Origin of the sequence: Flavobacterium segetis, from assembly GCF_900129575.1 — a bacterium.
Taxonomy (GTDB): Bacteria; Bacteroidota; Bacteroidia; order Flavobacteriales; family Flavobacteriaceae; genus Flavobacterium; species Flavobacterium segetis.
Genome location: NZ_FQWE01000009.1, coordinates 1 through 57,671, shown reverse-complemented (window position 1 = coordinate 57,671; position 57,671 = coordinate 1). Strand labels below are relative to the sequence as shown.

Below are 57,671 nucleotides of genomic sequence, written 5' to 3'. Positions count from 1 at the left end.
CAAACAAATTAATGATGAAACTGGAGAAGATAAAGTTTATACTAATCAAATTATTGCTCTTTTCCTATATGCACATTTAGAACAATACGGCGATACAGTTGCCGATATTACAAAATGTATGGATTACGTAATGAACCCAGCCAAAGGCGGAAATATTATTGTGGGAATAGATGATCAAAAAATTGTAGGTGTAGTGATACTAAACAATACCGGCATGAAAGATTTCATTCCAGAAAACATTTTGGTCTATATAGCCGTGGACGGCAGCCAACGGGGCAAAGGTTACGGAAAACAATTGATGGAGAAGGCAATTGCTACCGCTGAGGGAAATATTGCACTACATGTAGAACCAGATAATCCAGCAAAGAAATTATATGAAAAACTAGGTTTTACAAATAAATACTTAGAAATGCGTCTCATAAAATAGACTTAAATGGAAAATTTTAAAAAGCTAATTGAACTACGAAAAGAACTGCATAAATATCCCGAGGTTTCTGGTACTGAAATTGAAACTGGGAAAAGCATAAAATCTTTTTTGCAAAATTATGCTCCAGACGAACTTATTTCTGAATTGGGAACTACTGGTTTTGCTGCTATTTACAAAGGTAAAAAACCTGGAAAAACAGTTTTATTTCGTTGTGAACTGGATGCTTTACCAATCGAAGAAACAAATATATTTGAGCATAAATCTGTAAACAAAGGAGTTTCTCATAAATGTGGGCATGATGGACATATCTCTATATTATGCGGCTTAGCAGTTAAGTTGCATAAAAATAAACCAGAAACAGGAGCTGTAATTTTGTTATTTCAACCTGCGGAGGAAGATGGCTCTGGCGCTGAAAAAGTTTTTTTTGATTCTAAATTTCAAGTTCTTAAACCTGATTATGTTTTTGCACTGCATAACTTGCCTGGATATTTGACAAATCAAATAGTAGTAAAAAACGGCACTTTTACATGTGCGGTCAATAGCATGATAATCCATTTGGAAGGCAAAACGTCTCACGCAGGCGAACCTGAAAAAGGAATTAACCCATCACTAGCAATAGCTGAAATTATAACAGAATTTAACGCTCGTATTCAAGCTGATAATTCTCAAAAAAATTATTGCGTAATCACTCCTATCTTTATAAAGATGGGTACTATGGCCTATGGCGTTTCTGCAGGCGTGGGAGAAATTCATTTTACAGTTCGAAGTGATAGCAATTTACAAATGGAAATTCTTGAAAAAACGTTAGAAACTTTAGTTCAATCTATAGCTTTAAAATATGCTTTGAAATGTAAGTTGAGCTGGATTCAAAATTTCAAGGCTAACTTTAATGATGACAAAGCAGTGGAAATTATTAGGAAAGCAGCAAAAATAAATCATTTCTTAGTTTTGGAAAAAGAAAATCCATTTACGTGGGGAGAGGATTTTGGATTGTTTACGCAACATTTTTCTGGCGCTATGTTTGGACTTGGCTCTGGATTAAATACTCCCGCTTTACATAATCCTGATTATGATTTTCCAGATGAAATTATAGGCACTGGAGTAAATATGTTCCATCAAATCAGTAAAGAAATTACAAATGCATACTAATTCAATAATTGAAATAAATCGCTCAGCTTATCAGAATAATATTGATTTTATTAAGAAAAATTTTGGTAAGACAGTAATCTTTTCATCGGTAGTAAAAGGAAATGCTTACGGACATGGCATTGCAGAGTTTGTTACTATGGCATTTCAATGTGGCGTAAATCATTTCTCTGTTTTCGATGTTCAGGAAGCAAAAGAAATCAAAAAAACACTTCAAAATCAAGCAACTATTCTCGTGATGGGATTAGTGCAAGATGAAGAAATGAAATGGGTTGTTGAGAATAATGTAGAGTTCTTTGTATTCGATAAAAGTCGCTTAGAGCATGCAGTAGAGACTGCTAAAAAAGCAGCAAAAAAAGCAATAATACACATTGAAGTTGAAACTGGAATGAACAGAACTGGTTTTGATAAAAATGAAATAAACACTGTTATTTCCATTATCAAAACGCAGATCAATCATTTACACTTTAAAGGACTTTGCACGCATTACGCTGGTGCAGAAAGTATAGTAAATCATGAACGCGTAAGCAAGCAAATTGAGACTTTTGAAGAAGTTTATGAGCAATTTTGCAGGAATGATTTAAAACCTACAATTAGGCATACTGCTTGCTCTGCGGCATCAATTATGTTTCCCGAAGCAAGAATGGATTTAATTCGCATCGGAATTATACAATATGGCTTGTGGCCAAGTCCAGAAGTTTTTGTAACCTATTTACACTCTCAGAAAAATAAAATTGATCCATTACAGCGCGTTATTAGTTGGAAAAGTAGTATAATGAGTGTCAAAAGTGTAAATACAGGCGATTTTATTGGTTATGGAACTAGCTTTATGGCTAAAAGAAGGATGAATATCGCCACGGTACCCATTGGCTACAGCCATGGTTATAGCCGATCATTAAGCAATCAGGGTCGCGTTCTTATTCATGGCCAGCGATGTATAGTTATAGGGTCTGTAAATATGAATATGATGACCGTTGATGTTACTGATATTAATTTAGCAAAGAAAAATGATGAAGTGGTTTTAATAGGAACACAAGAAGAACTCTCAGTTACCGTTGCCTCCTTCAGTGATTTTAGTAACCAACTCAATTACGAATTATTAACTCGAATTTCTACGGCGATTCCACGAAAAATTATAGAATAATGGCCTTTATAAAATTATATAGAAAAAAACTTGAAGAAAACTATGCCTTTTTAGATCACATTTTTAAATCTAGAAATATTCAATGGGGCGTAGTTTCTAAATTGCTTTGTGGTAACAAAATTTATTTAAAAGAAATTATCGCTCTTGGCGTTCGAGAAATTCACGATTCCAGAGTCAGCAATCTTAAAAAAGTAAAAGCTTTAGATCCAGATATCCAAACCGTCTATATAAAACCTCCTGCAAAACGAAGTATTGAAAGTATTGTTAAATATGCGGACATTAGTTTTAATACTGAAATTTATACAATTCAACTTTTATCTAACGAAGCAGTTAAGCAAAATAAAATTCATAAAGTCATCATTATGATTGAAATGGGTGATCTTCGTGAAGGCGTTATGGGCGAAGAATTAATTGCATTTTATGGAACAATTTTAAAAATGCCTAACATAGAAATTTCAGGAATTGGCACCAATTTAAATTGTTTGAGTGGCGTAATGCCCACCCAAGATAAGTTAATACAATTGAGTTTGTACAAGCAATTAATCGAAGCAAAATTTAACATTAGTATTCCATTTGTTTCCGGCGGGACCTCAGTAGCCATTCCGTTAATTCTAAAAAATGCAAGACCTATGGCTGTCAATCATTTTAGAATTGGGGAAGCACTTTTTTTTGGTAAAGATTTATTTACCGGAGATACTATAGAAGGAATGCATAATGATGTTTTTAAACTATTTGCAGAAATCATAGAAATTACTGAAAAACCAAATACACCAACGGGAGAATTAGGAGAGAATGTAGCGGGGAATTCGTTTTCTATGAATGATGTAACCGACTTAGGCATAACGTCTCTAAGAGCTATCTTAGATATTGGTTTACTAGATATGCAACCGCAATACCTCGAGTCAGATGATGCAGATATTACTATTGTTGACGCCAGTTCTGACATGCTTGTCATTGATATTTCAAATTCTAAAAAAACTTATAAAATTGGTGATTTAGTTGCTTTCAAAATAAGATATATGGGCGCTTTATACTTATTAAGTTCAGATTATATTGAAAAAACTATTGAGTAGGTTAGAGTTTTTTAGATACAGAAATAATTGCTCTTACATCAATATATGTTAATTGAAATTGTTTAATAGACTAATAGCACACTTCAATTAGAATGCTTTAATTTTTGATCCATATACAAAACAAAAATCAATACCTGCAGTAAAAAAAATATTTTTAAGAGAATTTTCTGTTTTTACCTGCTAATTTTATTAATGAAACTTCAAATAAAGTAGAATCCGTTTGAAAAACTTCTAGAATTATTGAGCAATTCTATCAGTCATAAATACTGCATATTTTATAAAGCAGCAAAATCAGTAACAGATTAGTCTAAACTATTGCATGTTGATATTAATAGTTTTAAATAATTGATAGTTAATTTAAATTAACATATCTAGGACTATAAAAATTAAATTTATTAGCTGTAGCAAAAAAAATCTCCCTAAATGCGGGAGATTTTTTTACATCTGTAATAGCATTTATACTGAATACATTTTAACTCTTAATTCTTTTACTTTTTCGTCATCAAGATAATCATCAAATGTCATATAACGATCAATGGCACCATTTGGTGTTAATTCAATTACTCTATTTGCGACCGTTTGAGAAAATTCATGATCATGAGTTGTGAAAATTACCGAACCTTTAAAATTCTTCAATGAATTATTAAAAGCTGTTATAGATTCTAAATCTAGGTGATTAGTAGGCTCATCTAACATTAAAACGTTAGCTCTTTCCATCATCATTCTCGATAACATACAACGTACTTTCTCTCCTCCTGACAGTACACGACAAGTTTTTAGAGCTTCCTCACCAGAAAAAATCATTTTACCAAGAAAACTTCTAATATTAACTTCATCACGTTCTTCTTCTGTTTTCACCCATTGACGCAACCAGTCTACAAGTGTATCATCACTTTCAAAAAAAGCGTGATTTTCTGCGGGTAGATAGGCTTGATTGGTGGTTACACCCCAATCATAAGTTCCTAAATCTGCTTTTTGATTACCATTTAATATTTGATAAAAAGCAGTCGTAGCTCGGGAATCTTTAGAAAATAAAACAATTTTATCTCCTTTTGCCATATTTAAATCAACACCTTTAAACAAAATCTCCCCTTCGATCGAAGCACTTAAATTTTGAACATTTAAGATCTGATCACCAGCTTCGCGCTCTTGATCAAAAATAATTGCTGGATAACGGCGACTTGATGGCTTTATCTCTGAAATATTCAACTTACTTATCATTTTTTTACGAGAAGTAGCTTGTTTAGATTTGGCAACGTTTGCAGAGAAACGACGAATAAATTCCTCTAATTCTTGTTTCTTTTCCTCTGCTTTCTTATTTTGTTGCGCACGTTGTTTTGCGGCTAATTGACTTGATTCATACCAAAAAGTATAATTACCTGAATAGTGATTGATCTTACTAAAGTCTATGTCAGAAATATGAGTGCACACTGAATCTAAAAAGTGTCTATCGTGAGAGACTACAATTACAGTATTTTCATAATTAGCCAAGAAATTTTCTAACCATGCAATGGTTTCAAAATCTAAGTCATTTGTAGGCTCATCCATAATTAGCAAATCAGGATTTCCAAATAAGGCTTGTGCCAAAAGTACACGTACTTTAATTTTTCCCTCTAAATCACCCATTAAAGTATAATGAAACTCCTCATTTATGCCAAGATTTGAAAGCATAGAAGCCGCATCCGAGTCAGCATTCCATCCATTCATTTCTTCAAATTGTACTTGTAACTCCCCTATTCTATCAGCATTTGAATCATTGTAGTCTAAGTACAAAGCATCCATTTCTTTCTTGATTGCGTAAAGGGTTTTATTGCCCATCATAACAGTTTCAAGAACGGTGCTCTCGTCAAACATGTTGTGGTTTTGATTCAAAACCGACATACGTTTTCCTGGCTCTAAATGAATATGTCCTGAAGTAGGATCCATTTCACCTGCAATTATTTTAAGAAAAGTAGATTTTCCAGCACCATTAGCTCCAATAACTCCATATATATTACCGTGGGTAAAGGTCGTATTTACTTCGTCAAACAAAATTCTTTTGCCAAACTGAACTGATAAATTATTTACTGTTAACATGAATATCTTTTTATAAAATTTGTGCAAAAGTACGAAAAAAATAGAGAATATATTTAAACGGAAGTACCCAAACATTTATACTATTTTCCATGTAGATAAATTTGATTGTTTATTATAAGAGCTTTAAAGGTTATTTTGTCTTCTTTAATGTTACCAAATTCTATACAAATAGCATTAGCTAAGCGATAAATTTAAAGAGACTTGTACTCCCTTGGTTATTCAATTATTGAGTAGTTATTGTAAAGTTGAATATAAATATCAATCTACTGGATGTGTTAATTATAAACGTTAAGGATGCAATAAGTTAAAAACAAAGAAAAATAAATCTCTTTTTTTTTACTGAAAATGAATAATAAAGTTTTAAATATGCGATACGTGCCGCAGTTAATTTCATAATTCTTCATAATTAAACAAATTAAAATAGTGTATTGTTTCAAAAAATGATTATTCTACAATTTTAGTCACATTTATTCTATTTTATTTTTTTTTAATTTAGTTTACAAATATATTTACGGTCTTCTATAAAATATAACGAACTTACAATTATGAATTCAGAAAACGTGCAGACAAAATGGGGACAGTTTATATCCTTAATTATAGTGTTCTTCTTTTGGGGATTTGTTGGCTCTGCCAATGATATTTTGATTCCAGTATTTAAAAAAGTATTCACTTTAACCCAACTTCAATCTCAATTAGTAGCTTGGGCATTTTATGTTGCCTATTTTGTAGGATCACTTATTTTCTTTCTGGTTTCTTTAAGGTCAGATGTACTACAAAAATTTGGTTACAAAAAAACACTATCGGCAGGTTTACTCCTTTCAGCGGTAGGCTCATTTTTATTTATTCCGGCTGCAACTATGGAAAGTTTTCCCTTCTTTCTTACCGCTTTATTTACAGTAGGCTTAGGATTTTCTATTCAACAAATTGTAGCTAACCCTTTAGCAATAAAAATGGGGAGCCCTGAATCTGGCGCACACCGTTTAACACTTGCGGGAGGTTTAAATTCGTTTGGAACGACTATGGGTGGAATCATACTTGCTATTGCATTGTTTGGGATGGGAGATAATAAAAAAACTAATCTTTCACTGGAAGATATTAAACTACCTTTTATAATTCTAGGTTTGGCATTTATAGCTGTAGCAATATTTATGTATTTTTCTAAAATTGAAGATCCAGCTAAACAAGAAGAGGCAAAAATAGATGATGCACCTTCAACTTTTCGAATATTTGATTATCCACAACTGTATTTAGGAATGTTGGCAATTTTTATATATGTAGGAACAGAAGTAACAATAATTAGTAATTTACCAGCACTACTGCATACTAAAGAGTTTGGTGGAATTTTAGAAGATGCTATTTCGCCTTTCATCGCCTTATATTGGGGAAGTTTAATGATTGGAAGGTGGAATGGAGGCGTTAATGTTTTCAACACAACAAATTTAGTCAATACAGCCCTTAAATTTATAGTGCCAGCATTAGCATTTGGAGTAATTATAGGAGCAAACATTTTTGCTGCTCATGATGTTTCAGCTTTTTATATTTATCCCCTATGGATATTACTTTTTATAGCGGTTAGTTTCGTTGGCGGAAAAAACGCAGGAAAAACATTAATGCTTTTTGGACTCTCTGGATTAGCAATGATGTTTGCTGGATTAGTAGTCACTGATACTGAGACTGCAAAATTTTTCTTCATCTCAGGTGGTCTATTTTTATCTATTATGTGGCCATCAATATTCGATTTAGCTATTGCTGGATTGGGGAAAAATACGGGAAAAGCGTCTTCATTTTTAATTATGATGATTCTAGGCGGTGGAATAATTCCCCTTATTCAAGGTGCAATTTGTGATTTAGACTTAACAAATCCAAGCGGAATATTAGGAATTTCATATACACACTTTTCCTATGTAGTTCCTTTAGCTGGTTTTGCCTACTTAGCATTTTATGGTTTTTACTGTCCTAAAATATTACAAAAACAAGGAATATACCAAATTAAGAGTAAAGGCAGCGGACACTAATGATCTACAAACTAAAAAAATCCGATTTGCAATATAGCAAGTCGGATTTTTTTTTGAGTAAAATGAATGGTTCTTATTTATTTCCTTTTTCAAAATCAGCTACAAATTGCGCTAATCCTATGTCAGTTAATGGATGTTTCAACAATCCGTAAATTGCGGAAAGTGGTCCTGTCATAACATCAGCACCTATTTTAGCACAATTTACAATATGCATGGTGTGACGAACTGAAGCAGCTAGTATTTGCGTTTCATAGCCATAGTTGTCATAAATTAATCTAATTTCTTCAATCAAAGCTAAACCATCTGTAGAAACATCATCGAGACGACCTATGAATGGGGAAACATAAGTTGCTCCTGCTTTTGCAGCTAATAACGCTTGTCCAGCAGAAAAAACTAAAGTTACATTTGTCTTGATTCCTTTATCCGAAAAATATTTTGCTGCCATGACACCTTCTTTAGTCATTGGTAATTTGACAACAATTTGCTCGTGTAAGTCGGCTAATTCTTCTCCTTCTTTGATCATACCATCATAATCTAAAGCGTTTACCTCAGCACTCACATCACCTTCAACCAGGTTACAAATATCCACATAATGTTTCAAAATGCTATTTTTACCTGTAATTCCCTCTTTAGCCATCAATGACGGATTTGTTGTAACGCCATCCAAAACGCCTAATGCTTGTGCTTCTTTAATCTGAGCTAAATTAGCCGTGTCAATAAAAAATTTCATATTATATAGTTTAATTGTGTGTTTTTAATTCTCGGGGCGTGACCCAAGGGCCGGGCTTTCCGTTCCCGCTTTAATCCCTTACGCAAGAGTAAAATATTAAATCGCCACTGGCTGTTTTTCTCATAATGTCAAATCTTACGCAAATTCCGCACAAAATTACAATTTATATTTACTTAACTAAATTATTTTTATTCAATTCTTTGAGTTCATCTCTAATTTCTTCAAGCACATTCAACATATCTTCTTTGTAAAGTTCATTGTTACTAATAATAGTATTAATCCATCTAACTACTCTAAAGAGTATTAAACCGAATAAAACAAGTAATAACAAAGGTGCTAAATGAGGCAAAAAGCTTTCTATTTTTCCCGTAATTATAATCTATAATGATTCATTAACATTTTTTCATATACTTTGTCAGGCAAGATTCTTTTTAAAACAATAGAAAATTTTTGCATAAAAGCACCCACTTTATAATGAATTTTTGGACTAGGATCTTGAATAATATTGTAAACAGCCTCAGCCATCTCGTTAGGATTGCTACCCGCATCAACATGCTCATCCAAAGCTTTTAGAGTGTTCCCGTATGCATTTTTATAAGCTGAACCTTTGGTTACCGGCGCATGAAAACGTCCAGCCGCAATATTAGTTGCAAAGTCGCCCGGAGCAACATTTGTGATTTCTATACCAAAGGATTTAACTTCCATTCGCAAACTTTCCGTAATCAGTTCAAGAGCACCTTTTGCAGCAGAGTAAACGCCTCTGTAAGGCAAACCCATATATCCAGCTATAGAAGTTATATTAATTATTAAACCTGAGTTTTGAAAACGCATTATCGGCAAAACGGCCTTCATGACCTCGATAGGCCCAAAAAAATTAGTTTCAAAATTATTTTTGATTTCTTCCATCGGAATTTCTTCTAAAGGCCCTGTAATTCCAACACCCGCATTATTAATAACAATGTCTAGTCTTCCAGATGTAGCTATTATTTTGGCCACAGCCAAATGAATTGAATCTACATTTCGAACATCTAAAGACACTAAAGGAAAAACTGAATTCAATATTCGCTCTGGATTTCTACTAGTTCCATAAACAGTAAAACCTTTATTATGCAAAAATTCGCCAATAGATTTACCTATTCCCGATGAACCGCCTGTAATAAGAACTACTCTACTCATTTTACTGTTTTTAAGAATGCGAAACGTCCAAAAATAAAAAAATCTTCCTAAAGGAAGACTATTATTAACTGTATTTTAAAAAAAATGGCAAGCGACCTACATCGCACCGCTCAACCACGTACCCTTGCTATGTTCCCATCCTGGGGGAGTCTGCAGGAGCTGGTCGTGTAGGACTTGCCAGTGCAAATGTACAACACTTTTTATATTTTTGCAATACCTTTGCAGCTATAAATTAACGTTGTATATTGTTCTATCAAATTTTAAAACTATGAAAAAATATAACTTCCTATCTGTCATTTTATTAGGAATAACATTAGCCAATTGTGGCGACACAAAAAAAGGAGAAAATTCTATATTTACAATTGACACTACCAAATTTAAGGAGCAATATCAGCCGCAAGAGTCCTTAGAGTTAGCTGTTTTAAACCCCAACAAAAAAGTAATTGATAGCATTATATTTTATATAAATGACAAAAAAATAGGTTCAAAAATAGACACTGAAAAACTAACAGTTACATTAAAAGATCAAAAGCTAGGGTATCAAAACTTAAAAGCGCTGGTTTATTTTGAAGGAGAAAATAGCGAAGCGGCTTCGAGAGTCGAACTTGTTTCTAATGTAAAACCTAGACTATTAAAATACACAATTGTTAATACGTACCCTCATGATTATGAAGCGTACACCCAAGGATTAGAATTTTATCGTGACACATTGTATGAAGGTACAGGAAACGGAAGCGGAGCTACAGGAAAAAGAGGGATATCAAGTTTAAGAAAAACAGATTATAAAACAGGAAAAGTATATAAGAAAGTAGAACTTGCGGATCAATATTTTGGTGAAGGAATCACAATCCTAAATAATAAAGTGTATCAACTGACTTGGCAAAACAATGAGGGATATATCTACAACGCCGATACTTTTAAAAAAGAAAAAACATTTCCGTATTTTAAAAGTGAATTAGAAGGCTGGGGCCTTACAAACGATGGGACGTACTTATACCAATCCGATGGGACGGAAAAAATATGGAAATTAGATCCACAAACACTTAAGGAAATTGATTTTATCAATGTTTACTCCTATGAAACAAAAATAAAATCGATCAACGAATTAGAATGGATTGATGGAAAAATCTTTGGGAATATTTATCAAAAAGACGCCATTGCTGTTATTAATCCTCAAACGGGGGCAGTGGAAGCTATTATAAATCTAACTGATTTAAAAAATAAAGTTTCTCAATTACCTGATAATGACGTATTAAACGGAATTGCATATAACCCAAAAACTAAAACCATTTTTGTGACTGGAAAGAATTGGGATAAAATGTTTGAAATTAAAGTTTCAGACTAATTTTTTTAAAATGATTACATTAATTACCAATATCAAAGAATTGCTGCAAGTGCGAGACACTTCGATCGCCAAAGTTTCTGGGGTAGAAATGGCTGTTTTGCCAACTATCAAAAATGCTTTTTTACTATTACAAGATAATTTAATTGCCGATTTCGGAGAGATGAAAAATCTAACTGAAATAAAAGCGGATAAAATTATTGATGCTACTGGAAAAATCGTGTTGCCAGCTTGGTGTGATAGCCACACACATATTGTATATGCTGGAAACCGTGAACAAGAATTTGTGGATAGAATAAATGGTTTTACTTATAACGAAATTGCTAATCGTGGTGGTGGAATATTGAATTCAGCAAAAAAACTTAATGAAACATCCGAAAAAGAGATTTACGAACAGTCAAAAATCCGATTAAAAGAAATAATGCGTTTGGGAACTGGAGCAGTTGAAATTAAATCTGGCTACGGTCTAACGGTTAAGGGAGAATTAAAAATGCTTCGTATCATTCAAAAACTAGCTCAAAATTATCCTATAACTATTAAAGCTACCTTTCTTGGCGCACATGCTATTCCACTAGAATTTAAAACTAATCGCAAAGGATATATAGACTCGGTGATAAATGAAATGCTTCCGGAAATTGCGAAATATAAGTTGGCAGATTTTATAGATGTCTTTTGTGAAACTGACTATTTTACTGTTGCTGAGACAGAACAAATTATGAAAGCGGGTATTATTTTTGGCTTAAAGCCAAAAATACATGTTAATCAGTTTAATTCAATTGGTGGAGTTCAAGCTGGGGTAAAACATAATGCACTTTCTATAGATCATCTCGAGTTAATGACCACAGCTGATATTGAAGTTTTAAAAAAAACCGCTACAATGCCAGTGGCGTTACCTTCTTGTTCTTACTTTTTAAGTATTCCTTATACGCCAGCACGAGAAATGATTACGGCAGGATTACCATTAGCATTAGCTACAGATTATAATCCAGGTTCTACTCCATCAGGGAATATGAATTTTGTGGTTGCAACAGCATGTATTAAAATGAAAATGACTCCCGAGGAGGCCATAAACGCTGCCACATTAAATGGTGCTTTTGCCATGGGAATTTCAGCAACTCATGGAAGCATAACAATTGGTAAAAAAGCAAATCTTATAATAACGAAACCTATTTCCTCATATTACCAATTACCGTATGCTTTTGGTAGTAATTTAATTGATTTGGTATTTATTGAAGGAAAAAAAATTTCATAAAAAAAGAGGAACATAACGTTCCTCTTTTTTTATTTAAAATTATAAAAAAATTACCTTAAATTGAAACTTGTTTTAGAAACGAGTTGACCTTTGTCAAAAATATTAATAAAATAAGTTCCTTTCACAAAATCCTTTCCTTTTAGGTCTTTTGTCACTTGCATGGTTTTGTTCTCATATTCAACATTTGTTACAAAACTGTAAGTCAATGTATTCTCGCCAAAATTCTCAGTGTTTTTGTCTCCCATAACATTATTTTTACCATCAATAACCTGAACATAAAAAGTTTTAGCACCTGATTTTGCAATCGCATTTTCAGCAATTGTAAAACTTACTCTTAAAACATCAGCTCTACTTGCTTTATCTGTTTCAATTTGTTTTCCTGAGCTTCGTACTTTAAAAGCTGATCCTCTTGTATTCAAAACTGTTAATTTTGAACCCATTTCTACCGCTTTAGAAAGTTCTTCATTTTGTCCTGTTAACGCCTCAACATTTTTCCTAGACTCTCCTAGAACCACAACTGTGCTATCACGCTGTGTGGTCAATGTTGTGTTTGCCAATTTTAGATTTTCATTCTCTGTCATCAATACTTTCATATTCGCTTGGAGAGAGTTAAATTGCGTCCTGTATTTAGACAAGGAAGCAACATCACCCTTTGACTTGCTTAATTGAGACATTAAACTTACAACTTTATCTCTTTCTTGAATTAACTCATCTGACATTGAAGTATTTTCTGAAATAGCTGCATCATAAGTAGATTTTAGATCTTGTAGATCTTTCATTACTGACTCTTTTTCAGTCATTGTAGAGTTTAATTCGGTTTTTGCCGTGTCTGCTTCCGATGTCATTTTATAGATATAAACTAAACTCCCCACTAATAAAATAGCTAAAACTGCTATTACCGCCTTGAGACTTGAACTACTTTTTTGATTTTCCATCTGCTTTTTTTTTTCAAATTTAATAATATATAACCATCTAACAACGGAACTTTATACAATTATAGTATTTTTGGATAAAAATATTTCTTTGATGGAAAAAATCATTCCTTTTATAATTAACGATCTCTCAAGAATTACGAATCACAGAAGTGGTGAAATAAAATTTGGCGAGAAAATGCTAACGATACCTATTGATGCTGACTATCTTGAATTTGTAAAAGATTGTGATGCAAAATTCGTACTTTTTGGAATCCCTGAAGACATAGGCGTGAGAGCAAATTTTGGAAGACCAGGAACTGCATCTGCTTGGGAAAATGCTATTAAAAGCATTGCGAATATACAACATAATCGTTTTTGTAAAGGAAGCCAAATTATAATTTTAGGACAATTAGACGTAGCTGAACTTATGAAAGAAGTACAATTTTTAAATTTTAATGATATTGACGATCGATTTAAGCTAAGTCAATTAGTCGCTAAAATAGATAAGGACGTTGCACATATCATTTTTAGCATTGTTAAATCTGGTAAAATACCAATTGTGATTGGTGGTGGCCACAACAATTCTTATGGAAATATAAAAGGTGCGGCTCTTGCCAAAGGAAAATCAATAAATGCAATCAATTTTGATGCACATTCTGATTTTAGGATTCTTGAAGGCCGTCACAGTGGAAATGGATTTTCTTACGCTTATGAAGAGGGTTTTCTTAAAAAATATTTCATATTTGGCGTACATGAAAATTATGTTTCAAAAAGCGTTTTAGATATTATAAAAAAAATAGAAGATCGCGTTCGATACAATACTTATGATAGTGTTGCTATTAGAAGAGAAAAGCAATTTGATCCAGAAATGGAGAGAGCTTTAGAATTTATAGGTAATGATTTTTTCGGAATTGAGATTGACTTGGATGCAATTCCTAATATTGCTAGTAGTGCTATGACTTTGAGCGGTTATTCAATTGAACAGCTTCGTCAGTTTATATCATATTTTGGGAAAAATAAAAACGCCTCCTATTTGCATATTTGCGAAGGCGCACCAGATTTAGGAGAGGAGAAAAACAACCATTTGATAGGTAAATTAATAGGATATTTAATTACTGATTTTATAAAATCCAATTTATCGATTCAAGATTAAGTACTTTTACACATCAAAAACCTACGTAATAAAGCTAGGTGCCAAACAAAGAATAATCACCAAAAATAATAATCATATCTTTGTCTAACTTTACATGTACTTATTACATGATATTTAAACTTAAAATATGTTATTCGAAGATTTATCACTCTCAAAAAGTATACAAAGAGCTGTATTTGAGCAAGGCTATGTAGAAGCAACTCCCATACAAGAACAATCAATTCCAATCGTTTTATCGGGACGTGATATGATAGGATGTGCGCAAACAGGAACAGGAAAAACAGCTGCTTTTGCAATACCTATTATTCATCAATTACACAGAATTGTAGGTTCATCAAAAAAAGCGAGTCCAATTCGGGCATTAGTAATTACACCCACAAGAGAATTAGCAGTTCAAATAGGTCAAAATTTTGATCAATACGCAAAATACACCAACTTAGTGCAACTCACTATTTTTGGTGGTGTTTCTCAAGTTCCGCAAGTGGAAATGTTGAAAAAAGGTATCGATATTTTAATTGCAACTCCTGGAAGATTGCTGGATTTAGTTAAGCAAGGTTTTATCGATTTAGATCATTTACATACATTAGTTTTAGATGAAGCGGATCAAATGCTCGATATGGGATTTATAAATGATGTCAAAAAAATTGTAAAATTAACTCCTAATAATAGACAAACACTTTTATTCTCTGCAACTATGCCAATGGCTATTAGAGAATTAGCAGAAATGTTTTTAAAAGATCCGGAGACGATTAGCGTTTCACCAGTTTCATCGACTGCCGAAAATGTAGAACAACGCGTATACTTTGTTGAAAAAGGAGAAAAAAGAAACTTGTTATATCATTTAATTAAAAATGAGAATTTATCTAATGTATTAGTTTTTTCAAGAACTAAACATGGTGCTGATAATGTTGTAAAAGCATTGCGTAAACATGATATTGCCGCTGAGGCGATCCACGGCGATAAATCTCAAAATGCAAGACAGCGTGTTTTAGATGGTTTTAAAAACAAAGAAGTTAATGTTCTTGTGGCTACTGATATTGCAGCCAGAGGAATTGATATTGATCAATTGCCGTATGTAATTAATTTTGACCTCCCTAATATCCCTGAAACGTATGTCCATAGAATAGGCAGAACGGGACGTGCTGGTAATGATGGTGTTGCCATTTCTTTTTGTGGAAAAGATGAACATCAATACTGGAAAGATATTCAAAGATTAATAAAGGTCAATGTTAAAATAGTAAGTGATCACCCTTACGGTTGGCACTCAGGAAGCCCAGAAACGGCTCCAGGAGTTAAACAAAGTAGCTCGAACAGGAGTGGCGCTGCCCATAAGTCAAGAAAATCAGAAGTTTCCAAGCAAAACAAAAAGCGTTGGTATTAAAATTTCTTTACTTCAGCATTTTTTTTTAAATATTTTAATAGTTGTTTTGAAAATTGTAGTCTAAAGGCATATCAAATCTAAAAGTATAGATCATCTATTCTTTAATGTCAAAAAAAAAGCCTGTTTTGTACATTACAAACAGGCTTTTTTTTAAAGTGCATATTTTTAAGATTCGATAGTCTCAGCAATTTCAGCGTCACCTTCCCACTTGCCTACAACAGATGTCGCCAATGCATTCCCTAAAACATTAGTTGCACTACGGAACATATCACAAAAATGATCTATAGGTAATATTAATGCGATTCCCTCAATGGGAATATCAAACATTCCACAAGTTGCTGCAACAACAACCAAGCTAGCTCTCGGTACACCAGCTATTCCTTTACTAGTTAACATTAAAACTAAAAGCATAGTCATTTGTGTTCCAATATCTAAATGTATTCCATATGCTTGTGCAATAAAAATACTCGCAAATGTCATATACATCATACTTCCATCAAGATTAAAGGAATACCCTAATGGCAACATAAATGATACAATCTTGTCCTTGACCCCAAAACGTTCTAACTCTTCCGTTAATTTGGGAAATACAGCTTCACTGCTTGTCGTTCCAAAAGCAATTATTAATGGACTCACAATTCGTTTAAGTAAAATCGTCATTCTACTTTTTAGAAAAATATACCCCACAAGTATTAAAACTACCCAAAGAGAGGAAATTCCAATTAAGAAAGAACCAAAAAACTTGAAGTATGTAATAGCTAATTCCTGAAAATCACGAACCGCAAAGACTCCAGCTATAGCGCCAAAAACTCCAATCGGTGCAAACTTCATCACATAATTAACCATCTTTAAAATAATATGTGATATTTTTTCAAAAGCATAAGTAACTGGCTTTACATACTCACCCAGTGAAGCTGCGGCTAAACCGAAGAAAATAGAGAAAATTACAATTTGTAAAATCTCATTTGTTGCCATTGCCTCAAATATACTCTTGGGAACGATGTGCTCTATGAAATTTTCGAATGAAATGTTTTGAGTTTTAGCAGTAACCTCTGAAGCGGAAGCCAGATCAATACTAGGTAAATTAAGCCCAACTCCAGGTTTTAAAACATTCACAAAAAACATTCCCAATAATAGAGAAATAAAGGAAGCTGTAAAAAACCAGCCCATCGCTTTCCCTCCTATTCTTCCAACCGCTTTTATGTCACCTAGTTTTGCAATACCTACAACTAATGTGGTAAATACAAGAGGTGAAATTATCATTTGAACTAACCTTATAAAGACTGTTGCTAAAATTTTAATCTTAGTACTAAATGCTTGAGCATCTTCTGGAGAAATTGTATTGTGGATTACAATTCCTAAAATAGCACCTAAAACCATTGCTATTAATATTTGACCAGTTAATCCAGAAATAAACGATGTTTTCTTATCGGTAAAAGTATTCATTAATAATATGTTAATTGTTAAATTCGCACCGAAAGTACTATTCTTTTCTTAACTATCAAATAGGGAATAAATAATATTGATAAAAAAACAATTAATTAGATATTTTACGCTTAAATAGTAATATCCAGAAAATTTTACAAAATAATAAATTAGAGCACCCGCTCTTCTATTTCTGCAGGCTTTCTTAATTTTCCAACTGAATTTCCAACTATAGCTGCCACGGCTGAGTCACTCGTAACATTTACAACAGTTCTGCACATATCTAAAGGTCTGTCAATGGCAAATATTAAAGCTAATCCAGCTTCAGGAATTCCAGCTTGACCTAAAACAATAACAAGCATTACCATTCCGGCGCTTGGCACGGCCGCTGAACCAATTGAAGCTAAAGTCGCGGTAACTACAATCATTAATTGAGTAGTTAAATCCAAGTTAATCCCCATAGCTTGAGCAATGAATACTGCTGCAACAGCTTGGTACAAGCTGGTTCCATCCATATTTACAGTTGCTCCAAGTGGTAAAACGAAACTTGTTACTTCCTCATCAACTCCTAAATGTTCCGTAACTCGTTCTAAAGTTACAGGTAAAGTTGCCGCACTAGAACTAGTTGAAAAAGCAAGTAATTGAGCTGGAGCAATGGCTGAGAAAAAACGTCTTGGTCCAACTTTAGTAAAACTATAAAGTAGCGTAGGATAAACTACGTAGGTCATTATCATAAGTCCAATTACCACGGTCAATCCATAAATAGCTAAGGCTCCTAAAGTTGTAAAATCAGGGATTTCTACCATTAATGAAGCCATCAAAGCAAAAACTCCGATTGGAGCTGCAAGCATAATTATATCAATTATCTTGAGAATAACTTCATTTAAACCTTTAAAAAAATCAACCACAGGCTTCGATTTTTTTTCATCGATTAATATGATTCCAATACCTAACAGAATTGTAAACAAAATTACTTTTAGCATACTTGCGTTATCCGTTAATGCCTGAAAGAAATTCTCTGGTACAACATCAACTAATGGCTGCAGTGGTCCTTGATTCTTAGCCGACTCTGCCAGCTGAATTTTTGCATTAGCATCACCTGTAAAGCTTGTTAAAAGAGTATCTCTAGAAACCTCATTAATATAGCTTCCTGGTTCTATTACATTTGCTAGCACAAGACCAATAGAAACTGCAGTAACTGTCGTGAATAAATAAAGAGCTACTGTCCTTCCCCCTAGTTTGGACAACTTTGAAATGTCTTTTAAATCAGCAAGTCCAGTTATTAATGAAACCACAATTAGTGGAACGGCAATCATTTTTAAAAGGTTAATAAAAATTGTCCCAAAAGGTTTTATCCAATCAGTTACGGCACCCACCATTCCGATATTCTTCATGAATATTCCAAACAGCAGGCCGAGAATCATCCCAATCAATATTTTCCAATGTAAAGCTAATTTCATTTCAAAGTTTTATTTATCAAGTGAAAATCAGCCAATACAATAGCAGCCATTGCCTCAACGATAGGCACAGCGCGTGGAACAACACAAGGATCGTGACGACCTTTTCCAGTCATCTCAGTGATATTGCCTTTATTGTCTAGTGATTCTTGTTTTTGCATAATTGTTGCAACAGGCTTAAATGCAACACGAAAATAAATATCCATTCCGTTGCTTATTCCGCCTTGTATACCTCCTGAAAGATTAGTTTTGGTAGTTCCGTCAGTGTTATACAAATCATTGTGTTCGCTACCTTTCATTTTTGCACCACAAAAGCCGCTACCGTATTCAAAACCTTTAACAGCATTGATTGATAACATTGCCTTTCCTAGTTCAGCATGAAGTTTATCAAAAACAGGTTCACCTAATCCTACTGGTACATTTTGAATAACGCAAGTTACTGTTCCACCAACGGTATCACCTTGTTTTCTTATATCACGTATATAATCTTCCATTACAATTGCCATCTCTGGATCAGGACAACGCACTGGATTATCTTCAATTTTCGAAAAATCTAAATCTTGATATGGTTTTTCTAGAAATAATGGACCAACCGAAGAAACATAAGCATTAATTTTAATTTTAGGTAACATTTGTTTAGCAATCGCTCCAGCTACTACTCTACTTGCTGTTTCTCTAGCAGAACTTCGTCCTCCGCCTCTGTAGTCACGAATTCCGTATTTCTGTTCATATACGTAATCAGCATGACTAGGTCTAAAATTATCTTTTATATGTGAGTAATCATCTGATTTTTGATTTGTATTCGGAATTATAAAACCTATTGGCGTACCGGTCGTTTTACCTTCAAAAATTCCAGATAAAAATTGTACATCATCTGGCTCTTTCCGCTGCGTAACTATTGCAGATTGACCTGGTTTTCTGCGCGACATTTCTAATTGAATTGCCTCTAAATCTATTATTATCCCTGATGGACATCCATCTATAATTCCACCTAAAGCCTCGCCATGAGATTCTCCAAAAGTTGTGAGTCTAAATAATGTTCCGTAGCTATTTCCTGCCATTATTATTAGTTTTTACCAAAAGTACCACTTTACATCAAAGTTTAAAAGTATAAACTTTAAAGTTTTACGTAACTGCTTATAATTATATTGATTTTGACCCTTTGTAGTTCTCCTGTAGCGTCAGATAGTGGAAATTATACAAATTAAAAATTAAATTATAAAAATTTAGCTTCAAGTGAAAGACTATATTTGCATAAATAAAAACAGACTTATGAAAAAAATTATTGCATCTGCAATTATGTTGATCGGATTAACATTTGCAGCTCAAGCTCAGGACATTTCTAAAAATGCTATTGGATTACGATTTGGTGATAGTGGTGGTTTTGGTGGTGAACTTTCTTATCAAAGAGCATTGTCATCTAATAACCGACTAGAATTGGATTTAGGTTGGAGAAATAGAAGTAACTATAACAATAAAAATTACGATGACCAAGCTATAAAATTAACAGGTTTGTATCAATGGGTTTGGAATATTGATGGTGGTTTCAACTGGTACGCAGGTGTTGGTGGTGGTGTAGGAAGCTACAGTTATGATGATAATAATAATTCTTACAATGATACTTTTGCGTTCGCAGCTGGAGATATTGGAATAGAATATAATTTTGATTTTCCATTACTTGTTTCTTTAGATTTCCGACCAGAATTTGGAGGAAGCGGTTATTATAAAAATAACTACGGATCAGATGTTGCGTTATCTTTAAGATATCAGTTCTAAATTTCGCAATCATTATATAGAAAATTGGCTGTTCATTATGTGAACAGCCAATTTTTTTTATATGAATATAATTTTCTTTTTAGAATTTATTTTAACGACGCAAAAAGGAGTTGTAAGCGATTGAGTAACTATACTACCCGCCTCTGGATTAATAATTTTAACTTTTATAACAATTGTATCAACCGTTTCCTCTACATTGTCAATCCCAATACTATATCCTCCCGTAGGCTTTTCGCCCATATTTAAAATAATAAAATTAGCTTGATGAACATCAATTGGAGTAATTTTTCGTTTTAAATTTTCGTCATTAAGAAGCATTTTGATTTCATTACTTTCAGATAAAATTTCGTAAAATTGAATAGTTGCTCCGCCATACGATTGCTGATTTAATATTTCATAGAGTTTATTGCTACTCACGGTTTTTAAAGTAGTTGTGCTGCATGAAGATAAAATTCCCACTGTAAAAAGAAAAATGATTTTTTTCATTTGTGATGCGATTAATAATGTCACTCTGAATAGAAATGACTTATTTATACTTATTAATTGCTTTTTGGTACAAAGCTTCGTAAAGTGGTAAAATGTTTTTAATATCAAATTGTTTTGCAACGACTAGTGCATTTTCTTTAAATCGGAAAAGAGTTGTATCATCACCTAAAATTTTTAATGCGTTTTCAGCCATTTCTTCTACATTACCTACATCGCTTAGATATCCTGAAATTCCTTGAAAGTTAACCTCTGATAATCCGCCTGAATTACTTGAAATAACTGGAACTCCACACGCCATCGCCTCAAGAGCAGCTAACCCAAAACTTTCTGTCTCTGAGGGAAGCAAGAATAAATCAGTTAAGCATAAAATTTCGTCAATTTCATTACTATTCCCAAAAAAAATGACTTTATCTTCAATTCCTAATTCTTGACATAAATACTCTGCTTTTTCTTTTTCAGGACCATCACCCACCATCATTAATTTAGCAGGAATTTCTTTTTGAATATTATAAAAAATCTTAATAACATCAGGAATTCTTTTCACTTTCCTGAAATTACTTATATGAGTTATAATACGCTCCGTTGGTTTAGCCATAACGGAGCGCTGGCAGGGAGAATCGACCTCTTTTTCAGTTTTATTCAATTCTATAAAATTAGGAATAACCTCAATTTCATTAGTGATGTTAAATAACTTCAGTGTATCCTCTTTTAAACTTTGGGAAACCGAAGTAACAAAATCTGATTTGTTAATACTAAATGTAACTGCTGGCTTATAAAACGGATGATTACCAACAAGTGTTATATCAGTTCCGTGTAAGGTTGTAACCATAGGAATATCTATACCTTCATCTTTTAGCATTTGTTTAGCCATATAACCTGCGTAGGCATGTGGAATTGCATAATGCACATGAAGCAGTTCTATTTTATATAGCTTAACCATATCAACTAATTTACTTGATAAAGCCAGTTCATACGGTTGATAATGGAATAATGCATATTCAGGAACATTTACTTCGTGGTAATGCACGTTAGGGCTTAAAAGAGCTAATCGAACTGGTTGACTGTAGGTTATGAAGTGGATTTCATGTCCTCGACGTGCTAATTCTAGCCCTAATTCTGTAGCGACAACACCACTACCGCCAAAAGTGGGATAACAAACTATTGCAATTTTCATGTATTTAATTTAATGATAACGAAAATACTAAAATAGCAGTGAAATGCTATTCAATTTTAAGTTAAAAGTCATTTTTGTTTAAAACTTCATTCTTTGAATTCTCACAGCATTTAATATTGCCAGTAGAGCTACGCCCACATCAGCAAAAATAGCTTCCCACATTGTAGCTAAACCTCCTGCTCCAAGTGCTAAGACAAGTAATTTCACTGCAAAAGCAAGAGTAATATTTTGCCAGACTATTTGTTTTGTTTTTCTTCCAATAATTATTGCCGTTACTATTTTGCTTGGCTGATCATTTTGAATCACAATATCAGCAGTTTCAATTGTAGCATCACTGCCTAAACCGCCCATTGCAATTCCTACATCTGCGAGAGCTATAACCGGAGCATCATTGACACCATCACCCACAAATGCCACTTTATATTTTTGGTTTATTAAAGCTTCTACCTTTTCGACTTTATCTTCAGGCAATAAATCACCAAAAGCTTGATCAATATTTAAATCTTTAGCTACAGCATCAACGACAGCTTGATTATCTCCAGATAAAACTATAGTTTTAATCTTTAATTTATGTAAACTATCAATCGCATTTTTAGCATCCTCTTTTATTTGATCAGCAATAATAAAATGGCCAACATACTTTTGATTTATAGCTACTACAATAGTCGTGTAAGGAATTGCATCAAGTGTGGTATCGTATTCGATTTTATACTTAAGCATTAACTTAGGACTTCCCACCAAGATTTCTTTATTATTCACTACGCCTTTAAGTCCTAATCCAGGAATTTCATTTACATCCGATACAACAAAACTATTATTTTTAGAAGCAGCATATTCAATAATTGCTGAACCAACGGGATGTGTAGATTTAGATTCAATTGCAGCGGTGTAATTTATTAATTCCTCTTGAGTGATTCCAACGGCAACCACATGCTGAACTTTGAAAACGCCCTGAGTTAAAGTTCCCGTCTTATCCATCACCACAACTTGAATCGCAGCCATAAGATCTAAAAATGTAGAGCCTTTAAATAAAATTCCGTTTTTACTTGCTGCTCCAATTCCGCCAAAGTAACCTAGCGGGATAGAAATAACTAATGCACAAGGACAGGAAATTACAAGAAAAATAAGTGCTCGATACAGCCAGTCTTTAAATATATAATTATCTACAAATAATATTGGAACAAGACAAATCGCTAAAGCAAGATATACGACTATAGGCGTATAAATTTTGGCAAACTTCCTAATAAACAACTCTGTAGGTGCTTTTTTAGTGGTTGCCTCTTGCACCATTTCTAGAATTTTAGATAATTTACTATCCTTAAAAGCTGTAGTTACTTCGACACGGACCACAGAATTCAAATTTATCATTCCAGCAAGAATCACATCGCCTTTTAACTTAGAATCAGGTTTGCTTTCCCCAGTTAAAGCAGCTGTGTTAAAAGTAGCCTGATCTGAAACTAAAATGCCATCAAGTGCTAATTTTTCTCCTGGTTTCAATTCAATAAATTCACCTATATTAACTAATGCTGCTTTTTTTAGAATAACGGTCTGCCCTTCTATAACTGTAGCTTCATCTGGTCGTTCATCTAACAGTGATTTAATATTGGATTTTGCTTTTTTGACAGCTAATGTTTGGAAAAGCTCACCAATAGCGTAAAATAGCATTACAGTCACACCTTCAGCATATTGGCCAATACCAAAAGCGCCGAAAGTAGCAATACTCATAAGAAAGAATTCAGAAAAGAAATCGCCCTTTCTCATACTTTGTAAAGCTTCCCTAAATACTGGAAGTCCTACTGGAATGTAAGCAACTATATACCAAACAATTCTAATCCATCCATCAAACCAAGATTGAGGAAAGAAATTATCAAATGATAAAGCTGTCACTAATAAAATAGCGCTGATAATTGAAGGTAAAAATAATTGAGTCAAACTTCCAGCAAAATTGTTGTGATCGTGATTATGACCATCATTGTCGCTGTGCTCAATGTGATTAGTTGACTCTAGATCTAAGGAGCAACAGCCAGAAGACGAATCTTCATTTTTTTTATTTAACATATTATTCTTATTTGAATCGTCTTTCTCTCAATGCGAATGTGGTATATTTATTTTTTTTATTTAATGAAATCGAAATTCTGTTTGAAAAATTTACATCAATGTTCCAAGATAAAAAAAATGATTTATAAACCTGTATTCTGAATCCACTACTACTTTATAAATCGTACAATTCTGGTTCGAAATTAAACAAACAAGAAATCAAATTCATAAGTAAAATTCATAATTATATGTGTAAAATGATTTCTTAAATATATTCTAATTAATGCCAAATTATGCTCAGAAAACTTTGAAAGAAAAAATTAAATAGCATTTTTAAAAAACTATTATATCTAGAATAACATAAATATCGCCTTTTCATTTTTTAAATTTTCCTTTTGTATATCCACTTATTTACTTTGTAACTTAAATATGCTGATCCACTTCCTATAATTGCTCCTGCAATAACATCAGATGGATAATGGACCCCTAAGTGCATTCTAGAATATCCTACAGCTCCTGCCCATACAAATGATGGTACAATTACATACCATCTTGGATATTCCATACTTAAAGATGTTGCTGTTGCAAAGGCTGTAGAGGTATGGCCGGAAGGAAATGAATATCCTGTCGCTGAAGTTGCTTGATCTAAGTCAGAATATTTATTAAATGGTCGTTCTCTTTTTGCAATTTGTTTTAAAGCGGTAGTGATGAATGCTGATACTAAAAATGTTTCACCAATAAATATTGCTTGCTTTTTTACAGTGCTATCTTTTTTGATAAGTCCCACCGCGTAAATGATAACTGGAGTACCTAGACTTATTGGTACAACGCTATTTGTGACAGTTTTGAATGTGGGATCTAACGAACTATTTCTATTTAAATTAATATCTCGTAATGTATTAATATCAAAATTTTGTGAATTCGTGATAAAAGTAAAAAGCAAAAAGATAACTAAAAATATATTCCGCGTAAAATAATTTTCTTTTGAAATTTTAAATTCCATATTATTTTCTACTAATTATGGAAAATTGATTCATAAATAACTTTTTGAATGTCCTCACGAATATTTGCTTTTGACAAACGATTAGTTGTGGCTACTGGAAATGTTCTATTTGATAAAAATATGTACACTATTTGATTTTCAGGATCAGCCCAAGCCATTGTCCCAGTATATCCTGTATGACCAAAACTTGTCATTGATGCACAACCACAAGTGGGTCCTTCTTTACCTAGTTGTGGTTTATCAAAACCGGCACCTCTTCTATTTCCCTCTGCACAAAAGTAACAAGTATTAAAATCATCAAAAGTTTTTTCGCTAAAATAACGCTGGTTTCCGTAACTACCCTTTTGCAAGTAAAGCTGCATTAATTTAGCAAGATCCATTGCATTAGAAAACATTCCAGCATGTCCTGAAACTCCGCCCTCTAGTGCTGCAGATAAATCATTGACATATCCTTGCAGTAGTTGATAACGAAAATAATTATCCGTTTCTGTGGGCGGTATTCGGTTTTTATCAAATTTTGTGAGCGGATTAAAACTTGAATTATTCATCCCTAAAGATTTATAAAAATTATCTTGAATTAATACATCTAATGTTTTTCCTGTTGTTTGCTCTAAATAGTACTTTAAAATCATAAAAGTAAGATCGCTGTATTTGTATTCTTTTTTCAAAGATAATTTACTATCAACGATCAATTTCATCATAATTTCACTAAAATCATTTTTTATAAATAAACTGTCTCCCAACTGTTTTGAATAATCAGTTTCTATTTTTTTTCTAAAGTAAAGTTTCGAAGGTACCTTGGATAAACTCATCGCCTCTTTATAAAATGGTATCCCAGCAGCTAAGCCTGCATAATGAGATAATAAATCTTTTAGATTGATATTCTGCTTATTGGATCCCAAAAAGAGTGGTGCCATTTCTGCTAAAGTTGATTCTAAACTTATTTTTTTTTGATCGTATTGCAACATCACATTTGGTAAAGTAGCCATAATTTTTGTTAACGATGCAATATCATAAATATCTGAATTTTGGACTTTTATGATATTGTCATAAGTGTGATAGCCAAATGATTTCTGGTAAATAACTTTGCCTTTTCGAGCTACTAGTATTTGAATTCCTGGAGTCATTTTTGAATCAATAGCCCTATTTGCAATTAAATCTATTTTAGATAAAACCACAGCATCCATTCCCACATTTTCAGCAGATGTAAATCCTAATCGATCTAGCTTTTCTGTGGAAAGTCCGTTATTACTTTTAAAATGAGTGCTAATCGAAAATGGTAATTTTCCTTTAGATTGAATTGCTCCAAAAATTAATTCTGCAGACACAATTTGAGATACTTTTTTATTTTGATATGATACGATTAAACCTTCAATATCATCAAAACTATCCAATGCTGAAAGACAATATGGATTCGCAAAAACATTCATAATAACGTTATTATTGCGCGCTAAAAATTTTATTTTAGAAATTTGATCTATGCTTAAATTATAATTTTTCAAGCTATTATCTATTGCATGATATCCAATGATTACTGTTGAAAAACGTGCTAATTTAAATTGTAAACTATCAATATTTTTATCTTCAATAACGGTAACATCAGCATACTTTTGTAGAGTTGAAACAAAATCATCATTAATAGCATCTCCTATTTTTACGTAAGCAATTTTTTGTTGATCTAAATTTTTTACGGGTATAATCGCATTTATATTAGTCAAAACAGTAATCGAGTTTTCATAAAACTCATATTGAAAATCATCTTTTACTGAAATATTTCTGATTGCTGTACTATCAATCCCTTTAATAAATTTATGTTCCTGTGACCCAACTCTATATTTAGATTTAACTACTTTCCTTACTGTATCTTGTACAGCCAATTTAAAATATACAGGGCTATTAAAATGGACTCTATTGTCTAACTTTTTAGAAATAGATAGAAAGCTGGCTAAAATAAATTTATCCTTATTAATTTTTTTACCAGCATATGTAATGGCGGTAAAAAAAAATAAGACATAAAATAAATGTATTTTGATGTCTATTTTTTGCAAAATTTGTGTCTATTTTTAGAAGAAACGACTATGCCAACTATCCATTGCCGGAACCTCCCATGATTCATTGAATTCTTCAACATTATTTACCAAATTATTAAAAACTATTGTGTTTTCAGTAACGGCTTTATCCTTGACCATCTTTTTAAAATCTATCAATGGTTTGTGCGCAATATGTTCTCCAAGTTTGAAAGTGACATTCATTTTATCTAATAAATCAACTGAATATTTTTGCTCAAGACTTTGGATAAACTCCACTGAAGAATCGATAGAACATCCTGTAGCCGACTGAACGTCCTGATTGACAGCGATTATTATAAATCGATTGTATTTTAATAAATAGGAAGATTCTAAACTAGTGCCATGAGCGGCCCAATCTTTAAGAAAATCTTGTAAAGCATTTTCTATTTCAGAAAATTCGGCATCCGAAAATTTTCTATTCGATTGATAAATCCAAATTTTGGATTCTTCGGGCATATTTTCAAAAGGAATGTACATGATTTTTTAATTTTAAATGAAGAAAGAAAAAAAACTATAAGTCTTGAGCGTTAGCAATAAGTTCTGCAATATCCATAACTTTTACATCGCCTTCTTTTTCTTTATTTTTAATTCCGTCAGTCATCATCGTATTACAAAAAGGACAACCAGCAGCAATTATATCAGCTTTAGTTTCTAAAGCATCTTCTGTTCGTTCAATATTAATCTCTTTATTTCCTGGCTCAGCATCTTTGAACATCTGAGCACCGCCAGCACCACAACAAAGTCCATTGGCTTTAGAACGTTTCATTTCAACTAATTCAGCATCTAATTTGCGAATCAAATCTCTAGGAGCTTCATAAATATTATTAGCTCTACCTAAGTAGCAAGGATCGTGAAAAGTAATCCTTTTCCCTTTAAACTGTCCACCTTCAATCGTTAATCTCCCATCGTCTAGTAATGATTTTAGAAATTCAGTGTGATGAACCACTTCATATTTCCCACCTAATTCTGGATACTCATTCTTAAGTGTGTTAAAACAATGAGGGCAAGCGGTAACAATTTTCTTTGCTTCGTATGCATTTAAAACCTCTATATTCATCATCGCTTGCATTTGGAATAAAAATTCGTTTCCAGCTCTTTTGGCTGGATCTCCCGTGCAACTTTCCTCAGTTCCTAATACGGCAAACGAAACATTTGACCTATTTAGTATTTTTACAAATGCTTTTGTGATTTTTTTTGCTCTATCATCAAAACTCCCAGCGCAACCTACCCAAAATAAAACTTCTGGTTGTTTCCCTTGAGCTAACATTTCGGCCATTGTTGGCACTATTAAATTCTCTGACATACTTTCTATTTTTTTTTAAAAGGCTACGAAACCAATTTAAATAAGTCTAATTTTCGTTTTTCCAGTTCAATCGATCTTGCTGATTGTATTGCCACGGCGCACCATTGTTTTCAATGTTGGTCATCATAGCATTAACAGGCATTGGAGCTGCACTTTGTTCCATTACTAAATAACGACGCATATCCATGATAATAGATAATGGACTTATATTTACGGGACATTCTTCAACACAAGCATTACATGAGGTACAAGCCCAAAGTTCTTCAGGTGTGATGTAATCGTTGAGTAGTGACTTGTTATCTGGGACAAAAACTCCTTTGTTAGCATCAATATTTCTACCTACTTCTTCCATTCTATCCCTAGTATCCATCATAATTTTACGAGGAGATAGCTTTTTACCAGTAATATTTGCAGGACAAGCCGAAGTACATCTGCCACATTCAGTGCACGTATAAGCATTTAGCAATTGAACCCAATTTAGGTCTTGGATATCGCTTGCGCCAAATTTACTCACTGTAGCATTCTCATCTACAGGTGCTGCCGCAAAAGGATCGACATTTGGATCCATCATTAACTTTACCTCTTTAGTAACTGATTCTAAATTATCGAATTGCCCCTGTGGGTGAAGATTTGCAAAATAAGTATTTGGAAACGCAAGAAGAATATGTAGGTGTTTCGAAAAATACAAGTAATTCATAAAAATTAAGATTCCGGCAATATGGAACCACCAGAAAACCTCATATAAAACCATCACTAATTCATTAGATAAGCCATTAAAAATAGGCTCTATGAATTGACTAATAGGAAAAACACCTACTGGAATGTAATGAGAAAAACCACCTGGAACATTTTGTAAATGCAAATCCGAGGCATTCATCAATAGAAATAGTGTCATAATAACTACCTCAAAATAAAGTATGTAATTACCATCATTTTTAGGCCAACCTTTTAAATCTGAACTTACGAATCGTTTTAATTTTATCACATTTCGTCTGGACCAGAAAGCAAAAACAGCTATCAATACTAAACCAGCTAAGATTTCAAATGAAGCAATTAATACATCATAAGTCGTTCCTAAAAACGCAAAAATTCTATGTGTTCCAAAAAGTCCATCAATAATGATTTCTAAAAGTTCGATATTGATAATTATAAATCCTACGTAAACAATTATGTGAAGAATTCCAGCAATAGGTTTTTTGACCATTTTTGATTGCCCAAGAGCAATCATAGCCATATTAGTCCATCGTGCTTTTGGGTTATCATAACGATCTACTTCAATTCCGAGTTTAATGTTTCTGCGAATTTTTCGAACACTATTATAAAAATAGCCAAAACCAAAAAACAAAAGAATGGCAAACAAAATATTATCTAAATAGTTCATAGTGGCTAATTATTAATAGTAGAAGTAGAATCAGTTTTAGGACCAATGTAAGGTTTGTTTTTCTTTCCAAATACTGAAATATTTATATATCGAGTAGGATAAAGTCTAATATCCTGGAGTAACAACTCTAACTCTTTCGTAGATGTTTTAATGTTTTGATAAAAGGCATCATCATTTAATAATTTACCCATTGACCCTTTTCCAGCTTCCAAACCTGACATAATTCCGTCCACTTTAGCTAAGGTCTTATTAAGATTTCTGACTGTTTTACCAATATCAGCTTTATTTATTGAATCTGAAATTTTAGAAAAATTAGTACTTATTTTATTAAAATTTGTTACCACGCCTTTGATTTGTGATTTATTGTCATCTAGCAAATTATTAACACTTATGGACGCTTTATGAAATTGCTCAATGGTTCTACTTAATTCGGCTAAAGTTAGTTTTAAATCTTTTTGACCTTGTTGATCTAAAACATTATTAACACCTGAAATTAACTTTTCAGTGCTGCTTAAAACTTTTTCTAATTTTTCTTGTAAGGGTGCGAGTTGATCACCCACTTTATCAGTAAGTCCTAATTTTACTCCTGCAGTAAATTTTTGTCCATCAACTGCTAAAGTTTTATCGCTGAAATTAGGTACAATCGCAATTTGTTTTCCGCCTATAAAACCCGGTTCGTAAAGCGAAGCTACACTAGAAGCAGAAATTGGAAAATCTGTCTTTAATTGTAATTCAACTAATAATGTTCCAGTTTCATAATTGATATTGATGCTACTCACTTTACCTACTACTAAACCATTTAAGGTAACTGGGGCTGAAGTTGTTAAACCTTCAACACTTTTATATTCCACATAATAGGTTTTGTAATTGATGAATAAGTCTCTTCCTTTTAAAAAACTATAGCCCCAGATAAATAATAATATAGAAGATATTACTAATATGGCTGTTTTAATTTCTCTTGATATTTTCAATGTTTATGTTATTTTTTACAAATTTAATATAAAATATTTGACTTGTTGTAATTATTTCAGTGCTTCTTCCACGCTTACGTTCTTTCCATTTTTGAAAGCGATTATGTACGCTGAAGTGTAACCTTTTGATTTCACTTCTTTTAAATCATTTTTAGCTTCTTCGTAATCTAAAGATTCACCGTACGAATACTTAAAAAATTTATTATTATTTGTTCGCATAGAAACTTTATTTAAACCTTTAAAATTAGATGCTTTTAATGGGATGTTAGAATTTCCGGCTGCAAACTGTACTTTATAAACAACGTTGTAATCTTTATCCTTACTAATTTTACTCTCTGAAAAACGATTGGAAGTAATGCTTTTTGAACTATCTTTTTCATCTTCATCTAAGCTTTCACTAGATTTATCTTTGCTATTAATTTTAGTAGATCCAGAATCAAAATACTCTCTTTTATAATTTAAGATAGCACTTGCAATTGCCTCTGCCATCTTTTCTTGTCCTACATCAGAATTCAGAAAACTTCCTTCTTTACTATTAGATAAAAATCCCAACTCAATTAGAACACTCGGCATATATGCTGCATCCAAAACCCATAAAGGAGACTGCTTTATGCCTCTCGACTTTCTTTTAACTTTATTCTTAAAATTACTTTCTATTTTTGAAGCAAGTTGAATACTTCTGTCTAGATAATCCTCTTGCATCATTTTTAAACCTATTAAAGTCTCAGGATTTTTTGGATCAAAACCTTTGTAAGTCTGTTTGTAATTTTTCTCTAAAAGTATCACTGAATTTTCCTGTTTCGCAATCTCTAAATTACCTTTAGTTCTGGAAAGTCCCATCACAAAAGTTTCGGTTCCATACGGTAAAGGATTAGCAACTGAATTACAATGAATTGAGATGAATAAATTAGCATGAATATTATTTGCCTTTTTTGGGCGATCAACTAATTCGATAAATACATCTGTTTTTCGAGTATGAATAATTTGAATATCTTTCTCTTTCCTTAGATATTTTTCTAATTTGAGAGCTGTTTTAAGAGCAATTTCCTTTTCTACAAATCCATTATAGGAATTCCCAGGATCTTTGCCACCGTGGCCAGCATCCAAAATAACAATAAACTTATTAGATTGAGAATAATTTAGCGAAGTAAGAAGTAGAAACAGAAAAACTTTTAGGATTGTAAACTTGTTTATGAAGTGCAAAATAGTTGGGATTTTATGTAATTATGATAAATGACGCAAATTACTTAATAGCGTCTTGAATATTAATCTTTTCTCCATCCTTGAATGCAATCAAATATGCTGTATTATAACCTTTTGAAATTGCCTCTTGTAGATGTCTCTTTGCATCATCATAATTAGCTGTCTCGCCATATGTGTATTTATAAAAATTATTTTCATAAACTACCGACACATTTTGTAGACCTTTAAAATTTTGAGGTATTAGTGCTATACTTTTTTGAGTTGCTAATAATTGCACTTTAAAAATTGATACACCAGTCAACATAAGTTTTTTAATTTCTGTTTGCTCTGCAACTTTAGCTGGTGTATTTGTTTTTGCGATTATTACAGTTTCAGTAACTACAATTTCCTGCATTTTCTGCGAAGGAAGTTCCTCATTTACCTCTAATTCTCCACCACCAAAATATTCTTTCTTGTACCGAATTATTGCACCTGATATCGCTTTAGCAATTTCATTTTGACCCTCTTCAGAATTCAATAAATTTCCTTCAATAGTATTTGAAATAAAACCTGTTTCAATTAATACTCTAGGCATATATGCTTTATGGAGTACCATAAAAGGCGCTTGTTTTACCCCACCACCTCGAACTTTTTTTCCTAGATCAGCAAATGAATCTTCAATTTTACTAGCCAATGCAATACTATTATCGAGATACTCCTCCTGCATTAAAGTCATTCCAATCATTGTTTCAGGAGAATTTGGATCAAAACCTTCGTACTTTTGCTTGTAGTCTTTCTCTAATGTTATTACCTCATTCTCTTTTTTGGCCGCTTCTAAATTTGATGCAATTTTACTTAAACCCATAACATAAGTCTCTGTTCCATCGGCTGCTGTATTTCTATTAGCGTTGCAATGTATCGAAACAAAAATATTTGCATTAAATCTATTTGCAATGTTTGCTCTTTCAATCAAATCAATAAAAACATCTGTTTTTCTGGTGTAATTAACTTGCATTTGCGGTGTCGCCTCTAATATTTTACCTACTTTAAGAACTATAGCTAGGGCAATATTTTTTTCGATTCTTCCTTCATAAACAGCTCCAAAATCATGAGCACCATGACCAGCATCTAAAGTCACTTTAAAACCATTTGTTTGGCTTTGAGAAAGGGTAGAAAGGAGCATTAAAATAAGGACTGGTATAATTCTAACCTGATATATTTTGTGCATAAAGTGATACGTTAATTTAATTAAAAGGACTACATCTATAAGAATATTTATTTGCCTATTTTTGACAAAAAATAATATGTAAATTTGATGTGTCAAAAAACAGGCCATCATTTTACAAAAATAGCATTAAAACCTTTGTATACAAACTTATTTAATATCGTTTTACTATCAATTTTCCTCTCTTTAGGTTCTGGCAAATCATACTCACAAGATATAATTAAAAAAAAGTCAGTTATACCAACTACTAATCAAATAGATAGCGGTAAAAAAGATAGTACCTTGAAAACTCCTATCACTGTTAATCAAATTAAAGAAAACGATAGTATAAAAATTGATAGTATTGTACCAAAGAAACAATTTTTAGATGGAAAAGTAAAATACAAAGCTGACAAATATGCTAAGATTGATCAAAAGAAAAAATTAATCACATTATACGATAAAGCTGAACTCTATTATCAGGAAATTGAATTGAAAGCAGGAATTATAGTGTTAGATTATGAAAAGAATGAAGTGTATGCGGGACGAATAAAAGATTCTACAGGAAAGTTTACACAGTTTCCAAATTTTAAACAAGGAGCGAATGTCGTTGAACCAGATTCTATTCGATTTAATTTTAAAACTAAAAAAGCATTAATCTATAATTCACGATCAGAACAGGGCGAATTCAAAATTAAAGCAGCCGTCACTAAAAAAGAAAATGATTCTGTTTATTTTTTAAAACGTGCCATCTTTACTACTTCGAAAGACGTTGATAATCCAGAATATTATTTTCAAACTAGTAAAGTAAAGTTCATTCCCGGTAAAAAAGTAGTTACAGGTTTTACTAATATGGTAATTGCTAATGTTCCCACTCCTATAGCTTTGCCTTTTGCTTTTTTCCCAATGGGCAAAGAGACTAGTATATCTGGAATAATTTTACCAAGTTATAATGATTCAAACAACCGTGGTTTCTCGTTACAAAATCTAGGTTACTATTTTGCACTAAGCGATAAATATGATTTAACCGTTCTAGGAGATTATTACACGAATGGAAGCTACGGTCTGCGATTTGAATCTAGCTATGCTCAAAGATATAGTTATCGCGGAAACATAAATGTGAGATTTGAAAATTTAATAAATAGCGAAAGAGGTTATCCAGATTATTCAAAACAAAATATTTATAATATTCAATGGTCGCATTCTAAAGATGCACAAGCGAGTCCTAATTCTAGCTTCTCAGCGTCAGTTAACCTTGGTAGTAGTAAATATTTTAAGCAATCGATAAACCAATTAAACATTGGTTCCAACTTAAATAATACCTTGAGTTCTTCTATTTCATACGCAAAAACTTTTACAACCGTTCCACAAGTTCGAATGTCACTAACAGCAACACATTCTCAGAATACGCAAACAGAAGAAATCAATATGACATTGCCAACCTTACAGTTAAGTGTTGATAGAATTTATCCATTTGTTGGTAAAGATGGTGTAAGAAAAGGATTTTTTAAAAATATCAATTTACAATATAATTTAAATGGTCGTAACAGTATTGTAACTACTGATTCGCTGTTTTTCAAACCTCAAATGTTTCGAGATGCAAAAGTAGGTTTTCAGCACAGTATTCCTTTAAGTACAAATTTTAAACTATTCAAATACTTTAGTGCCTCAACATCTATGAACTATGAAGAGATTTGGTACACTAAAACTATTGCACGAAATTATGATGAAGATCAAAGCAAAGTTATAGATAAAGTAGTTAATGGTTTTGACGCTTTTAGAACTTATTCTTTCTCTTCTAGTATGGGAACCACTATTTACGGAACTTTTAATTTTGGTAAAGACAAAAAAATCAAATCGATTAGGCATGTCATGAGACCATCTGTATCTTACGGGTACACACCAAGCTTTGAAAGATATTATGACACCTATGCATCTGACGCTAGTGGAACAATGAATAAGCAATATACACGATTTGAAAATGGTGTTTTTGGTTCACCAGGATTAAACAATTCTAATAATTTAGGATTTGATTTGAGTAATACTTTTGAGGCAAAGGTCACAGATAAAGACAGTACGAAAGTAGAACCTAAAAAAATAATGCTACTGAACAACTTAAACCTTTCAACTAGTTATGATTTGAATGCGGATGGAATTACTACTCTTGCTTTCTCGCCAGTGCGCGTAAGCGGCGGTACGCAATTATTAAACAATAAAATGAATGTCAACTTTGGAGCCACATTAGACCCCTACGCTATTGATAATTCAGGAAAACGGGTTAATGTATTTAATATCGATAACGGAGGAAGTCTATTTAGGATGACGAGTTCTAATATGACATTAAATTATTCTGTTTCTAGTAAAGAAAAAGACGATTCAAAAAAGGATAAAAATGTTCAGAGTCAGCGAAATGGGGGTCGTGAAGATGATTTATTTGGTACTAACGTCGATTTAGGAGATAGTAGAAGAAGTTTATTTAAGGAAGATGAAGCCGAAGGAGAAGATAAAATTTCGGAATTTTTTAATTCGAAATTACCGTGGGATATCACATTTGCATATTCACTAACTTATGGAAATAACAATCGAGAAAATAAAATTATAGGTAATTCGATCATGATTTCTGCTAATGCCGATATAACTCCAAAATGGAAAGCAGGTGTTTCAACGGGTTATGATTTTGTTCAAAAAGGGGTTACATTCACACAACTTCGATTTGAAAGAGACTTGTTGAGTTGGAGAATGGATTTCAATTGGTCTCCTTTTGGTGTCAATGCAAATTGGGGATTCTTTATTGGAATAAAATCTGGTGTTCTAAGTGATATAAAATGGGATAAAAGAAGCGTAATCAATCGATAGTTCTATTTTATTTCATCCATCAAGAAGCACATATAAATCATAGCAAAATAATCGAGACTTTACTTCAATTATATAACAATTAATTCTATTTTTTATTAAATCGAAATTCAAAATAAACACAAAATTCAGATGAAAAAGATAATTTTTACAGAAAACGCTCCTGCACCAATTGGTCCATATAGTCAAGCCGTTCAAACTGGCAGTACTTTATATACTTCTGGTCAAATTGCAATAAACCCAAAAACTAACGAACTTGTAAATGCTACAATAGAATTAGAAACAGAGCAAGTCATGCAGAATATGAAAGCGGTATTAGATGCTGCGGGGATGACTTTTGACAATGTAGTAAAAGCTACTATATTTATAATGGACATGAAAGACTTTGGTAAAATAAATACTATTTACAGTTCTTATTTTAATGAAAAAACCGCTCCAGCACGTGAAACGGTTCAAGTGGCATGCCTGCCAAAAAATGTAAATGTAGAGATATCTATGATTGCTGTTTTATAATTATCAACCTAGAGATTAAGATTGTCTAACAGCAATGTAAATCCTTAGTATTTAAAATTTTAAATTTAGTTATAAATTATAAGTGATTCACAGATAATATTTTATGGACCAAACGAATAAAATATAAAAAAATCTAATTATTAGCTACATGATACGCTATTAGTCCGTCAATAGGTCTTCTTAGAACATTACCAAGTTTTAATTCGTATTTAAGAAATGTCTCTTCTAACTCCTCCTTTAAATAGAAGGCAATTGAGCCTACAAAATGAACAGGAACCTCTTTGCAGTTATCATATTGCTTAATATAATTTTTTACAAATGATTTCATTCCTTTATAAATAATTTTTTGACAAAATTCTGTGTCCTTGTGTTGTATAAGAAATTTTGCAAAAGTAGCTAAGTACGCATTTGGATTTGGTTCCTTATATAACTTGCTTTTAATTGCATCCGGATCAAGATCATATTCTTTTTCGAATAGATCAGCTAAATCTTTGGGCATTTTATTAAAGTAATATTTTCTTATCAATTCTTTTCCAAAAACATTTCCGCTACAATCATCCATAACAATATATCCAAGTGATTGCACCTTTTGGTGTAGTTCTTTACCGTCAAAGTAACTACAATTAGATCCTGTTCCTAATATGGATACAATAGCTTTTTCACCTTTTGGAGTCGTAGCATAAACTGCTGCAAAAGTATCTTCTTGTACAGAAATAATTGCGTTAGAAAAGTATTTTTGAAATATTTGCGACAATTCAATTTTCATACGATCCGTACCACAACCTGCTCCGTAAAAGAATAAGTGCGTTGCTTCTTTTTTATTTTGCAAAATATCAAAGCGATCATTTAAACGCTCAACAATTTCATTGCCATCAAGCACTTCTGGATTAAGTCCTAAAGTTTGAGTCGTAAATAATACTTTTCCTTCTCCATTTATTGCAATCCAATCGGCTTTGGTTGAGCCGCTATCAACTATTAATCTCATTTTTTCTGATTTTTTTTGGTAGAAACATTGTAATTTAAAAACTAGGACAAAAACAAAATCCCGCTACTTCAATTATAACGGGATTTTGTAAATATAAATAATTATTTTAAACCAGCAATATGAACTGATAAGTCAATTAATTTACTTGAATATCCATATTCATTATCATACCAAGATATAATTTTGAAAAAAGTGGAATTTAATCCAATTCCAGCGTTAGCATCTATAATTGAAGTTCTAGGATCAGACACAAAATCTTGAGAAACAACTAAATCTTCCGTATATCCTAAAATACCTTTCATAGTCGTTTCTGAAGCTTTTTTCAATACTGCCATTATTTCTTCGTACGAAGTTTCTTTAGCAACTTTTACAGTTAAGTCTACCGCTGACACGTCAGTTGTAGGCACACGAAAAGCCATACCAGTTAATTTACCATTCAACTCTGGAATAACTTTCCCTACTGCTTTTGCAGCACCTGTAGAAGATGGGATTATATTACATGATGCGGCACGACCGCCTCTCCAATCTTTTTTAGAGGGACCGTCAGTTGTCATTTGTGTCGAAGTGGTAGCATGAACTGTTGTCATTAACGCTTCAACAATACCAAAATTATCATTAATAACTTTAGCCAATGGAGCTAAACAGTTTGTTGTGCAAGAAGCATTGGAAACAATAATATCTGATGCTTTCGCAGTTGTGTGATTAACTCCCATTACAAACATCGGAGCGTCAGCAGAAGGAGCAGAAATAATTACTTTCTTAGCACCGCCTTTTATATGCTCATTTGCAGTTTCAATGGTAGTAAAAAAACCAGTACATTCAGCAACCACATTTACATCAACTTCATTCCATTTTAGATCAGCTGGATTTCTCTCTGCAGTAATACGAATGTTTTTTCCATTCACAAACAATTGCCCTTCTTTAACTTCAACTGTTCCATTAAAACGTCCATGAACTGAATCATATTTTAGTAAATACGCTAAGTGATCTACATCTAGTAAATCATTGATTGCCACTACTTCTACATTATCTCTGTTAAAAGATTCTCTGAAAACGATTCTCCCTATTCTTCCAAATCCGTTTATTCCTAATTTTACTTTTGACATTTTTTTTAGCTTTACGCAATAAGCATTATGCTTTATGCTATTATTATAATTAATTTTCGTTCTATTTTATTCTCGTAAAAACCAACAGCTTATAGCAATCTTTACATTAAGTCGACATAATATCTGAAACTCGCAACAACTCTCGATCAATCATTGTTTTTCCTTTAATAGCTTGTTCTAAAGGAGTTAGTGAAACAGCATCATTTTGCAAACCAACCATAAAATTTGATTTTCCATCAATTAATGATTCTACAGCTTTGACACCTAACCTACTTGCTAAAACTCTATCAAAACACGAAGGAGAACCACCGCGCTGCATGTGACCTAAGACAGAAACCCGGACATCATATTCAGGCAAATTAGCTTCAACATAATCTTTTAACTCGAACACGTTTTTACCAATTTTATCGCCTTCGGCAATAACTACTATACTTGATGATTTTCCAGACGCTTTACTTTTTTGTAGAGATTCTAGTAATCGTTCTAAACCTAAATCTTCCTCGGGAATAAGAATTTCTTCTGCTCCGGCTCCTATACCTGCGTTTAGTGCAATGTGACCAGCGTCTCTACCCATCACCTCTACAAAAAACAATCGATTATGAGAACTTGCTGTATCTCTAATTTTATCGATGACTTCCACCACAGTATTCAAAGCTGTATCATATCCTAACGTATGACTTGTCCCAAAAATATCATTATCAATTGTTCCTGGAATTCCCATTATTGGAAAATCAAATTCTTTGTTAAATAGCAATGCTCCTGTAAATGTGCCATCTCCTCCTATTACCACTAAAGCATCAACACCAGCTTTTAGCAAATTTTCGTGCGCTTTATGTCGGCCCTCAGCTGTTTTAAATTCACTAGATCGTGCAGATTTTAATATCGTTCCTCCTTTATTAACGATATTATTTACACTTCTTGGTCCCATTTCCTTGAAGTCTCCTTCAATCATACCTTGATATCCTCTATATATTCCAATACATTCTATATTATGGTAAGCACAAGTTCTAACGACTGATCTAATGGCTGCATTCATTCCTGGCGAGTCTCCTCCTGAGGTCAGAACACCAACTTTCTTTATTGTTTTTGGCATTGTTTAAAGTATTAAAATGTAAATTTAGGAAACAATAATCATTTTCACGACTGTGATTTTATTAAAATGGTGTTGCTTTTTAAATTCAAACGTTTTCGTTGATAAGTTTTTTAAAATCTAAAAAAAAATGAATATTATTTAATAAAAGTAACAAAAAATAAATTATTGTTTAAAAATAATGAATTGAAACAATAATTATTATAAAACTTTGCACGAAATAATAAATAGTAAAAAATGATCTCAGTAAACGAAAATCAGAAGATTGAACCTTATTTTACACCTTCAGCCCTAACAGAATAATATTATCAGTTTAGCAAATTGATAACGACAATAGCGTTATGTTTTGTTAAGCAACACTATTTAAAAAGTATACGTATATAAAATAAAAACCCGTTGGGTATAATTAGTTTTTGATGGTGATTTTTCGTCAGTTCGCGTGTTTTTCGATAGAAAAATGTATCAAGAACAAGAAAAATTTCATTAAAAACGGTTCTCGATACATTTTTTACTCCGTTTTACTCCACCTAAAACACTAAAACTGACCTTTTGAATAATTATACCCAACGGGTAAAATAAAAGTAACTTAGTATTCCTCAGGGATTAAACCTTCTTGATTAGTTTTAACTTTTTCAGTGGCTGGTTTTTTAGATCTTTGGAATTTTATATATTCCGGAGATAAGTTAGAATCTTGATCTTCTGCGGTTGCTGTAGAAACTTTGTCAAACTTCAAATTTTTGAATATTTTATTAACAAATTCCTTAAAAGTATCAAAATCAACTTCATAAGAAACTCCTAAGCCTTGAGTATAACCTATTCCTTGACCAACGTAATTAATGTCATTTTCTTTATTAAAGAGTCTTAAATTAAGAGTCCCATCTTCGTTTACTCGGAAAAGCACTTCTACGTCTCCTACAATAGCTGATTCATTTATTCCCCCAAACGGTACTCCTAATTTTCCATTAATAGTAACTCGATCGTTTATTTTTGACGATATAGTAGCAACAAATCGACCATCTGTTTCTCTACCAATTCTTCTATCAGCTCCAATAAAATTTAAGCCAACTTTAAATTTATCATCATCGGTTTGAATAATTCCACCTAAAATACTGGATGCAGTTTCAAATAAACTTCCTGATAAATCAGATTGACTTATACCCTCTGCACTTAAAAATCCTCCGGATGAAAGTAGATACAATGCTTGTGTTTGTCTAATATCTTTATCATTTAATTTATACTGAATCTCTGATTTTAAAACAGAGCTAACCGTAGGGAATTCGATATTAAAATCAGGTTCAGGGCTCGTTAAATCACCACGAACTCCGATAATTACTTCCACTGGAACTTTAGTGTTAAAAGATGAATTTTGCAATAATACTGCTGGATTTGCCGAGGTTTTATATACCGCTTCTAAGTTTAATAAAGCTTTCATTGGATTCCCTTCCCAAGTAATTGAGCCACCTTTTTTCACTTCAAATTTCTTATCAATTAAACCTCCATATTTAAAATTATAAGTTCCTTCATAAGCTTGGAAATCGCCCCACATGTTGAATTTTCCTAACGTATTAATTTTAAATAGTAAAGATCCAAATCCTTTTCCTTTCATTCCATGTCCTGTATTTCGATCTAAAATAACTTCTACTTCAGCGTCTGGCGTTATATCAAAATCAAATTCTAATTCGAGTCCATTGTAATTTCTAGTGTTGTCTACAATACCATTTGCGAGATTGTATTTTTCTTTCTCTGTGACAAAATGTAGAAATATGTTATCGCTAACACTTTCAGCATTGTTTATAGGTATTTTAACTTCTGTCCCTTTTTCTGATTTAGCAGCAACTTTTATAAAAAGAGCGTTTGTTGGTCCTTTAATAGTAGCTATACCATCAATAAAAGCTGTACCATAATAAGCTGCATCCTCTTTATCTTTGGTATCCAATGCCAGTAATCTTTTCGAACTTATTTGTAAATCTAATTTCCAGTCTGCAAAATTATTGTGTTCAATAAAACCGTTTAGATTTCCTTTGGTTTTATATTTTGTGTCAGTTAAAGTATTATTTCTAAAAAGAAATCGCTCATCAGTAAGATCAATGATTGTGTTATCACTTAATCCATAATCAACATTTAGATACGGTATTGTAATTCCTGCATTATCAAGAAATAAACGACCGTTTATATTTGGTTTTTTAACATTCCCTTCAACAATAGCATTTCCAGAAATAGAACCTCTAATATTTGATAAAACATCACCTCCCAGGGAGTTTAGCGTCGCAACATTAAAGCCATCAAATTTCACACTTAGATCTAAAATCGTTTCCTTATTTACTATTTCAAAATTACCAGATGCGTTGAAGGATTCGACATCTTTATTTTCTAAATTAGAATTGATTGTAAATTTTTGTAGGTTTTGATCGCCTTCAATGTCAAAACCTAGCACACCTAATTCAGTTTTATTAATACTCAAATTATCAACCACAATTGAAGCAGTTGGCTGATAAACATCTTTATCTTGCTTAAAGCTAACTCCACCATTTATATTTCCGTCAAATACAAACTTTTTGTTTATCGGCGTAATTTGGTTTAAATCGACATCTTTAAAATCTAATTTTAAATCTTTATAATCAGATCCTTTAAAAGTACCAGCTAAAGAAATGGCTTGATTTTCATGCGACAATATTATATTATCGATACTAAAGTTGTTAAAGGATTTATCAAAAACAATTTGGTTATCCGGCTCTTCATCTTCATTTAAAAACCATAGATAATCTTTAAACTTTAGTTCTGATTTACTTATTCCTACCACATTATTATTATCTTTATTTATGGTATGATATAAATTGAGATTATAATAATCCTCAGCGTTATCGCCTCCTTTAAACTCCGATCTAAAATACAAAGTGTCTTTCATAGTCACGTTGATCAAACTAAAATCACGTATTTTATAATATTTAGTTTTTATACTATCTAGTTCAATGTATGCGTTGTACAATGGATTTTTATTATCTATTGAAACTTTAATATTGTCAAAAGTATTTGCCGATGCAATAATTTGAGGCGAATTGAAATTGAGTTTAAATTCTTGGTTATCTGAACTCATATTGCCTTTGACAACTGTATTTGGAGCAATCGAAATTTCAGGAAAAAATATTTCTATAATTTTATTATATACTGAAAAATTAAATTTTAAAAATTGTCCTTTTTTAACTTTGTGCGCTTTAAAATTTGTATACAAACTGCCCAGCGAATTTTTTACTAAGTTTTCGAGTTGATTGAACTCATACTTACCTATTATTTCTCCTTGTACAATATCAGGAGAGTTTACTGTAATAGTGCGAACTCGATCTTGGTTAAAAACAGAATTTATTGTAAAGTCATCAAAGTTATAGGTGTCTTTAGCATTTTGATACGAGGTTCGATTTATAAAAACATTACCTTGAAAATTCTCTATGTTATTTCCTGATGCTTGAACCACAACGTCACCCTTAAAAATAGAAACCGAATCTTTTACTAATTTTAGTTTACTTAAATCAGCATTTTCAACATCAATATGAAAATCATAACGGCTATCTTTATTACTTAAATCTAGTAAACCGTTAAATTTCATAGTTAAATTTGGGTCATCCACAGATATTTGACCTGTATATTTTGGACTTTTTAATGTCCCATCAACAACTATATTTGTGTATGTATATTTTTTAAAATCAATGCTTGTAATGTCACCTTTGATAGCCGTATCTAAATATTTTTGTTTAAATCCTTTCCCATCAACATCCATATTTAAAGTTACCATGCCCAAATCATTTTGCTCTAATAATGTACCTATATCAAAATTTTCTAGAACCACTTTTCCTATATAAGAAGCTTTATCTATATTGTCAATATTCTGAATGGCTAAATTGGAAACTACCTTTCCTAATGCTGTCGCTATTGAGATATCGGCTTCGACGGATTTAGTTGAGACGCTCGCTATACCAGAAGCATTAAATCTTCCTAATTTTTTTAATGCCGTTGGTAGTTTATTTCCTAAAATATTAGGCAAAATTACTACTAAATCGTCGTAGGTAGAAGTTAGTTTACCGAATTTAGCATACATAGAAAACTGTTGTCCATTTTTAGCAAATAAATTTTTAAAACTTATATCTCCTATTATTTGTGTTTTACGATCATCAATTAACTTTAAATTTCTAAATTTTAGGTTATTTAAAGTTCCAGTAATAATGGATTTTAGATTGAAATTTTGGTTTTTCCCTATTTCTTTGTAAAAGTTCCTAATATCATTTGAAGCTATTGACGAAGTTTTTAATTTAATATCAAAGCGCACTTTATCATTGAAATTAGCAAAATCCTCAATCTTGTAGCTAAGCACTACATCTCCATTTAAAACTGACTCTTTAGTTAATAAATCTAAACTTTGAAGTTTGATACTTTTTTTTGAATAAGAAAATTTAGAACTGAGATTTTTCACATAAAGACCTCTAAAATCTTGAAATGACATCTTGTTAATTTTAGTAGTTACATCAGGACCATAAATTAAAAAATCAGTAACTGAGGCGTTTATTTTAGTAAAATCGACCTCTTTGGGATTAGCACGATTCTCATCCGTTAAAATAAAGTGACCATTGTGAATTTGTAATTTATTTGCTTTAAGCAAAAACTTACGTGTTGAAGGTTTACCAGTTTCAAAAGCATTAATGAATTTATCTAAATTACTTACTTTCTCGTTTTTATACGTTTTCAAATTAAAAAGAAGTCCATGTAAATCCAATCCATCAAAAATTAAATCTCCATCTAATAATTTTTTTCCCTCTAATATCGTGGTTGCTATTCGTTGCGAGTATATTAACGTATCCTTTTTATGGTCTCTAATAAGCACGTTTTTAAACTTAACTCCCCCAAATACAGATATTGCTACACCTTCAATTTTAATGTTTGTACCAAAATCTTTATTAATACTATTTGTAAAATATTGAGCAATTTTAGTTTGAACAATAGGTAAAGTAAGTGCGATAGCAAGAACTAACAAAAGCAAAATAATGCCAATGAAGGAACGAAATACTATTTTAATAAATTTTTTGATACCTTTTTTTTATTTAAATTTTCTAATGTTTCATTTTGCCTACTGAAACAGAAAGCCTTTGATAAAAATTCTCTAATTTTGCCCTTTGGCAAGGATAAACTTTTATAAAATTAAGACCTGTCAAAAGTAATTCAAAATTAGTGCCTTTTTATGCAAAATCCTGAGGTTTTTATTCTTGCTATTGAAAGTTCTTGTGATGATACCGCAGCGGCGGTTTTACAAAACGATAAAGTACTATCAAATGTTGTGGCAAACCAGCTAATTCATACACAATATGGCGGCGTTGTTCCAGAACTTGCATCGCGTGCACACCAGCAAAATATTGTTCCCGTAGTTGCGGCCGCACTCAAAAATGCTAACATAAAAAAACAGCAATTATCAGCAATAGCCTTTACGCAAGGTCCTGGATTGATGGGATCACTTTTGGTAGGAAGTTCGTTTGCTAAATCATTGGCATTAGCACTTGGAATTCCACTCATCGCGGTCAATCATATGCAGGCTCATGTTTTAGCGCATTTTATTACCGAAGATGGTTATGAAAAACCAACTTTCCCTTTTTTAGCATTGACTATCAGTGGCGGACACACGCAAATTATTAAAGTAACTGATTTTTTTGATATGACTGTAATTGGTGAAACTACCGATGACGCAGTTGGTGAAGCTTTCGACAAAAGCGCAAAAATTTTAGGACTGCCTTATCCTGGTGGACCACTAATTGATAAATATGCACAATTAGGAAACCCAAAAGCTTTTACATTTACAAAACCAAAAGTTCCTGGATTAAATTTTAGTTTTTCAGGATTAAAGACAGCAATTTTATATTTTATTCAAAAGAAAAAATTAGAAAATCCCGCGTTTGTAGATGAAAACCTAAATGACATTTGTGCTTCCATACAGTACACTATAATTGAAATTTTGATGGACAAATTAAAGTTAGCCGTTAAGGAAACTGGAATTACGCAAATTGCCATTGGTGGCGGTGTTTCTGCTAATTCAGGAATACGAAATACACTAAAAACAGCAGAAAATAGATATGGATGGAAGACTTTTATTCCAAAATTTGAATACACTACCGATAATGCCGCAATGATAGGAATTGTGGGCTATCAAAAATTTTTAACACGAACATTTGAAACTTCAGCTGTGGTTTCTAGAGCAAGAATACAACTATAAATTATGCAATTATTTTACAATCCCCATATTAAAGAAACAACTGAAAATTTTACTTTTGACAAAGAAGAAAGTAAACATATCATTAAGGTTTTGCGAAAAAAAGATTCTGATATTTTATATGTTACAAATGGTCTCGGATTTTTATTTAAAACAGAGATTACGCTGGCTTCCGACAGCAAATGCGCTGTTAAAATACTTTCATTTGAGAAAGCAATTCCTTCAAAATTTAGATTGCATCTTGCTGTTGCACCTACAAAAATGAATGATCGTTACGAATGGTTTTTAGAAAAAGCAATAGAAATAGGCGTCCAAGAAATAACACCAATTATATGTGATCATTCTGAAAGAAAAATAATTAACAACGATCGTTTTGACAAAATTGTTTTGGCTGCTATGAAACAATCTAATCAAATGTTTCTCCCAAAACTAAATCCCGCTATTACTTTTAAAGAATTTATTAATATTGTCAACGATAATGTAAAATTAATTGCACATTGCGAAGAAACTGACAAGAAAACTTTAAAGTCAATTTTAAAACCGAATCAAAATTTAACCATAATGATAGGACCTGAAGGAGACTTTTCTCAAAAAGAAATCGCTTTAGCACTAGCTTATAAATTTATTCCTATTACCTTGGGTAAAACAAGATTACGAACTGAAACTGCGGCAATTGTTGCTTGTCACAGTGTTGTTTTTATTAATGAACTTTAAAAATATTTAAGATATGAAAAATATATTTTATCTCCTGCTATTATTTTCAATAACTTCATTTTCACAGGAAATAGCGTTATTAAAATACAGCGGCGGCGGTGATTGGTATGCGAATCCAACCTCGTTACCCAACTTGATAAAATATTGCAACGCAACAATTAATACTCGTATAAATTCCAAACCTGCAACCGTGGAACCGAGCAGTCCTGATTTACTTTCCTACCCATTTGCACACATGACAGGTCACGGAAACGTAGTTTTTAACGCTGCTGATATAAGCAATTTACAAAATTATCTTCGGGCTGGAGGATTTCTGCATATTGATGATAATTACGGGATGAACGAATATATTCGAAAAGAAATTAAAAAAATTTTTCCAAACAATAATTTACTTGAAATTCCAGCTTCACACGTAATTTTCCAAAAGCCAAATGCATTTCCGAACGGATTACCAAAAATTCACGAGCATGATGGCAAACGTCCACAAGCATTTGGGATATTCTTAGAAAATAAATTAGTATTACTATACACTTATGAGTGCGATCTAGGAGATGGTTGGGAAGATGCTGAAGTAAATAATGATCCAAAAGAAGTACGCGATAAAGCTTTGAAAATGGGTGCAAATATCATTAGTTACATTTTTAACAATTAAATAAATTTCCTTCACTAATTATATTGTTTACTCTACATGTAATTTTTTAATAACATCTTATTTGTAAATGTTTTAAAATTAGAGGTAAACATAAATATAGTAGATCTGATCTAACTATTGAATATTTCAAATTTAGCAACTGCCATTCACAAATATTTTTTGAACAGTTACTTCCTTTGTAATACAACTTTCTAGTCTTAGAGTTGATGATTAATCAAGATTGTAAAAAAATCTATTATTATAATAGATTGTGCTAACAATTTGTGTGTATACTATTAACTATAAATTAGTCTTTCTTGATAATACAAGTGTTTAGATTAAAGATAATATCTCGCAGATAAATAGACTATCGGCATTTTAATAAAATCTTGAAATAAAACAAAATAAATAAATTTCTATAAGATTTTTTTCACTTAAAAAAAATAATTTATTACTAGAAGTCATGTAACACTGTTTTTTTCAAAAATTAAAAATAAAAAAAATTATTAGTATTGATTATTATAGAAAATGTTATAAAATTGTTAATAATTAACCCAAATCTATTAATTTATAACATTTTATTATGAAGAAAATTTTTTTATCAGCAGCAGCAGTTATGTTATTATTCTCTTGTCAAAATGACACAATTCAATCTGATACAGAAACAAATTCTGTATTAAAGCGCGGCTGTGCATCAAGTGATGTATTAGAAGCTCAAATGAAAGCTGATCCCAAATTAGCCTTAACAATGAATAATATTGAAAATTTTACAAATAAAGCCATGAAATCGGGGCGTTTAGTTAATGGTAAAGTACAAATTCCAGTTGTTGTCAATGTTCTTTATAGAACTGCAAGCGAAAACATATCATTAGCGCAAATTCAGTCTCAAATTGATGTTTTAAATAGAGATTTTAATGCACAAAATACTGATTTTTCATCAGTACCTGAATTATTTTCATCAGTAAAAGCTAATGTCGGTATTTCATTTGTATTACAAAACGTTGTAAGAAGAGCAACGACAGTACAATCTTGGACTACAAATGATGCAATGAAAAAATCAGCTACAGGAATTGCTCCTACTAGTGCTACAACAGTTCTTAATATGTGGGCTTGTAATTTAGGTGGTGGTATTTTAGGTTATGCACAATTTCCGGGCGGTGCATCATCTACTGATGGTGTTGTCATAGACAATAATGCTTTTGGAACTACCGGATCAGTAGCAGCACCTTTTAACTTAGGTCGAACTGCAACCCATGAAGTGGGTCACTGGATGAATTTACGCCATATATGGGGCGATGCAAATTGTGGAAGCGACTTAGTATCTGATACCCCAACTCATAATGAACCAAATTACGGAGTACCTGCTTATCCAAGTCAAAGTTTATGTTCTGGAAACCCAGTAGAAATGACAATGAATTATATGGATTACACTGATGATCGAGGAATGTACATGTTTTCAAATGGTCAAAAATCCAGAATGGCTGCTTTATTTGTGTCAGGTGGAGCAAGAGCTAGTTTCGGACGCTAATCTTAAACACAATACTTTTTTAGAACTAAAAACTCGCTACTTATTAGCGAGTTTTTTTATATTTACAAATTAAAATAAAAACATGATCACTTCAAAAATAATATCAAACGGTATTCTGAGAGCATTACTAACAATTGTAGTTATTGGTATAGCGCTACTTTTTTTTTATAAAATTCAATCTGTTTTAATTTACCTAGTTGTATCTTTAATTTTAACATTAATAGGACATCCACTTTTAGATTTCTTTAAAAGAAGATTAAAATTCAATCATGTTTTTGCTACAATCGCAGTTTTATTCTTTTTTGTTTTAATTATTTTCGGTTTTATCATGTTGGTTGTTCCGTTAATTTTATCACAAGGAGAGAATTTATCATTATTAAACACCACAGCTATTGAGAGTAATATAGTTCAGCTAATTAAACAAATAACGATTTTTTTAGAGGGTCATCACATTGACTCTGCCCAAGTTTTAGAACAATCAAATATCACGTCAAAATTAAATTTTAATTTTATTCCAAATTTTTTAAATGCCCTTTTAGGAACTATAAGTAGTTTTGGAATGGGATTAGGATCTGTTTTGTTTATTACTTTTTTCTTTTTAAAAGATCGAAAAATATTTATGTTAGGAGCAAGAAAGTTAATTCCAAACAGTCATGAAGATCAAATATTGAATTCCTTAGAAAAAACAAATCATTTACTATCTCGCTATTTTATAGGACTTTTACTTCAATTGTTTATTGTTTTTTTACTTTACCTTATCGTCTTGTTTATTTTTGGAATTCCTAATGCGCTTATAATAGCTTTTCTCTGTGCTGTTTTAAATATCATTCCTTACATCGGACCTTTGATTGCATCGTTTTTAGCAGCCATACTAACGATGTTGAGTAATTTGGGCAGCGATTTTCAATCTGAAATTTTACCAACAACAATTTATGTTTTAATTGGATTTTGGATCGTTCAGCTTATTGATAACAATCTATCACAACCCATCATTTTTTCTAAAAGTGTAAGTTCTCATCCATTAGAAATTTTTTTAGTGATTTTAATCGCAGGATTTCTTTTTGGAATATTAGGAATGATTATCGCCGTTCCATTATATACTATAATTAAAGTAATTGGAAAAGAATTTTTTCCTAATAATCAAATAATTCGACTATTAACTAAAGACATTTAATTTTGGATCCACTGATTCTAAGTAAGGAAATTCAAGCATTCATCAGTGAAAATGTAGGTGGAAGTATTTCCAAATTAGCACTACAAAAAAACCCTTTTCCAGCTGTTGAATGGATTAGTATTTTAACCCAAATTGAAGCTAAAACAAAAGCTAAAAGTAAACTTCCGCTTTGGTATTCGACTGAAAATATAATCTACCCTGCAAAAATTTCAATAGAGCAAACATCATCCGAAAAAACTGCCTTATACAAAGCATCAATTGTTTCTGGAGATAACTTAATTGATTTAACGGGAGGTTTTGGTATCGATGATTATTATTTTAGTAAAAAAGTAAAAACTGTCTTTCACTGTGAAATAAGCAATAAATTATCGGCCATTGTCCAGCATAATTTTACGCAGTTATCTGCTGAGAATATTTCATGTTATGCTGGTGATAGTTTAGTAACTTTAAAAAAATTAAATAAACAATGGGACTGGATATACATCGACCCCTCTCGCCGCAGTGAGGCTAAGAGAAAAGTTTTTTTACTAAAAGATTGTTTGCCTAATGTTCCAGAAAATTTAGACCTATACTTCCAGTATTCCAACTTACTCTTAATAAAAACCGCGCCAATTCTAGATATTTCCGCTGGATTATTGGAATTAAAAAATGTAAAAGCAATTCATATTATCGCTATTGACAATGAAGTAAAGGAATTATTATGGGAATTAGATTCCTCGTTTACCGGAGCTCCGCTATTAAAAACTATAAATATAACAAGAGACCAACTAGAAGAATTTGACTTTTACTTTGATAACACAGCTTTATATTCAAGACTCTCGCTTCCAGAAAAGTATTTGTACGAACCTAACAGTGCTATTATGAAATCGGGTGGATTTGACCAAGTTGGAGCATATTACAACATCAATAAGTTACATAAACATTCCCACTTGTATACGAGCGAAAATCTAATTTATTTCCCAGGAAGAATATTTGAGATACTCAATTCATTTTTATACAATAAAACAGAAATGAAAAAAATACTTGAAGGGAAACAAGCTAATGTTACAACACGTAATTTTCCTGATTCAGTAGAAAGTATTAGAAAAAAATGGAAAATAAAAGATGGCGGGAATTTATATTGTTTTTTTACAACTGATATGAATGATAATAAAATAGTTTTAATTTGTACAAAAATATAAAAAAATGAAACACCTACTTAATTTAGCACTATTCGTTTTCACTTTAAATCTTGTTGCGCAAAAACCTTGTGATTATAGCACTAATGTAACTGATTCGATTGGTACGTATAAATCGACCAAAGATTATATTATAAACGAAAAGCATTTTGGCGGAAGCTCTAGTTATATTTTTTATTCATTAGCTCTAACTGATGGAACGCCAACGCTAAATGTACAAACGCTATCTAAAAGTAAAGATTTTATTACCGCTAATTGCTTTGATAAGGATTCCAAAATTTTTCTACAATTATCAAATGGTAAAATAATTACTTTACTACACACAGATCAAGAAAACTGTGGAACCATGATTCGCGATGATAAAGGATTTGACAACAGAATAAATTCAGGAACTTTTTTCTTCATGAAGGGAAGCATGGAAGAGCTTAAACGATCTACTGTTTCATTAATGCGTATTAAATATTTAACTAGCATTGAGGATTATGTCCTCCCAAAAGAACTTAAATCAGAGTTAGACCAAACGATCTATTATCCAGAAACTTATTTTATGGACAATCTAAAATGTATTGAATAACTCTTGTAATAAAGGCTAATTACAATCCCATTTAACATTAGAAAGCGGATCGCTCAGCGCTGATTTTAAGTTGTAGTGCCACCATTCTGAATTGAATGGATTAAATCCGCTACTGATCATAACTGATTTTAATAATTTTCTATTTCGTTTAATTTTGGTAGATAGGTTTGTATAGTTATGACCAGCCTCCTTACCAAAAAAGTCGAAAGAAGTTCCCATTTCAATTTCATTGCCTTTACCATCAACAAGTGTTATATCTACAGCTCCGCCTCGATTGTGTATGGAACCTTTAGCTGGATTTGCAACATATTCCGGATTTGAAACAATAGCCCACATTTTTTTTTGAATATCTAAGGGACGATAACAATCAAATATTTTAATTTGATAGCCTTTTTTTTGAAATTTTTTATTTGCGTCAATTAAAGCATTCGCTGTTTTTAACCTCAAGTAACATTCAGCACAATCATATACTTGGGTTTTCAAAAAATTATTATCTGTTGCATACTTCATGTCATAGACGAAGTCTTGACTGTATTCCTTTAAATTTACAAAAGTAGTATCAGTAATAAGAGGTTGAACATTTTTTTTACTTTCTACAGATTGAGATTTACAAGAAATCAGACATAAAAGAAAAGAAGCGACAAGTACAGTTTTTATAGAATTATTCATAAAAATCTAAATTTTACTTAAAAATAGACTTTTAGAAATAATCTCGATAAAAAACAAGAATAAATTTTTTGTTATTATTTTTTTTATAGAGCACAATCATGAAAAAACTAACTTAAATGAATCCATTTTTTTTCACTGTTTAATTTAAAGGTACCAATGTGTTCCTTATTCCATTCATTTGGTCCAATTAACGACAAAAAATTAAATCCATCAGCACTACGATATAAATGATAAATTTCACCAATAACAGGCTCGAAAGAAAATTTAGAACTGTAAACTAACTCGTTCCACTCAAATTCTTCTAATAAGCTTTCATATTGTGATTTAAGTTCGTCAAACTTACTTGCAAACTGCTTATTGACATTTGTAATGCCTCTGCTTTTCCATGAAACTAAGTCATCTACACGAATTGCAGGCGCACCAACACTAGTCGCATATGGTAAAATATTGGCATTGTAACCTTGTTTTTCGGAATAAACTATGTTATCGGGCTTTTTATCTTTCATTAAACTTTATTATTAACAATTATTTTATGTCAAATTTTTATCTTACTCTAGAATAGTGATATTCGACTATTTATGTGATCTAATTTACGTTATCTATTGTTACACTTAAAAAATTTTAGTCTCTTAAACTTTTTACAAATATAAATTATATTTTTTGTTTAACGTTATTTATTTAATGATAAACAAAACTATTTTTTATGTCATTTCATTAATGATACTAATCTTAATTAGTTATATTTAAAACTAAAATCCCATTTAAGTTTTTGATTTGATTTCCATTTACAACTCGATGTTTTCTGAACGTAAAAACTGATATCAAAAATTTTCAATGGGCGAAAAAAGAATATCTTTATCTAGATCTTTAAAATCTAATTATGCTGTTCCTGAAAAATTCTCAGGAGTATAGGTGGATCGATTATTGCGTTTTTTGATTTTCCATTAATTTCAAGACGCGTTTTGTAGCATTAAGATTAAATCCAATTTGTAAAGCAATATTTTGGATTGCGATGGCTTCATTACTATGTATAATACCATCGCAATGCATAAGAAGCACTAATCTATAAAATTGATGTATTCTCTGAAATTCTGATTAGACAGGCAAAATATTTGTCTCTTGATGAAAAAGATCTTGTAAAATTACTGTATCAAAACTAATTTCCTAAGCGACAATTTTTAAAAATTGATATTCATTTTTGTGTAAATGACCATCCACAGGACAAAAAGTAATCATTTATAAAAGTAAACTCTTTTTTTCTTCAAATGTGTTCATCTAATTATTATTTTTAGCTAAAATATTGTTTTCAAAATTCAAACACAAAATTTAAAGTATGATTCATCGCAAGCTACTGTTTTTATTTCTGCTTTTAATAAGTGTAATTAGTGATGCTCAAAATACAGATTTAAAAACTAAAATTGTAAAAAGTAACACAGTATCAAAAAATGTCTCTACTTTCATAATTGATGCACCTGAACTACAAATAAAAAAAAAGATTTGGATTTATTTACCTAATAATTATGATTTATCGAAAACAAAATATGATGTGATTTATATGCATGATGCTCAAAATTTATTTGATGCTACTACGTCCTATGGTGGAGAATGGAATATAGATGAAAAGTTAGATAGTCTAAGCGCTCCCATAATCGTAGTGGGGACAGAACACGGAAATGATAAGCGAATTGATGAATTAACCCCTTTTAAAAATGAAAAATACGGAGGTGGAAAAGCAGATGATTATTTAAATTTTGTTGTTAAAACTTTAAAGCCCTATATTGATAAAACCTATCGAACAAAACCTAAGAGTAAAAATACGATTATTATGGGAAGTTCTCTTGGAGGCCTGACTTCATACTATGCTGTTCTAAAATTTCCAACAGTTTTTGGTAAAGCTGCCGTTTTTTCTCCATCTTTTTGGATCAATAAAGAAATTTACGACGCAACCAAAAAATCTTCAAAAATAAAAGCAAAAATCTACTTCCTTTGTGGCGATAATGAAAGTGAAGATATGGTTGCTGATTTAAATAAAATGGAACTATTACTTAACAGTAATAGGTGTTATTGTTTGAATTTAAATAGAAAGAAAATCGTAAAAGGTGGACAACACAATGAAAAGCTCTGGCGCGATAGTTTTGTAGATGCTTTACTTTGGCTTGGCTATTAAAATATTTAAACCTGCAGAAATTAAAAATTTTTTAGAATTAAAATAGTAATATTATGGAACTAATACTAAAAGAATACAACCTTAAATTAAAGCATACATTTACAATTTCAAGGGAATCAATAGACTTTCAACCATCTCTTATTGTCGAATTAAAAAATGATCACTTTTCAGGTTTTGGCGAAGCAACCTCAAATCCGTATTATAAGACCACCGTTGCTATAATGATGAAGGATTTAGAAAAGATTCGATATATAATAGAGGCAATTAACGATATCACTCCTGCAGATTTTTATACAAAATTACATCCTCATTTAGAGCATGATATGTTTGCTTTATGTGCTTTGGACATGGCTTATAATGATTTATATGCACGTCAAAAAGGTAAAAAACTATATGAGTTATGGAATTATTCAATCGATAAAAATCCAATGACTGATTACACAATCGGTATTGCATCCATAGAAAAAATGGTAACTAAAATGCAAGAATTACCATGGCCCATATATAAAATAAAATTAGGAACAAAAGAGGATATTGCAATTGTAACTGAACTCAGAAAACACACCAATGCGATTTTTAGAATTGATGCTAATTGTGGTTGGACCGTTGATGAAACAATAAGTAATGCCATAAAATTAAAAAAATTGGGAGTAGAATTCCTCGAACAACCTCTAAAAGCAGATAATTGGGAAGGACATAAAGAAGTTTTTAAACATTCTGCTCTCCCAATCATAGCAGATGAAAGTTGCATCATCGAAGAAGATGTATCTAAATGTTTGAATCACTTTCACGGTGTAAATGTAAAATTAGTAAAGTGCGGCGGATTAACTCCGGGTAGAAGAATGCTTCAAGAGGCAAAGAAACTGGGTTTAAAAACTATGGTGGGATGTATGACTGAATCAACCGTAGGAATATCGGCAATTGCGCAATTACTCCCACTTCTTGATTATGTGGATATGGATGGAGCATTACTTTTGGCTAAAGACATTGCAACTGGGGTAACTATAGATTATGGTAAAATATCATATTCTGAATTGCACGGAACCGGCGTGACGCTAATTTAGTCTTAAAATGAAAGTAAAGCAATTTCCAGGTCGAGCGATTCGCGTTAAGGATGAAGATTATTTATATTTTGGTGGCACTGCTTATCTTGGTTTGCCAACAAATCCCAAATTTCAACAATTGCTGATAAAAAATATTTTGGTTTGGGGCACCGCATACGGAAGTTCAAGAAATGCAAACGTACAGCTAACTGCTTATGAAAATGGCGAACTGTTTCTAGCTAAATATATTAAATCAACATCAGCGCTCACCGTTTCTTCAGGAATGTTAGCAGGAAAGATCGTTCTAGAAGTACTAAAACCACAAACAGATTGCTTTTTTCATTTTCCTGACACGCATGCTGCAATTAAAATAGCTGGCAGTTTACCCTTTTACATTGACAAAAAATTAAATCCTCGTTTATCAGATTCAATTAATGAAAATATAACAATTTTAACGGATGCCGTTCCATCGCTTTCCACGACAGCAGTTGAGCTATCTATTTTAAATGAAATATCTAAAACCAAAGAAGTAACGCTACTTATTGATGAATCACATTCATTAGGAATTTTAGGAGAAAATGGTTGCGGACTTTATTCAAGCATTGATTTTCCTAACATTAAAAGAAAAATTACGATTGCCTCGTTAGGTAAGGCAATGGGTTTGTCCGGAGGAGTTATCGCAAGCGATGTAGAATTTATAAATCAAATAAGAAATATAGATACTTTTGTCTCCAGTGCAGGAATGAATCCTGCATTTGCGCAAACACTAGCCGAAGCGGCAGATATTTTTGTTTACCAACACAAGAAATTACACGTTAATCTAGATTATCTTGGAACGCATTTAAATAAGAGCGATAAATTTAAATTTGCAGCTAATTATCCTATTATTTATCCCGTTGCAATAGGAATCAATTCAATTTTATACAAAAGCAAAATCATCATAACTAATTTTAAATATCTTCGAGATAATAAGGAATTAAATCGTGTCGTAATCACAGCTAACCATAAAAAGAAAGATCTAGATATTTTAATTAAAGTTTTGAATAAAATCTAATAAGAAGTAAAGATTAATTGTACTTTATTATATTGTTCTAAAATAAGGTTTTTAATCTCAATAAAAGATTTATTAAATTTTGAAAAGATCAGCAGGTCTTCTCAATATGATGTTAGTAAATAATACAGCCATCCTAGAAATTGAGAAGAAATTGAAAATTACATAACTTAGCTGGTAAAACAACAAGTTTTGTAAAATTACCTAAAACTCATAACACTTATACTTCCTGAATTAATAATAGAACACTTTGATTTGGTAAATACCAAAACCGAACAAGAGAAAATGTATTTGTATTTTGAAGCAAAAACACTCCTCCAAAAGAACATAACACTAGACAACTTATCTCTAACGGTATTTTAAATGAGATTACCATTCAAAATTTCCCGCTCAGAACGAAAATTTGCATAGCTCCAAAATAAAAGAAGTCGTTGGACCGATAAACAGTTGCTAGAAATCATTCAAAGAGATTGGAATATTACAGCACAAGAAACCCGCACTACTCAATAGTTTACCACTTTTTTAAAAAAATTAATAGATACTAAAGCAAACGACTGTTATACTATAGGTTCATTCTTTGGTGTCAATAGAAAAAACTATAAAAACAATACAAAAAACATCTCAATAACTTCAATAGTCGTGAACAATAAGTACCAATCCCTGACTGCCAAATTTTCCCTGAAAACATGATAAACTTCTTGTCTATAGACAAAGTTGACCTATCAATGAGAGAGCTTTATACCGTAGTCACTAATAAGAAAAGAAAGGTTCTATAGTGGCTAATGTTGCAGGAACCAAAGCAGAAATCGTTATTAGTCACTTGCTAAAAATAGATTTAAAAAAACGTAATCAGG

47 protein-coding genes and 1 other RNA gene (2 of these 48 only partly in view) are annotated in these 57,671 nt (G+C 31.8%); 23 read left to right on the top strand and 25 right to left on the bottom strand.

Features of this window, described 5'->3' with window-relative positions:
• On the top strand, window positions 1-12 hold the final stretch of the coding sequence (locus BUA99_RS12550) for a sodium:solute symporter family protein (protein WP_072992892.1). Its footprint begins 1,461 nt before the window's first position; 12 of the gene's 1,473 nt are visible here — the last part of the coding sequence; its start codon lies off the left edge, out of view; the stop codon is at window positions 10-12.
• Window positions 1-427, top strand: the 3' portion of a protein-coding gene (locus tag BUA99_RS12545) for a GNAT family N-acetyltransferase (RefSeq protein WP_072992887.1). It extends 8 nt beyond the left edge of the window; 427 of the gene's 435 nt are visible here — the last part of the coding sequence; its start codon lies off the left edge, out of view; it ends in the stop codon at window positions 425-427. The genes BUA99_RS12550 and BUA99_RS12545 overlap by 20 nt, the downstream gene beginning before the upstream one ends.
• Window positions 428-433: 6 nt before the next feature.
• Complete coding sequence (locus tag BUA99_RS12540; RefSeq protein ID WP_072992885.1) at window positions 434-1,576, top strand: amidohydrolase; 1,143 nt, start codon at window positions 434-436, stop codon at window positions 1,574-1,576.
• Window positions 1,566-2,717, top strand: coding sequence for an alanine racemase (alr, locus tag BUA99_RS12535; RefSeq protein ID WP_072992883.1), 1,152 nt, complete (start codon window positions 1,566-1,568; stop codon window positions 2,715-2,717). The genes BUA99_RS12540 and alr overlap by 11 nt, the downstream gene beginning before the upstream one ends.
• On the top strand, window positions 2,717-3,790 hold the full coding sequence (locus BUA99_RS12530) for an alanine/ornithine racemase family PLP-dependent enzyme (RefSeq protein ID WP_072992882.1): 1,074 nt from the start codon (window positions 2,717-2,719) through the stop codon (window positions 3,788-3,790). Before alr ends, BUA99_RS12530 begins: the two co-directional genes overlap by 1 nt.
• A 456-nt stretch (window positions 3,791-4,246) precedes the next feature.
• Here the strand turns inward: BUA99_RS12530 and BUA99_RS12525 are convergent, their stop codons facing one another.
• The gene (locus tag BUA99_RS12525) at window positions 4,247-5,866 is read right to left on the bottom strand and encodes an ABC-F family ATP-binding cassette domain-containing protein (RefSeq protein WP_072992880.1); all 1,620 of its coding nucleotides are present in this window, start codon (window positions 5,864-5,866) and stop codon (window positions 4,247-4,249) included.
• 545 nt (window positions 5,867-6,411) lie between these two features.
• Between BUA99_RS12525 and BUA99_RS12520 the strand changes: the two genes are divergently transcribed.
• A complete protein-coding gene (locus BUA99_RS12520) occupies window positions 6,412-7,881 on the top strand; it encodes an MFS transporter (RefSeq protein WP_072992878.1) in 1,470 nt (489 codons plus the stop codon).
• Window positions 7,882-7,954: 73 nt separating this feature from the next.
• Here the strand turns inward: BUA99_RS12520 and fsa are convergent, their stop codons facing one another.
• The 3 genes from fsa to ffs form a co-directional block, all read right to left on the bottom strand.
• A complete protein-coding gene (fsa, locus tag BUA99_RS12515; protein WP_072992876.1) occupies window positions 7,955-8,611 on the bottom strand; it encodes a fructose-6-phosphate aldolase in 657 nt (218 codons plus the stop codon).
• A gap of 372 nt (window positions 8,612-8,983) precedes the next feature.
• Entirely contained in the window at window positions 8,984-9,787 is an 804-nt protein-coding gene (locus BUA99_RS12510) for an SDR family oxidoreductase (protein ID WP_072992875.1), read from the bottom strand.
• Between the two features lie 82 nt (window positions 9,788-9,869).
• Window positions 9,870-9,967, bottom strand: an RNA gene (gene ffs / locus BUA99_RS12505) — signal recognition particle sRNA small type.
• An 88-nt stretch (window positions 9,968-10,055) separates the two neighbouring features.
• On the opposite strand from ffs, the gene BUA99_RS12500 reads away from it, so the two are divergent.
• Window positions 10,056-11,132 (top strand): glutaminyl-peptide cyclotransferase, encoded by a 1,077-nt coding sequence (locus BUA99_RS12500; RefSeq protein ID WP_072993043.1) that lies wholly within the window; start codon window positions 10,056-10,058, stop codon window positions 11,130-11,132.
• 10 nt (window positions 11,133-11,142) lie between these two features.
• Window positions 11,143-12,381 carry an imidazolonepropionase gene (gene hutI / locus BUA99_RS12495; protein ID WP_072993041.1) on the top strand — a complete coding sequence of 413 codons (1,239 nt, stop codon included), beginning with the start codon at window positions 11,143-11,145 and terminating at the stop codon, window positions 12,379-12,381.
• Between the two features lie 50 nt (window positions 12,382-12,431).
• On the opposite strand, the gene BUA99_RS12490 is transcribed toward hutI, so the two are convergent.
• Entirely contained in the window at window positions 12,432-13,316 is an 885-nt protein-coding gene (locus tag BUA99_RS12490; protein ID WP_072992872.1) for a hypothetical protein, read from the bottom strand.
• 91 nt (window positions 13,317-13,407) lie between these two features.
• Here BUA99_RS12490 and BUA99_RS12485 point away from each other — a divergent pair, with 91 nt between their 5' ends.
• Both BUA99_RS12485 and BUA99_RS12480 read left to right on the top strand, forming a co-directional pair.
• Window positions 13,408-14,448, top strand: a complete 1,041-nt coding sequence (locus BUA99_RS12485; protein WP_072992869.1) for a formimidoylglutamase — start codon at window positions 13,408-13,410, stop codon at window positions 14,446-14,448.
• A 127-nt stretch (window positions 14,449-14,575) separates the two neighbouring features.
• Window positions 14,576-15,829 (top strand): DEAD/DEAH box helicase, encoded by a 1,254-nt coding sequence (locus tag BUA99_RS12480; RefSeq protein WP_072992867.1) that lies wholly within the window; start codon window positions 14,576-14,578, stop codon window positions 15,827-15,829.
• 165 nt (window positions 15,830-15,994) lie between these two features.
• Here the strand turns inward: BUA99_RS12480 and BUA99_RS12475 are convergent, their stop codons facing one another.
• The 3 genes from BUA99_RS12475 to aroC all read right to left on the bottom strand — a co-directional run bounded on the left by BUA99_RS12475 (window position 15,995) and on the right by aroC (window position 19,772).
• A complete protein-coding gene (locus BUA99_RS12475; protein ID WP_072992865.1) occupies window positions 15,995-17,275 on the bottom strand; it encodes a dicarboxylate/amino acid:cation symporter in 1,281 nt (426 codons plus the stop codon).
• Between the two features lie 149 nt (window positions 17,276-17,424).
• Window positions 17,425-18,714 carry a dicarboxylate/amino acid:cation symporter gene (locus BUA99_RS12470; protein ID WP_072992861.1) on the bottom strand — a complete coding sequence of 430 codons (1,290 nt, stop codon included), beginning with the start codon at window positions 18,712-18,714 and terminating at the stop codon, window positions 17,425-17,427.
• A complete protein-coding gene (aroC, locus tag BUA99_RS12465; RefSeq protein WP_072992858.1) occupies window positions 18,711-19,772 on the bottom strand; it encodes a chorismate synthase in 1,062 nt (353 codons plus the stop codon). The genes BUA99_RS12470 and aroC overlap by 4 nt, the downstream gene beginning before the upstream one ends.
• A 211-nt stretch (window positions 19,773-19,983) precedes the next feature.
• Here aroC and BUA99_RS12460 point away from each other — a divergent pair, with 211 nt between their 5' ends.
• Complete coding sequence (locus tag BUA99_RS12460; protein ID WP_072992855.1) at window positions 19,984-20,487, top strand: hypothetical protein; 504 nt, start codon at window positions 19,984-19,986, stop codon at window positions 20,485-20,487.
• A gap of 57 nt (window positions 20,488-20,544) precedes the next feature.
• On the opposite strand, the gene BUA99_RS12455 is transcribed toward BUA99_RS12460, so the two are convergent.
• The 11 genes from BUA99_RS12455 to BUA99_RS12405 form a co-directional block, all read right to left on the bottom strand.
• On the bottom strand, window positions 20,545-20,973 hold the full coding sequence (locus BUA99_RS12455; RefSeq protein ID WP_072992852.1) for a protease complex subunit PrcB family protein: 429 nt from the start codon (window positions 20,971-20,973) through the stop codon (window positions 20,545-20,547).
• A 40-nt stretch (window positions 20,974-21,013) separates the two neighbouring features.
• A complete protein-coding gene (gene bshA, locus BUA99_RS12450) occupies window positions 21,014-22,147 on the bottom strand; it encodes an N-acetyl-alpha-D-glucosaminyl L-malate synthase BshA (protein ID WP_072992850.1) in 1,134 nt (377 codons plus the stop codon).
• Window positions 22,148-22,225: 78 nt separating this feature from the next.
• Window positions 22,226-24,205 carry a heavy metal translocating P-type ATPase gene (locus BUA99_RS12445; protein WP_084673548.1) on the bottom strand — a complete coding sequence of 660 codons (1,980 nt, stop codon included), beginning with the start codon at window positions 24,203-24,205 and terminating at the stop codon, window positions 22,226-22,228.
• Window positions 24,206-24,566: 361 nt separating this feature from the next.
• A complete protein-coding gene (locus BUA99_RS12440; protein WP_072992848.1) occupies window positions 24,567-25,187 on the bottom strand; it encodes a phosphatase PAP2 family protein in 621 nt (206 codons plus the stop codon).
• A gap of 11 nt (window positions 25,188-25,198) precedes the next feature.
• Window positions 25,199-27,235 (bottom strand): serine hydrolase domain-containing protein, encoded by a 2,037-nt coding sequence (locus tag BUA99_RS12435; protein WP_072992846.1) that lies wholly within the window; start codon window positions 27,233-27,235, stop codon window positions 25,199-25,201.
• A 15-nt stretch (window positions 27,236-27,250) separates the two neighbouring features.
• Window positions 27,251-27,733 (bottom strand): ABC transporter ATPase, encoded by a 483-nt coding sequence (locus tag BUA99_RS12430; protein WP_072992844.1) that lies wholly within the window; start codon window positions 27,731-27,733, stop codon window positions 27,251-27,253.
• Window positions 27,734-27,767: 34 nt separating this feature from the next.
• Window positions 27,768-28,559, bottom strand: a complete 792-nt coding sequence (locus BUA99_RS12425) for a (Fe-S)-binding protein (protein ID WP_072992842.1) — start codon at window positions 28,557-28,559, stop codon at window positions 27,768-27,770.
• A 46-nt stretch (window positions 28,560-28,605) separates the two neighbouring features.
• Window positions 28,606-29,940 carry a 4Fe-4S dicluster domain-containing protein gene (locus BUA99_RS12420; protein ID WP_072992840.1) on the bottom strand — a complete coding sequence of 445 codons (1,335 nt, stop codon included), beginning with the start codon at window positions 29,938-29,940 and terminating at the stop codon, window positions 28,606-28,608.
• Window positions 29,941-29,945: 5 nt separating this feature from the next.
• Window positions 29,946-30,911: an MlaD family protein gene (locus tag BUA99_RS12415; protein WP_072992839.1), complete on the bottom strand. Its 966-nt coding sequence runs from the start codon at window positions 30,909-30,911 to the stop codon at window positions 29,946-29,948.
• Between the two features lie 51 nt (window positions 30,912-30,962).
• Window positions 30,963-32,114: an N-acetylmuramoyl-L-alanine amidase family protein gene (locus BUA99_RS12410; protein ID WP_072992837.1), complete on the bottom strand. Its 1,152-nt coding sequence runs from the start codon at window positions 32,112-32,114 to the stop codon at window positions 30,963-30,965.
• A gap of 40 nt (window positions 32,115-32,154) precedes the next feature.
• On the bottom strand, window positions 32,155-33,321 hold the full coding sequence (locus BUA99_RS12405; RefSeq protein WP_072993035.1) for an N-acetylmuramoyl-L-alanine amidase family protein: 1,167 nt from the start codon (window positions 33,319-33,321) through the stop codon (window positions 32,155-32,157).
• 87 nt (window positions 33,322-33,408) lie between these two features.
• Here BUA99_RS12405 and BUA99_RS12400 point away from each other — a divergent pair, with 87 nt between their 5' ends.
• Entirely contained in the window at window positions 33,409-36,153 is a 2,745-nt protein-coding gene (locus BUA99_RS12400) for a putative LPS assembly protein LptD (RefSeq protein WP_072992835.1), read from the top strand.
• A 129-nt stretch (window positions 36,154-36,282) separates the two neighbouring features.
• Window positions 36,283-36,663 (top strand): RidA family protein, encoded by a 381-nt coding sequence (locus tag BUA99_RS12395; RefSeq protein WP_072992832.1) that lies wholly within the window; start codon window positions 36,283-36,285, stop codon window positions 36,661-36,663.
• Window positions 36,664-36,796: 133 nt separating this feature from the next.
• Here the strand turns inward: BUA99_RS12395 and BUA99_RS12390 are convergent, their stop codons facing one another.
• From BUA99_RS12390 to BUA99_RS12375, 4 genes are all read right to left on the bottom strand, one after another.
• Window positions 36,797-37,648 carry an N-acetylglucosamine kinase gene (locus BUA99_RS12390; protein ID WP_072992829.1) on the bottom strand — a complete coding sequence of 284 codons (852 nt, stop codon included), beginning with the start codon at window positions 37,646-37,648 and terminating at the stop codon, window positions 36,797-36,799.
• 101 nt (window positions 37,649-37,749) lie between these two features.
• Entirely contained in the window at window positions 37,750-38,754 is a 1,005-nt protein-coding gene (gene gap, locus BUA99_RS12385) for a type I glyceraldehyde-3-phosphate dehydrogenase (RefSeq protein WP_072992827.1), read from the bottom strand.
• 106 nt (window positions 38,755-38,860) lie between these two features.
• Window positions 38,861-39,847, bottom strand: coding sequence for a 6-phosphofructokinase (gene pfkA / locus BUA99_RS12380; RefSeq protein WP_072992825.1), 987 nt, complete (start codon window positions 39,845-39,847; stop codon window positions 38,861-38,863).
• A 583-nt stretch (window positions 39,848-40,430) separates the two neighbouring features.
• On the bottom strand, window positions 40,431-44,864 hold the full coding sequence (locus tag BUA99_RS12375) for a translocation/assembly module TamB domain-containing protein (protein WP_072992822.1): 4,434 nt from the start codon (window positions 44,862-44,864) through the stop codon (window positions 40,431-40,433).
• Between the two features lie 204 nt (window positions 44,865-45,068).
• Between BUA99_RS12375 and tsaD the strand changes: the two genes are divergently transcribed.
• The 7 genes from tsaD (at window position 45,069) to BUA99_RS12340 (ending at window position 51,887) form a co-directional block, all read left to right on the top strand.
• On the top strand, window positions 45,069-46,091 hold the full coding sequence (gene tsaD / locus BUA99_RS12370; protein ID WP_072992819.1) for a tRNA (adenosine(37)-N6)-threonylcarbamoyltransferase complex transferase subunit TsaD: 1,023 nt from the start codon (window positions 45,069-45,071) through the stop codon (window positions 46,089-46,091).
• Window positions 46,092-46,094: 3 nt separating this feature from the next.
• On the top strand, window positions 46,095-46,802 hold the full coding sequence (locus BUA99_RS12365; RefSeq protein ID WP_072992817.1) for a 16S rRNA (uracil(1498)-N(3))-methyltransferase: 708 nt from the start codon (window positions 46,095-46,097) through the stop codon (window positions 46,800-46,802).
• A gap of 13 nt (window positions 46,803-46,815) precedes the next feature.
• Complete coding sequence (locus BUA99_RS12360; protein ID WP_072992814.1) at window positions 46,816-47,454, top strand: DUF4159 domain-containing protein; 639 nt, start codon at window positions 46,816-46,818, stop codon at window positions 47,452-47,454.
• Window positions 47,455-48,016: 562 nt separating this feature from the next.
• The gene (locus BUA99_RS12355; RefSeq protein WP_072992811.1) at window positions 48,017-48,961 is read left to right on the top strand and encodes a zinc metalloprotease; all 945 of its coding nucleotides are present in this window, start codon (window positions 48,017-48,019) and stop codon (window positions 48,959-48,961) included.
• A gap of 82 nt (window positions 48,962-49,043) precedes the next feature.
• Entirely contained in the window at window positions 49,044-50,135 is a 1,092-nt protein-coding gene (locus tag BUA99_RS12350) for an AI-2E family transporter (RefSeq protein WP_072992808.1), read from the top strand.
• 2 nt (window positions 50,136-50,137) lie between these two features.
• Entirely contained in the window at window positions 50,138-51,316 is a 1,179-nt protein-coding gene (locus BUA99_RS12345; RefSeq protein WP_072992805.1) for a THUMP-like domain-containing protein, read from the top strand.
• A gap of 4 nt (window positions 51,317-51,320) precedes the next feature.
• A complete protein-coding gene (locus tag BUA99_RS12340; protein ID WP_072992803.1) occupies window positions 51,321-51,887 on the top strand; it encodes a hypothetical protein in 567 nt (188 codons plus the stop codon).
• Window positions 51,888-51,902: 15 nt separating this feature from the next.
• On the opposite strand, the gene BUA99_RS12335 is transcribed toward BUA99_RS12340, so the two are convergent.
• Both BUA99_RS12335 and BUA99_RS12330 read right to left on the bottom strand, forming a co-directional pair.
• Window positions 51,903-52,556 carry a M15 family metallopeptidase gene (locus BUA99_RS12335; RefSeq protein WP_072992800.1) on the bottom strand — a complete coding sequence of 218 codons (654 nt, stop codon included), beginning with the start codon at window positions 52,554-52,556 and terminating at the stop codon, window positions 51,903-51,905.
• 107 nt (window positions 52,557-52,663) lie between these two features.
• Window positions 52,664-53,062 carry a DUF2452 domain-containing protein gene (locus BUA99_RS12330; RefSeq protein WP_072992797.1) on the bottom strand — a complete coding sequence of 133 codons (399 nt, stop codon included), beginning with the start codon at window positions 53,060-53,062 and terminating at the stop codon, window positions 52,664-52,666.
• 827 nt (window positions 53,063-53,889) lie between these two features.
• Here BUA99_RS12330 and BUA99_RS12320 point away from each other — a divergent pair.
• Genes BUA99_RS12320 through BUA99_RS12310 form a run of 3 tightly spaced genes read left to right on the top strand, consistent with a single transcriptional unit; the run spans window position 53,890 to window position 56,820 of the window.
• Window positions 53,890-54,723: an alpha/beta hydrolase gene (locus tag BUA99_RS12320; RefSeq protein ID WP_084673546.1), complete on the top strand. Its 834-nt coding sequence runs from the start codon at window positions 53,890-53,892 to the stop codon at window positions 54,721-54,723.
• Window positions 54,724-54,776: 53 nt separating this feature from the next.
• On the top strand, window positions 54,777-55,787 hold the full coding sequence (locus BUA99_RS12315; protein ID WP_072992794.1) for a dipeptide epimerase: 1,011 nt from the start codon (window positions 54,777-54,779) through the stop codon (window positions 55,785-55,787).
• Between the two features lie 7 nt (window positions 55,788-55,794).
• The gene (locus tag BUA99_RS12310; RefSeq protein WP_072992792.1) at window positions 55,795-56,820 is read left to right on the top strand and encodes an aminotransferase class I/II-fold pyridoxal phosphate-dependent enzyme; all 1,026 of its coding nucleotides are present in this window, start codon (window positions 55,795-55,797) and stop codon (window positions 56,818-56,820) included.
• Window positions 56,821-57,671: the final 851 nt, after the last annotated feature.

What these genes read in the sequence shown, in the direction of transcription:
- BUA99_RS12540 (WP_072992885.1), top strand. Translation starts at nt 434, where the DNA reads ATGGAAAATTTTAAAAAGCTAATTGAACTACGAAAAGAACTGCATAAA.
- alr (WP_072992883.1), top strand. Translation starts at nt 1,566, where the DNA reads ATGCATACTAATTCAATAATTGAAATAAATCGCTCAGCTTATCAGAAT.
- BUA99_RS12530 (WP_072992882.1), top strand. Translation starts at nt 2,717, where the DNA reads ATGGCCTTTATAAAATTATATAGAAAAAAACTTGAAGAAAACTATGCC.
- BUA99_RS12525 (WP_072992880.1), bottom strand. Translation starts at nt 5,866, where the DNA reads ATGTTAACAGTAAATAATTTATCAGTTCAGTTTGGCAAAAGAATTTTG.
- BUA99_RS12520 (WP_072992878.1), top strand. Translation starts at nt 6,412, where the DNA reads ATGAATTCAGAAAACGTGCAGACAAAATGGGGACAGTTTATATCCTTA.
- fsa (WP_072992876.1), bottom strand. Translation starts at nt 8,611, where the DNA reads ATGAAATTTTTTATTGACACGGCTAATTTAGCTCAGATTAAAGAAGCA.
- BUA99_RS12510 (WP_072992875.1), bottom strand. Translation starts at nt 9,787, where the DNA reads ATGAGTAGAGTAGTTCTTATTACAGGCGGTTCATCGGGAATAGGTAAA.
- BUA99_RS12500 (WP_072993043.1), top strand. Translation starts at nt 10,056, where the DNA reads ATGAAAAAATATAACTTCCTATCTGTCATTTTATTAGGAATAACATTA.
- hutI (WP_072993041.1), top strand. Translation starts at nt 11,143, where the DNA reads ATGATTACATTAATTACCAATATCAAAGAATTGCTGCAAGTGCGAGAC.
- BUA99_RS12490 (WP_072992872.1), bottom strand. Translation starts at nt 13,316, where the DNA reads ATGGAAAATCAAAAAAGTAGTTCAAGTCTCAAGGCGGTAATAGCAGTT.
- BUA99_RS12485 (WP_072992869.1), top strand. Translation starts at nt 13,408, where the DNA reads ATGGAAAAAATCATTCCTTTTATAATTAACGATCTCTCAAGAATTACG.
- BUA99_RS12480 (WP_072992867.1), top strand. Translation starts at nt 14,576, where the DNA reads ATGTTATTCGAAGATTTATCACTCTCAAAAAGTATACAAAGAGCTGTA.
- BUA99_RS12475 (WP_072992865.1), bottom strand. Translation starts at nt 17,275, where the DNA reads ATGAATACTTTTACCGATAAGAAAACATCGTTTATTTCTGGATTAACT.
- BUA99_RS12470 (WP_072992861.1), bottom strand. Translation starts at nt 18,714, where the DNA reads ATGAAATTAGCTTTACATTGGAAAATATTGATTGGGATGATTCTCGGC.
- aroC (WP_072992858.1), bottom strand. Translation starts at nt 19,772, where the DNA reads ATGGCAGGAAATAGCTACGGAACATTATTTAGACTCACAACTTTTGGA.
- BUA99_RS12460 (WP_072992855.1), top strand. Translation starts at nt 19,984, where the DNA reads ATGAAAAAAATTATTGCATCTGCAATTATGTTGATCGGATTAACATTT.
- BUA99_RS12455 (WP_072992852.1), bottom strand. Translation starts at nt 20,973, where the DNA reads ATGAAAAAAATCATTTTTCTTTTTACAGTGGGAATTTTATCTTCATGC.
- bshA (WP_072992850.1), bottom strand. Translation starts at nt 22,147, where the DNA reads ATGAAAATTGCAATAGTTTGTTATCCCACTTTTGGCGGTAGTGGTGTT.
- BUA99_RS12445 (WP_084673548.1), bottom strand. Translation starts at nt 24,205, where the DNA reads ATGTTAAATAAAAAAAATGAAGATTCGTCTTCTGGCTGTTGCTCCTTA.
- BUA99_RS12440 (WP_072992848.1), bottom strand. Translation starts at nt 25,187, where the DNA reads ATGGAATTTAAAATTTCAAAAGAAAATTATTTTACGCGGAATATATTT.
- BUA99_RS12430 (WP_072992844.1), bottom strand. Translation starts at nt 27,733, where the DNA reads ATGTACATTCCTTTTGAAAATATGCCCGAAGAATCCAAAATTTGGATT.
- BUA99_RS12425 (WP_072992842.1), bottom strand. Translation starts at nt 28,559, where the DNA reads ATGTCAGAGAATTTAATAGTGCCAACAATGGCCGAAATGTTAGCTCAA.
- BUA99_RS12420 (WP_072992840.1), bottom strand. Translation starts at nt 29,940, where the DNA reads ATGAACTATTTAGATAATATTTTGTTTGCCATTCTTTTGTTTTTTGGT.
- BUA99_RS12405 (WP_072993035.1), bottom strand. Translation starts at nt 33,321, where the DNA reads ATGCACAAAATATATCAGGTTAGAATTATACCAGTCCTTATTTTAATG.
- BUA99_RS12400 (WP_072992835.1), top strand. Translation starts at nt 33,409, where the DNA reads ATGTGTCAAAAAACAGGCCATCATTTTACAAAAATAGCATTAAAACCT.
- BUA99_RS12395 (WP_072992832.1), top strand. Translation starts at nt 36,283, where the DNA reads ATGAAAAAGATAATTTTTACAGAAAACGCTCCTGCACCAATTGGTCCA.
- BUA99_RS12390 (WP_072992829.1), bottom strand. Translation starts at nt 37,648, where the DNA reads ATGAGATTAATAGTTGATAGCGGCTCAACCAAAGCCGATTGGATTGCA.
- gap (WP_072992827.1), bottom strand. Translation starts at nt 38,754, where the DNA reads ATGTCAAAAGTAAAATTAGGAATAAACGGATTTGGAAGAATAGGGAGA.
- pfkA (WP_072992825.1), bottom strand. Translation starts at nt 39,847, where the DNA reads ATGCCAAAAACAATAAAGAAAGTTGGTGTTCTGACCTCAGGAGGAGAC.
- tsaD (WP_072992819.1), top strand. Translation starts at nt 45,069, where the DNA reads ATGCAAAATCCTGAGGTTTTTATTCTTGCTATTGAAAGTTCTTGTGAT.
- BUA99_RS12365 (WP_072992817.1), top strand. Translation starts at nt 46,095, where the DNA reads ATGCAATTATTTTACAATCCCCATATTAAAGAAACAACTGAAAATTTT.
- BUA99_RS12360 (WP_072992814.1), top strand. Translation starts at nt 46,816, where the DNA reads ATGAAAAATATATTTTATCTCCTGCTATTATTTTCAATAACTTCATTT.
- BUA99_RS12355 (WP_072992811.1), top strand. Translation starts at nt 48,017, where the DNA reads ATGAAGAAAATTTTTTTATCAGCAGCAGCAGTTATGTTATTATTCTCT.
- BUA99_RS12350 (WP_072992808.1), top strand. Translation starts at nt 49,044, where the DNA reads ATGATCACTTCAAAAATAATATCAAACGGTATTCTGAGAGCATTACTA.
- BUA99_RS12340 (WP_072992803.1), top strand. Translation starts at nt 51,321, where the DNA reads ATGAAACACCTACTTAATTTAGCACTATTCGTTTTCACTTTAAATCTT.
- BUA99_RS12335 (WP_072992800.1), bottom strand. Translation starts at nt 52,556, where the DNA reads ATGAATAATTCTATAAAAACTGTACTTGTCGCTTCTTTTCTTTTATGT.
- BUA99_RS12330 (WP_072992797.1), bottom strand. Translation starts at nt 53,062, where the DNA reads ATGAAAGATAAAAAGCCCGATAACATAGTTTATTCCGAAAAACAAGGT.
- BUA99_RS12320 (WP_084673546.1), top strand. Translation starts at nt 53,890, where the DNA reads ATGATTCATCGCAAGCTACTGTTTTTATTTCTGCTTTTAATAAGTGTA.
- BUA99_RS12315 (WP_072992794.1), top strand. Translation starts at nt 54,777, where the DNA reads ATGGAACTAATACTAAAAGAATACAACCTTAAATTAAAGCATACATTT.
- BUA99_RS12310 (WP_072992792.1), top strand. Translation starts at nt 55,795, where the DNA reads ATGAAAGTAAAGCAATTTCCAGGTCGAGCGATTCGCGTTAAGGATGAA.